This window comes from Micromonospora chersina (assembly GCF_900091475.1).
Classification (GTDB): domain Bacteria; phylum Actinomycetota; class Actinomycetes; order Mycobacteriales; family Micromonosporaceae; genus Micromonospora; species Micromonospora chersina.
In genome coordinates, this window is sequence record NZ_FMIB01000002.1 from 5,971,378 (window position 1) to 6,028,449 (window position 57,072).

General features: G+C 74.4%; 49 protein-coding genes (2 of these 49 cut by a window edge). 22 read left to right on the top strand and 27 right to left on the bottom strand.

Going from position 1 to position 57,072, the window contains the following annotated elements:
- A protein-coding gene (locus GA0070603_RS27905) for an NAD+ synthase (protein ID WP_091319889.1) crosses the window boundary here: on the bottom strand, positions 1 to 574 show its 5' portion. The gene continues 1,187 nt to the left of window position 1, outside the view; the window shows 574 of its 1,761 coding nt (coding positions 1–574); it begins with the start codon at positions 572 to 574; its stop codon lies off the left edge, out of view.
- A gap of 152 nt (positions 575 to 726) precedes the next feature.
- Here GA0070603_RS27905 and glnA (GA0070603_RS27910) point away from each other — a divergent pair, with 152 nt between their 5' ends.
- The 4 genes from glnA (GA0070603_RS27910) to GA0070603_RS27925 all read left to right on the top strand — a co-directional run bounded on the left by glnA (GA0070603_RS27910) (position 727) and on the right by GA0070603_RS27925 (position 3,778).
- Complete coding sequence (gene glnA, locus GA0070603_RS27910; protein WP_091319891.1) at positions 727 to 2,076, top strand: type I glutamate--ammonia ligase; 1,350 nt, start codon at positions 727 to 729, stop codon at positions 2,074 to 2,076.
- A gap of 82 nt (positions 2,077 to 2,158) precedes the next feature.
- On the top strand, positions 2,159 to 2,584 hold the full coding sequence (locus GA0070603_RS27915; protein WP_091319893.1) for a DUF350 domain-containing protein: 426 nt from the start codon (positions 2,159 to 2,161) through the stop codon (positions 2,582 to 2,584).
- Positions 2,585 to 2,616: 32 nt separating this feature from the next.
- The gene (locus GA0070603_RS27920) at positions 2,617 to 3,309 is read left to right on the top strand and encodes a helix-turn-helix transcriptional regulator (RefSeq protein WP_091319898.1); all 693 of its coding nucleotides are present in this window, start codon (positions 2,617 to 2,619) and stop codon (positions 3,307 to 3,309) included.
- A gap of 97 nt (positions 3,310 to 3,406) precedes the next feature.
- Positions 3,407 to 3,778 (top strand): VOC family protein, encoded by a 372-nt coding sequence (locus GA0070603_RS27925; protein WP_091319902.1) that lies wholly within the window; start codon positions 3,407 to 3,409, stop codon positions 3,776 to 3,778.
- 128 nt (positions 3,779 to 3,906) lie between these two features.
- Here GA0070603_RS27925 and GA0070603_RS27930 read toward each other — a convergent pair whose 3' ends face one another.
- Positions 3,907 to 4,371, bottom strand: coding sequence for a hypothetical protein (locus GA0070603_RS27930; protein ID WP_091319905.1), 465 nt, complete (start codon positions 4,369 to 4,371; stop codon positions 3,907 to 3,909).
- Between the two features lie 180 nt (positions 4,372 to 4,551).
- On the opposite strand from GA0070603_RS27930, the gene GA0070603_RS27935 reads away from it, so the two are divergent.
- Positions 4,552 to 5,436: a Vgb family protein gene (locus GA0070603_RS27935; RefSeq protein WP_091319908.1), complete on the top strand. Its 885-nt coding sequence runs from the start codon at positions 4,552 to 4,554 to the stop codon at positions 5,434 to 5,436.
- A gap of 91 nt (positions 5,437 to 5,527) precedes the next feature.
- Here GA0070603_RS27935 and GA0070603_RS27940 read toward each other — a convergent pair whose 3' ends face one another.
- Positions 5,528 to 6,457, bottom strand: a complete 930-nt coding sequence (locus tag GA0070603_RS27940; RefSeq protein ID WP_091319912.1) for a S66 peptidase family protein — start codon at positions 6,455 to 6,457, stop codon at positions 5,528 to 5,530.
- Between the two features lie 65 nt (positions 6,458 to 6,522).
- Here GA0070603_RS27940 and GA0070603_RS27945 point away from each other — a divergent pair, with 65 nt between their 5' ends.
- On the top strand, positions 6,523 to 7,293 hold the full coding sequence (locus GA0070603_RS27945) for a type 1 glutamine amidotransferase (protein WP_091319914.1): 771 nt from the start codon (positions 6,523 to 6,525) through the stop codon (positions 7,291 to 7,293).
- Between the two features lies 1 nt (position 7,294).
- Positions 7,295 to 10,318: a bifunctional [glutamine synthetase] adenylyltransferase/[glutamine synthetase]-adenylyl-L-tyrosine phosphorylase gene (locus GA0070603_RS27950; protein WP_091319916.1), complete on the top strand. Its 3,024-nt coding sequence runs from the start codon at positions 7,295 to 7,297 to the stop codon at positions 10,316 to 10,318.
- A gap of 59 nt (positions 10,319 to 10,377) precedes the next feature.
- On the opposite strand, the gene GA0070603_RS27955 is transcribed toward GA0070603_RS27950, so the two are convergent.
- Positions 10,378 to 12,042 carry a hypothetical protein gene (locus GA0070603_RS27955; protein ID WP_091319917.1) on the bottom strand — a complete coding sequence of 555 codons (1,665 nt, stop codon included), beginning with the start codon at positions 12,040 to 12,042 and terminating at the stop codon, positions 10,378 to 10,380.
- 45 nt (positions 12,043 to 12,087) lie between these two features.
- Between GA0070603_RS27955 and mptB (GA0070603_RS27960) the strand changes: the two genes are divergently transcribed.
- From mptB (GA0070603_RS27960) to GA0070603_RS27980, 5 genes are all read left to right on the top strand, one after another.
- The gene (gene mptB / locus GA0070603_RS27960) at positions 12,088 to 13,503 is read left to right on the top strand and encodes a polyprenol phosphomannose-dependent alpha 1,6 mannosyltransferase MptB (RefSeq protein WP_208862955.1); all 1,416 of its coding nucleotides are present in this window, start codon (positions 12,088 to 12,090) and stop codon (positions 13,501 to 13,503) included.
- A gap of 12 nt (positions 13,504 to 13,515) precedes the next feature.
- On the top strand, positions 13,516 to 14,994 hold the full coding sequence (gene mptB, locus GA0070603_RS27965) for a polyprenol phosphomannose-dependent alpha 1,6 mannosyltransferase MptB (protein WP_091322367.1): 1,479 nt from the start codon (positions 13,516 to 13,518) through the stop codon (positions 14,992 to 14,994).
- A 76-nt stretch (positions 14,995 to 15,070) separates the two neighbouring features.
- Positions 15,071 to 15,415, top strand: a complete 345-nt coding sequence (locus GA0070603_RS27970) for an ArsR/SmtB family transcription factor (protein WP_091319919.1) — start codon at positions 15,071 to 15,073, stop codon at positions 15,413 to 15,415.
- A gap of 14 nt (positions 15,416 to 15,429) precedes the next feature.
- Positions 15,430 to 15,894 carry an SRPBCC family protein gene (locus GA0070603_RS27975; protein WP_167544594.1) on the top strand — a complete coding sequence of 155 codons (465 nt, stop codon included), beginning with the start codon at positions 15,430 to 15,432 and terminating at the stop codon, positions 15,892 to 15,894.
- Positions 15,895 to 16,046: 152 nt separating this feature from the next.
- Positions 16,047 to 16,343: a GYD domain-containing protein gene (locus GA0070603_RS27980; protein WP_091319928.1), complete on the top strand. Its 297-nt coding sequence runs from the start codon at positions 16,047 to 16,049 to the stop codon at positions 16,341 to 16,343.
- A gap of 141 nt (positions 16,344 to 16,484) precedes the next feature.
- On the opposite strand, the gene glnA (GA0070603_RS27985) is transcribed toward GA0070603_RS27980, so the two are convergent.
- Positions 16,485 to 17,909: a type I glutamate--ammonia ligase gene (gene glnA / locus GA0070603_RS27985; protein WP_091319930.1), complete on the bottom strand. Its 1,425-nt coding sequence runs from the start codon at positions 17,907 to 17,909 to the stop codon at positions 16,485 to 16,487.
- A gap of 299 nt (positions 17,910 to 18,208) precedes the next feature.
- Between glnA (GA0070603_RS27985) and GA0070603_RS27990 the strand changes: the two genes are divergently transcribed.
- The gene (locus GA0070603_RS27990) at positions 18,209 to 18,619 is read left to right on the top strand and encodes an RDD family protein (RefSeq protein WP_208862956.1); all 411 of its coding nucleotides are present in this window, start codon (positions 18,209 to 18,211) and stop codon (positions 18,617 to 18,619) included.
- A 66-nt stretch (positions 18,620 to 18,685) separates the two neighbouring features.
- Here GA0070603_RS27990 and GA0070603_RS27995 read toward each other — a convergent pair whose 3' ends face one another.
- Positions 18,686 to 19,375 carry a DUF4191 domain-containing protein gene (locus GA0070603_RS27995; RefSeq protein ID WP_091319932.1) on the bottom strand — a complete coding sequence of 230 codons (690 nt, stop codon included), beginning with the start codon at positions 19,373 to 19,375 and terminating at the stop codon, positions 18,686 to 18,688.
- Positions 19,376 to 19,586: 211 nt separating this feature from the next.
- Between GA0070603_RS27995 and GA0070603_RS31630 the strand changes: the two genes are divergently transcribed.
- Both GA0070603_RS31630 and GA0070603_RS28000 read left to right on the top strand, forming a co-directional pair.
- Positions 19,587 to 19,757, top strand: coding sequence for a hypothetical protein (locus tag GA0070603_RS31630; protein WP_167544595.1), 171 nt, complete (start codon positions 19,587 to 19,589; stop codon positions 19,755 to 19,757).
- Positions 19,758 to 19,879: 122 nt separating this feature from the next.
- On the top strand, positions 19,880 to 22,915 hold the full coding sequence (locus GA0070603_RS28000) for a helix-turn-helix transcriptional regulator (protein ID WP_244282627.1): 3,036 nt from the start codon (positions 19,880 to 19,882) through the stop codon (positions 22,913 to 22,915).
- On the opposite strand, the gene GA0070603_RS28005 is transcribed toward GA0070603_RS28000, so the two are convergent.
- Positions 22,897 to 24,777, bottom strand: coding sequence for a DUF423 domain-containing protein (locus tag GA0070603_RS28005; protein WP_167544596.1), 1,881 nt, complete (start codon positions 24,775 to 24,777; stop codon positions 22,897 to 22,899). The genes GA0070603_RS28000 and GA0070603_RS28005 overlap by 19 nt on opposite strands.
- Before the next feature lie 60 nt (positions 24,778 to 24,837).
- Positions 24,838 to 25,827, bottom strand: coding sequence for a lipoyl synthase (gene lipA / locus GA0070603_RS28010; RefSeq protein WP_091319935.1), 990 nt, complete (start codon positions 25,825 to 25,827; stop codon positions 24,838 to 24,840).
- 413 nt (positions 25,828 to 26,240) lie between these two features.
- Between lipA and aspS the strand changes: the two genes are divergently transcribed.
- Positions 26,241 to 27,527 (top strand): aspartate--tRNA(Asn) ligase, encoded by a 1,287-nt coding sequence (aspS, locus tag GA0070603_RS28015; protein ID WP_091319938.1) that lies wholly within the window; start codon positions 26,241 to 26,243, stop codon positions 27,525 to 27,527.
- A 48-nt stretch (positions 27,528 to 27,575) separates the two neighbouring features.
- Here aspS and nadE read toward each other — a convergent pair whose 3' ends face one another.
- The 4 genes from nadE to GA0070603_RS28035 form a co-directional block, all read right to left on the bottom strand.
- Positions 27,576 to 28,400 carry an NAD(+) synthase gene (gene nadE / locus GA0070603_RS28020; protein WP_091319940.1) on the bottom strand — a complete coding sequence of 275 codons (825 nt, stop codon included), beginning with the start codon at positions 28,398 to 28,400 and terminating at the stop codon, positions 27,576 to 27,578.
- A gap of 17 nt (positions 28,401 to 28,417) precedes the next feature.
- Positions 28,418 to 28,810, bottom strand: a complete 393-nt coding sequence (locus GA0070603_RS28025) for a VOC family protein (RefSeq protein WP_091319942.1) — start codon at positions 28,808 to 28,810, stop codon at positions 28,418 to 28,420.
- A 5-nt stretch (positions 28,811 to 28,815) separates the two neighbouring features.
- Complete coding sequence (gene lipB / locus GA0070603_RS28030) at positions 28,816 to 29,457, bottom strand: lipoyl(octanoyl) transferase LipB (protein WP_091319944.1); 642 nt, start codon at positions 29,455 to 29,457, stop codon at positions 28,816 to 28,818.
- Between the two features lie 137 nt (positions 29,458 to 29,594).
- Positions 29,595 to 31,406 carry a DUF6311 domain-containing protein gene (locus tag GA0070603_RS28035; protein ID WP_091319951.1) on the bottom strand — a complete coding sequence of 604 codons (1,812 nt, stop codon included), beginning with the start codon at positions 31,404 to 31,406 and terminating at the stop codon, positions 29,595 to 29,597.
- Positions 31,407 to 31,527: 121 nt separating this feature from the next.
- Here GA0070603_RS28035 and GA0070603_RS28040 point away from each other — a divergent pair, with 121 nt between their 5' ends.
- Both GA0070603_RS28040 and GA0070603_RS28045 read left to right on the top strand, forming a co-directional pair.
- Positions 31,528 to 31,917, top strand: coding sequence for an SCO5389 family protein (locus GA0070603_RS28040; RefSeq protein WP_091319955.1), 390 nt, complete (start codon positions 31,528 to 31,530; stop codon positions 31,915 to 31,917).
- Between the two features lie 155 nt (positions 31,918 to 32,072).
- Positions 32,073 to 33,293 carry an extracellular catalytic domain type 1 short-chain-length polyhydroxyalkanoate depolymerase gene (locus GA0070603_RS28045; RefSeq protein WP_091319958.1) on the top strand — a complete coding sequence of 407 codons (1,221 nt, stop codon included), beginning with the start codon at positions 32,073 to 32,075 and terminating at the stop codon, positions 33,291 to 33,293.
- A 24-nt stretch (positions 33,294 to 33,317) separates the two neighbouring features.
- Here the strand turns inward: GA0070603_RS28045 and GA0070603_RS28050 are convergent, their stop codons facing one another.
- From GA0070603_RS28050 to GA0070603_RS32440, 6 genes are all read right to left on the bottom strand, one after another.
- On the bottom strand, positions 33,318 to 34,217 hold the full coding sequence (locus GA0070603_RS28050; RefSeq protein ID WP_091322371.1) for a TIGR01777 family oxidoreductase: 900 nt from the start codon (positions 34,215 to 34,217) through the stop codon (positions 33,318 to 33,320).
- A 110-nt stretch (positions 34,218 to 34,327) separates the two neighbouring features.
- Entirely contained in the window at positions 34,328 to 34,834 is a 507-nt protein-coding gene (locus GA0070603_RS28055) for a DinB family protein (RefSeq protein ID WP_244282628.1), read from the bottom strand.
- A gap of 48 nt (positions 34,835 to 34,882) precedes the next feature.
- Positions 34,883 to 35,800 (bottom strand): LLM class flavin-dependent oxidoreductase, encoded by a 918-nt coding sequence (locus tag GA0070603_RS28060; RefSeq protein ID WP_091319961.1) that lies wholly within the window; start codon positions 35,798 to 35,800, stop codon positions 34,883 to 34,885.
- 85 nt (positions 35,801 to 35,885) lie between these two features.
- Positions 35,886 to 36,779, bottom strand: coding sequence for an oxidoreductase (locus tag GA0070603_RS28065; protein ID WP_091319965.1), 894 nt, complete (start codon positions 36,777 to 36,779; stop codon positions 35,886 to 35,888).
- On the bottom strand, positions 36,776 to 37,285 hold the full coding sequence (locus GA0070603_RS28070; RefSeq protein WP_244282629.1) for a hemerythrin domain-containing protein: 510 nt from the start codon (positions 37,283 to 37,285) through the stop codon (positions 36,776 to 36,778). The genes GA0070603_RS28065 and GA0070603_RS28070 overlap by 4 nt, the downstream gene beginning before the upstream one ends.
- Positions 37,286 to 37,495: 210 nt before the next feature.
- Positions 37,496 to 41,812 (bottom strand): polymorphic toxin-type HINT domain-containing protein, encoded by a 4,317-nt coding sequence (locus tag GA0070603_RS32440; RefSeq protein WP_091319969.1) that lies wholly within the window; start codon positions 41,810 to 41,812, stop codon positions 37,496 to 37,498.
- Positions 41,813 to 42,248: 436 nt separating this feature from the next.
- On the opposite strand from GA0070603_RS32440, the gene GA0070603_RS28080 reads away from it, so the two are divergent.
- The gene (locus GA0070603_RS28080; protein WP_139131945.1) at positions 42,249 to 42,737 is read left to right on the top strand and encodes a hypothetical protein; all 489 of its coding nucleotides are present in this window, start codon (positions 42,249 to 42,251) and stop codon (positions 42,735 to 42,737) included.
- Between the two features lie 25 nt (positions 42,738 to 42,762).
- Here the strand turns inward: GA0070603_RS28080 and GA0070603_RS28085 are convergent, their stop codons facing one another.
- Both GA0070603_RS28085 and GA0070603_RS28090 read right to left on the bottom strand, forming a co-directional pair.
- Positions 42,763 to 44,094, bottom strand: coding sequence for a low temperature requirement protein A (locus GA0070603_RS28085; protein WP_091319975.1), 1,332 nt, complete (start codon positions 44,092 to 44,094; stop codon positions 42,763 to 42,765).
- A gap of 45 nt (positions 44,095 to 44,139) precedes the next feature.
- Positions 44,140 to 44,706, bottom strand: a complete 567-nt coding sequence (locus tag GA0070603_RS28090; RefSeq protein ID WP_091319979.1) for a TetR/AcrR family transcriptional regulator — start codon at positions 44,704 to 44,706, stop codon at positions 44,140 to 44,142.
- Between the two features lie 150 nt (positions 44,707 to 44,856).
- On the opposite strand from GA0070603_RS28090, the gene GA0070603_RS28095 reads away from it, so the two are divergent.
- Positions 44,857 to 45,801 (top strand): SDR family NAD(P)-dependent oxidoreductase, encoded by a 945-nt coding sequence (locus tag GA0070603_RS28095; RefSeq protein ID WP_091319982.1) that lies wholly within the window; start codon positions 44,857 to 44,859, stop codon positions 45,799 to 45,801.
- A gap of 63 nt (positions 45,802 to 45,864) precedes the next feature.
- Here GA0070603_RS28095 and sucB read toward each other — a convergent pair whose 3' ends face one another.
- Positions 45,865 to 47,676 (bottom strand): 2-oxoglutarate dehydrogenase, E2 component, dihydrolipoamide succinyltransferase, encoded by a 1,812-nt coding sequence (gene sucB, locus GA0070603_RS28100; RefSeq protein WP_091319985.1) that lies wholly within the window; start codon positions 47,674 to 47,676, stop codon positions 45,865 to 45,867.
- 66 nt (positions 47,677 to 47,742) lie between these two features.
- On the bottom strand, positions 47,743 to 49,134 hold the full coding sequence (gene lpdA / locus GA0070603_RS28105) for a dihydrolipoyl dehydrogenase (RefSeq protein WP_091319988.1): 1,392 nt from the start codon (positions 49,132 to 49,134) through the stop codon (positions 47,743 to 47,745).
- Positions 49,135 to 49,311: 177 nt separating this feature from the next.
- Here lpdA and GA0070603_RS28110 point away from each other — a divergent pair, with 177 nt between their 5' ends.
- Positions 49,312 to 49,641, top strand: a complete 330-nt coding sequence (locus GA0070603_RS28110; RefSeq protein WP_091319992.1) for a hypothetical protein — start codon at positions 49,312 to 49,314, stop codon at positions 49,639 to 49,641.
- Between the two features lie 64 nt (positions 49,642 to 49,705).
- On the opposite strand, the gene GA0070603_RS28115 is transcribed toward GA0070603_RS28110, so the two are convergent.
- Entirely contained in the window at positions 49,706 to 51,274 is a 1,569-nt protein-coding gene (locus GA0070603_RS28115) for a leucyl aminopeptidase (RefSeq protein WP_091319995.1), read from the bottom strand.
- A gap of 164 nt (positions 51,275 to 51,438) precedes the next feature.
- Here GA0070603_RS28115 and gcvT point away from each other — a divergent pair, with 164 nt between their 5' ends.
- Positions 51,439 to 52,569 (top strand): glycine cleavage system aminomethyltransferase GcvT, encoded by a 1,131-nt coding sequence (gene gcvT / locus GA0070603_RS28120; RefSeq protein ID WP_167544599.1) that lies wholly within the window; start codon positions 51,439 to 51,441, stop codon positions 52,567 to 52,569.
- Positions 52,570 to 52,647: 78 nt separating this feature from the next.
- Here gcvT and GA0070603_RS28125 read toward each other — a convergent pair whose 3' ends face one another.
- The 4 genes from GA0070603_RS28125 to GA0070603_RS32680 form a co-directional block, all read right to left on the bottom strand.
- Positions 52,648 to 53,940, bottom strand: a complete 1,293-nt coding sequence (locus tag GA0070603_RS28125; RefSeq protein ID WP_091322376.1) for a DUF2314 domain-containing protein — start codon at positions 53,938 to 53,940, stop codon at positions 52,648 to 52,650.
- A gap of 64 nt (positions 53,941 to 54,004) precedes the next feature.
- Positions 54,005 to 54,778, bottom strand: a complete 774-nt coding sequence (locus GA0070603_RS28130; protein WP_091319999.1) for an adenosylcobinamide-GDP ribazoletransferase — start codon at positions 54,776 to 54,778, stop codon at positions 54,005 to 54,007.
- A complete protein-coding gene (locus GA0070603_RS28135) occupies positions 54,768 to 56,876 on the bottom strand; it encodes a bifunctional adenosylcobinamide kinase/adenosylcobinamide-phosphate guanylyltransferase (RefSeq protein WP_091320004.1) in 2,109 nt (702 codons plus the stop codon). Before GA0070603_RS28135 ends, GA0070603_RS28130 begins: the two co-directional genes overlap by 11 nt.
- Before the next feature lie 51 nt (positions 56,877 to 56,927).
- A protein-coding gene (locus tag GA0070603_RS32680; protein WP_167544600.1) for a serine/threonine-protein kinase crosses the window boundary here: on the bottom strand, positions 56,928 to 57,072 show its end. Its footprint extends 1,940 nt past the window's final position; only the last 145 of its 2,085 coding nucleotides appear in the window; its start codon lies off the right edge, out of view; it ends in the stop codon at positions 56,928 to 56,930.

The following is a 57,072-nucleotide window of genomic DNA, read 5'->3' on the forward strand; positions in this document are numbered from 1 at the left end:
ACGGCGAGCCGTTGATGTTGAGCACCAGGCCGACGCCGGCGTGCCGCGCCACCGCGAACGGGCCGCCGGCCTGCCAGAGGTCCTCGCAGATGGTCAGCGCGACGTCCACCCCGCCGATCCGGACCACGGTCAGCGCGTCGCCGGAGACGAAGTAGCGGTCCTCGTCGAAGACGCCGTAGTTGGGCAGGTGGTGCTTGAAGTAGGTGGCCACCACCGCCCCGCCGTGCAGCAGCGCGGCCGCGTTGCGGGCCCCCTTGCCCGGCTCGGCGTCGGCGCTGACCTGCGGCGGGCCGTCCGCGTCGAGGTAGCCCACCAGGACCGGCAGGTCACCCAGGCCGTCGGCGGCCAGGTCGGCGGCGAGCCGGTGCAGCGCGGCCCGCGAGGCGGCGACGAAGGACCGGCGGAAGACCAGGTCCTCGACCGGGTAGCCGGTGAGCATCAGCTCCGGGAAGAGGGCTAGCTGGGCGCCGGCGTCGGCGGCCTTCCGGGTCCAAGCGCGGACCAGGTCGGCGTTGCCGGCGATGTCGCCGACCGTCGGGTCGACCTGGCACAGGGCGAGACGCAGGGTGGGCATGCCCTCATCTTGCCCCAGCGGAAGGGGCCGAATCCGACCGGACGCGGGAGACGCCGGGGGCGTAACGTCGGCGTAACGAGCCCGGTGGACACTGGGCGGTCAGGCCGGACCGGCCCGACCGGGTTCGGACGTATGTGTCGCGAGGGGTGGAAGTGGACCGTCAGCAGGAGTTCGTCCTCCGTACGCTGGAAGAGCGGGACATCCGGTTCGTCCGGCTGTGGTTCACCGACGTGCTCGGCACGCTCAAGAGCGTGTCGGTGGCCCCGGCGGAGCTGGAGGCGGCCTTCGAGGAGGGCATCGGCTTCGACGGCTCGGCCATCGAGGGTTTCGCCCGGGTCTTCGAGTCCGACATGGTGGCCATGCCCGACCCGACGACCTTCCAGGTCTTCCCGTTCGAGGGCGGGGTCAGCGGCGAGAGTGCCCGGATGTTCTGCGACATCCTGCTCCCGGACGGCAGCCCGTCGTGGGCCGACCCGCGGCACGTGCTGCGCCGGGCGCTGTCGAAGGCGGCCGAGAAGGGCTTCACCTTCTACACCCACCCGGAGATCGAGTTCTTCCTGCTGGAGAACGGCCCGCAGGACGGCTCGGTGCCCACCCCGGTGGACACCGGCGGCTACTTCGAGCACACCACCCACGCGGTGGCCCGGGACTTCCGCCGGCAGGCGGTGCTGGCGCTGGAGCGGATCGGCATCTCGGTGGAGTTCAGCCACCACGAGGTGGCCCCCGGCCAGCAGGAGATCGACCTGCGCTACGCCGACGCGCTGACCACCGCCGACAACATCATGACCTTCCGCCACGTGGTGAAGGAGGTCGCGCTCTCCACCGGCGTGCAGGCCAGCTTCATGCCGAAGCCCTTCACCGACCAGCCGGGCAGCGGCATGCACACCCACCTGTCGCTGTTCGAGGGGGAGCGCAACGCGTTCCACGACGCCGGCGACCCCATGAAGCTCTCCAAGGTGGCCAAGTCGTTCATCGCCGGCCTGCTCACCCACGCCCGGGAGTACACGGCCGTCACCAACCAGTGGGTCAACTCCTACAAGCGGCTCTTCCCGCAGCACCTGCCGGACCGGATCACCGAGAGCCCGGCGTACGTCTGCTGGGGTCACCTGAACCGGTCGGCGCTGGTCCGCGTGCCCGCCTACGGCAAGCCGAACTCGGCCCGGGTCGAGGTCCGCTCGCTGGACTCGGCGACCAACCCCTACCTGGCCTTCGCGGTCATGCTCGGCGCCGGCCTCAAGGGCATCGAGGAGGGCTACGAGCTGCCCCCGGGCGCCGAGGACGACGTGTGGTCGCTGAGCAGCGCCGAGCGCCGCGCCATGGGTTACGAGGCGCTGCCGGAGAACCTCGCCGAGGCGATCGACGTGATGGCCGGCTCCGAGCTGGTGGCCGAGGTGCTCGGCGAGCACGTCTTCGACTTCTTCCTGCGCAACAAGCGGGCCGAGTGGGAGCAGTACCGCCGCGAGGTCACCCCCTACGAGCGGGAGCGTTACCTGTCGCTCTAGATCATGGTGGTGCGGTGCCGCTATCGTCTGCGGCACCGCCCCGGCAGCCGCGTCGGGCGGGCGAGGCCGGGGAGGGCGTTCGGTGCTGGGAGACCTGCTCAACGGGGCGTGGCAGAGCATCGTGTTCGGGGTCGTCGGGGTGGCGCTGCTGGCCGCCGGCTTCCTGCTGGTCGACCTGCTCACCCCCGGCAAGCTGCGGGAGCTGATCTGGGTGCGCCGCAACGGCAACGCCGCGCTGCTGCTCGCCGCCAACCAGCTCGGCATCGCCGGCATCGTCTTCACGGCGATCCTCACCAGCTACAGCGACTTCGGCAAGGGGCTGGCCTCCACGATCATCTTCGGCCTGGTCGGCCTGCTCGTGATGGCGCTGGCCTTCTTCGTGCTGGACCTGCTCACCCCCGGCCGGCTCGGCGAGGTCATCTGCGCCGACGAGCCGCACCCGGCGGCCCGGGTCAGCGCGGCCACCCACTTCGGCGCCGCCCTGATCGTCTGCGCCTGCATCGCCTGAGCGCTGTCGTACCCGGGGCATAGCCTCCGGGCGTGAACCGCACCGACCGTCTCTACGCCCTCGTGGAGGAGCTGCGGGCCGTGTCGCCGCGACCGCGCAGCGCCCGCTGGCTGGCCGGGCGCTTCGAGGTCAGCACCCGCACCATCGAGCGGGACATCACCGCGTTGCAGGGTGCCGGGGTGCCGATCTGGGCCGAGCCGGGCCGCACCGGCGGCTACGTGGTCGACCGCGCCCGCACCCTGCCTCCGGTCAACCTCACCCCCGGCGAGGCGGTGGCGATGGCCGTCGCGCTGCACCGGCTGGGTGGCACGCCGTTCGCCCCGGCCGCCGGCGCGGCGCTGCGCAAGCTGGTCGCCGTGATGCCGCCCGCCGACGCCGCCGAGGCGCACCGGCTGGCCGGCCGGGTGCACCTGATCGGCGGCGGGCCGGCCACGCCCGTCCCGGCCGCCGTGGCCGACGCGGTGTCCGCCCGCCGCGTGCTCCGCCTGCGGTACGCCGACCGCGCCGGCGCGGTCTCGGCGCGGGACGTGGAACCGCTGGCCTACCTGGGCAACCCGACGCACTGGTACCTGGTCGCCTGGTGCCGGCTGCGCGGCGGGGTGCGCTGCTTCCGCACCGACCGGATCGTCTCGGTGCACCCGCTCGCCGAGGCGGTGACCCGCGAGCTGCGCCCCGAGGACCTGGACATCCCCGCCGGCCGGGTCCGTCCACTGAGCCTCGTGTGATCCGGTGGAAACACCGACAGGACGGTGTCGCGGAGGTGACCGAGGCTGACTCCTGACGACGCCGGCCGACCGGCCGGCGCGAGCCACAGGAGGAAGCATGTCCAGCACGCCCGTCACCTGGTTCGAGATCGGCTCCGACCGCCCGGCGGAGGCGGAGCGCTTCTACGCCGACCTGTTCGGCTGGACCTTCGAGGAGCAGGGCGGCCCGGGGGCGTCGTACCGGCAGACGGCCGCCGGTGGGGAGCGGGGGATCGGGGGCGCGATCCGCGCCACCGACGGCGACTCCCCGAACTACGCGATCTTCTACGCGGAGGTCACCGACGTGGCGGAGGCGTGCCGGCGGGCCGAGGCGGCCGGGGGCAAGGTGCTGGTGCCGGTGCGCACCACCCCGAGCGGGCTGATCTGGGCCCACGTGCTCGACCCGTCGGGCAACCGCATCGGTGTCTTCACCCCGCCCGCCGCCGGATGAGCGAACGGGTGCGTCCGTTGCCGTCCCGACGACAACAGACGCACCCGGAGCGCCGCGTTCGGTGGGTGGCCCGCCGGTGCCGGCCGGGAGGGAGGTGCGGCCGGTGCGGGTCGGCGGGGCCACCCGGGTCAGTTGCCGGGGCGGAAGTCCCCGCCGTGGTGGCCGTGACCGCCCGGGCCCGGGAAGACCCCGGCCTCGGCGGCCTTCAGCACCGCGTCGGCCTGCTCCTGGGTGAGCTTGCCGTCCTTGACGGCCTGGTCCAGCCGGTCCTTCAGCGCGGCCTGCCGGTCCTCGGTCGACGGCCGCTCGGGCCGGTCGGCCTGGCGCTGCTCGCGCAGCTTCTCCAGCGCCGCGGTGACCTTGTCGGTCGGGACGCCCAACTCCTTGGCGAGGGCCTCGGCGAACTCGGCCTGCCGGTCGGCCCGCTGCTGCTGCCGGTCGCTGTTCTGGTCGGTGCTCGTGCTGGCGCTCGGGGCCGGGCTCGGGCTCTTGTCGTCGGCGAGCGCCACCGTCGGGGCGGCGATCCCGACGCCGAGCACCCCGGCGGCGGCCAGGCCGGCCAGCAGGTGCTTCCTCGACATCTTGCGGATCATGCGGTTCTCCTCTGGGTGGTGGTGCGATGACGTCACCGACAGTGACCGGCGTAGCTGGGCGCGACCCGTGGCGAACCTGTCAGCGCGCTGGCAATCGCCCCCGAGAACCGGGACAAACCAGCTGCCGGGGCACGCGGCGGGCGGCAGGGTGGGCCGGTCACCGACGGAAGGCGAAGCCGCATGACGAACCCCTCCATCCGCGAGATCGGGCTGTCCGAACCGGGCTCGGGACCGTACGGGATCACCGCCGGCCCGGACGGGGCCCTGTGGCTGACGCTGGCCGGCACGGGTGGCGTCGCCCGGGTCGCGCCGGACGGCGAGGTGCGGACGTACCGCACCGATCCGGCGGAGAGCCGCCCGCTGATCATCACCACCGGCCCGGACGGCGCGCTCTGGTACACCCGCTCCGGCGACCACCGGCTGGGCCGGATCACCGTCGACGGGCGGACCAGTTCCGTGGCGCTCCCGCCGGGGACCGCGCCGTGCGGCCTGGCCGTCGGCCCGGACGGCGCCCTCTGGTACGCCGGCATGGGCGACGACACGGTCGGCCGGGTCACCGTCGACGGGGCGGTCACGACCTTCCCGCTGCCGGTCGCGAAGGGCTTCCCGTCGATGCTGGCCGCCGGGCCGGACGGCGCGCTCTGGCTCACCCTCCACCAGGCGAACGCGGTCGCCCGGGTCGCGCTGGACGGCCAGGTGACCCTGCACGCCCTGCCCACGGAGGCCGCCGGACCGGTCGGCATCACCCTCGGCGGCGACGGCGCGCTCTGGTTCGTCGAGATCGCCGCCGGTCAGCTCGGCCGGATCACCCCGGACGGGCGGATCGAGGAGTTCCCGCTGCCCGACCGCGCGGCCCGCCCGCACGCCATCGTGGCCGACCCGGCCGGCGGCTGCTGGTTCACCGAGTGGGCCGCCAACCGCGTCGGCCACATCGACAATTCCGGCCACATCACCAACCACCACCTGCCGACCCCCGGTTCGGAACCCCACGGCCTGACGGTGACCCCCGACGGCACGGTCTGGATCGCCCTGGAGACCGGCGCGGTCGCCCACCTGGCCCCCTGACCCCGGTGATCATGAGGTTGGCGGCGATTTGAAGATCCACGACTGCCGCCAACTTCATGATCGCCGCGGTGGGTTGGGGGGCCGGGCGGGGTCAGCGGACGGCTGGGGTCACTGTCAGGGTGCCGGTGGTGGCGTCGAGGACGGCTTGGGTGCCTACCGGGACGGTCAGTTGGTCGGGGCCGTGGCCGATGGGGAGGCCGCCGAGGACGGGGACGCCGAGGTCGCCGAGGCGGTCGGTGAGCACGTCCGTGATGGTGGTGTCCCAGCCGTCGGCGCACTCGGTGAACTGGCCCACCGCGACACCGGCGATCCCGTCGAGGGCGCCGCAGCGGCGCAGGTGGGTGAGCATCCGGTCGACCTTGTACGGCGGCTCCTGCACCTCCTCCACCAGCAGCACCGCCCCGGTCAGGTCGGGCATGTCCGGGGTGCCGATGGACGCGGTGATCAGGCACAGGTTGCCGCCGAGCAGCCGTCCCTCCGCCCGGCCGGGCACCCGGACGGCGTACGTCTCCTCCTCCTTCACCGCCTCCACGGTCACCGGTTCGGTGGTCATCAGCGCGGCGTGCAGGGACTCCGCCGAGCGGAGCGGGGTGCGGTCGTCCCGCCACGCCGCGCCCGGGCCGTGCACGCCGGCCAGCCGGGCGCCCCGCCAGAGCGCGAACTGCAACGCCGTGATGTCGGAGAAGCCGGCCACCACCTTCGGGTCGCGGCGGACCGCCGCCATGTCGACGAGGTCCACCACCCGCTGCGCGCCGTAGCCGCCCCGGGTGCAGATCACCCCACGGATCTCCGGGTCGGCGAACGCGGTGTTCAGGTCGGCGGCCCGCAGCTCGTCGGCGCCGGCCAGGTAGCCCTGGCGGGCGTACGCGTGCGGCGCGGGCACTGGCCGCAGCCCCCAGCCGGTGAGCAGCTCGATGCCGCGGGCCACCCGCTCCGGCCGGGTCGGTCCGGAGGGCGAGACCAGCATCACCTGGTCGCCGGGACGCAGGACCGGTGGGCGCAGGCAGTCGTCGGTGGCCACGACCGGAGCCTAGTGCGGCCGAGCCGGACCGACCGGGGTCGGGCGCACCGGATAGCCTCGACGTCGTGGCGACCGCGCTGGTGATCGAGAACGACCCGACCGACGACCTCCGCCGCCTGGGGGAGTGGCTCACCGAGGGGGGCCTGGACCTGTGGGTCCTGCGCCCGCACGCCGGCGACGAGCTGCCCGCCGACCTCGACGGGTACGTCGCCCTCGTGGTGCTCGGCGGCGAGCAGCAGGCCTACCCGCAGGCCGACGGGAGCCCCGGCGCGCCCTGGTTCCCGGCCCTCGAAGGGCTGCTGCGCAAAGCGGTCCGGCAGCGGATCCCCACCCTCGGCGTCTGCCTCGGCGGGCAGCTGCTCGCGACGGCCCACGCGGGCCAGGTCGAGCGCAGCCCGTCCGGGCCCGAGGTCGGGCCCGCGGTGGTCGGCAAGCGGGACGCCGCCGACACCGACCCGCTCTTCCGGTACGTCCCGCTGATGCCGGACGTGCTCCAGTGGCACTCCGACGAGATCACCGAGCTGCCGCACGGTGCCACCCTGCTGGCCGCGTCGACCCGCTACCCGCACCAGGCGTTCCGCCTCGGCGACCGGGCCTGGGGGCTCCAGTTCCACATCGAGTGCGACACCGCGATGATCGCCGACTGGGCCCGCGACTCCGACCTGCTGGCCGAGCTGGGCTACGACCCGGAGCTGGTGGTGGCCGCCTGCGACCGGGTGATGGCCGACGTGGAGGAGGTCTGGCAGCCGTTCGCCATCCGGTTCGCCGCCCTCGCCCTCGGCGAGCTGGACGACGCCACGATCCCGCGCCCCAGCCTGCCGCTGCTCGGGCACTGACGTGACCCGACCGACCCGGGGACGCCTGGCCCGCTACGGCTTCGCCGAGGGCGACGGCGGGGTGCGCGCGGCCGACCTGCTCGGTCCGGACGGCCTCGGACTGTGGCGCACCGAGGAGCAGGAACCCGCCGACGAAGCGGCCGGCGAGCTGCTCGCCGCGCTGTCCCGGGCCGCCGACCCCGACCTGGCGCTGCGCCAGCTGCACCGTCTCGTGGAGGCGGAACGGCGTACCGGTGCGGAGCCGGGGCTGCTGGACGCGCTCGCCGCCGACCCGGGGCTGCGCCGCCGCCTGGTCGCGGTCCTCGGCGCCTCCTCGGCGCTCGGCGACCACCTGGTGGCCAATCCCCACCAGTGGGCCGTGCTGGCCACCGAGCCGGACGGGCTCGCGCCCCGCGCCGACGGCCGGCTCGACCTGGCCGGCGCCGCCCGGCTGACCGCCGCCACCGGCCCGATCCCGGTGCTGCGGCAGGCGTACCGGTTGGCGCTGCTGCGGATCGCGGCGGCCGACCTGACCGGCGGGCGCGGCCTGGAGCAGACCATGGCGGCGCTGTCCGGGCTCGCCGACGCCACCCTGGCCGCCGCCTACGGCATCGCCGTGGACGAGCTGCCGGAGGGCACGCCCCGGCCCCGCCTGGCCGTGGTGGCCATGGGCAAGTGCGGCGGCGACGAGCTCAACTACGTCTCCGACGTGGACGTCATCTTCGTGGCCGCCACGGACGAGGACCTCGCGGCCGCCACCCAGGTCGCCACCCGGCTCATCCACGTCTGCGGGCTGGTCGCCTGGCCGGTCGACGCCGCGCTGCGTCCCGAGGGCAACCGGGGGCCGCTCGTCCGCACCCTCGCCAGCCACCTGGCCTACTACCGCCGCTGGGCCCGCACCTGGGAGTTCCAGGCGCTGCTCAAGGCCCGGCCGGCGGCCGGTGACCTGGCGCTGGCCCGGGAGTGGATCGACGCGCTCGCCCCGCTGGTCTGGACCGCGGCCGAGCGGCCGGAGGCGGTGGAGGACGTCCGGGCGATGCGCCGCAAGATCATCGACAACATCCCGCCGAAGGAGCTGGAACGCGAGATCAAGCGCGGCCCGGGCGGGCTGCGCGACATCGAGTTCGCCGTCCAACTGCTCCAGCTCGTGCACGGCCGGGGCGACGAGTCGCTGCGGGCGCCCGGCACCATCCCCGCGCTGCGCGCCCTTGTTGCCGGCGGCTACGTCGGCCGCGCCGACGGTGAGGCGCTGCTGCGCGGCTACCGCTTCCTGCGCGGCGTCGAGCACCGGCTCCAGCTCCAGGGGCTGCGCCGCACCCACACCGTGCCGACCGAGCCGGACGCGCTGCGCTGGCTGGCCGCCGCGCTCGGCCACGCGGCCACCCCGGGCCGCAGCGCCGTCGAGGAGTTCCGCGCCGAGTGGGTCACCCACGCCACCGAGGTACGCCGGCTGCACGCCAAACTGCTCTACCGGCCGCTGCTGGAGGCGGTCGCCCGGGTGCCGGCCGAGGGGCTGCGGCTCACCCCGGAGGCGGCCCGGCACCGGCTGGAGATCCTCGGCTTCGCCGACCCGGCCGGGGCGCTGCGGCACCTTCAGGCGCTCACCGGCGGCGTGAGCCGCACCGCCGCCATCCAGCGCACCCTGCTGCCGGTGCTGCTCAGCGAGTTCGCCGACGCGCCCGAGCCGGACCGCGGGCTGCTCAACTACCGGCAGGTCTCCGACAAGCTCGGCAGCACCCCCTGGTACCTGCGGCTGCTGCGCGACTCCGGCCCGGTGGCCCGCCGGCTGGCCCGGGTGCTCTCCTCCTCCCGGTACACCGCCGACCTGCTGGCCCGCGAGCCCGAGGCGCTGCGGCTGCTGGCCGAGGACACCGAGCTGACCCCCCGCCCGCGGGAGGTGCTCGCCGAGGGCTTCACCGCCGCGGCGGCCCGGCACCCCGACCCCGTCGAGGCCACCCGCGCCGTCCGCGCGCTGCGCCGCCGCGAGCTGGTCCGGCTCGCCTGCGCCGACGTGCTGAGCCGGGCCGGCGCGCTCGCCCCGCTCACCCCGCGGACGGCGGACGGCGGCGGGCGGCAGCCCACCCTGGCGGACGTCAGCGCCGTGGGCGTCGCCCTCTCCGACGTCGCCGACGCCACGCTGGCCGCCGCGCTGCGGACCGCCCGGGCCGCCCAGCCCGGACCGCCCGGCCTGCGCTTCGCGGTGATCGGCATGGGCCGGCTCGGCGGGCGCGAGTCGAACTACCTCTCCGACGCCGACGTGCTCTTCGTCTACGACCCGCCGCCGGGGGCCGACGAGCGGGCCGCCGGCGCCGCCGCGCACGCCGTCGCCGAGGAGCTGCGCCGGCTGCTGTCCGCGCCGGCCCCCGACCCGCCGCTCGGGGTCGACGCCGACCTGCGCCCCGAGGGCCGGCAGGGCCCGCTGGTCCGCAGCCTCGCCGCGTACGCCCAGTACTACGCCCGCTGGTCGAAGGTGTGGGAGGCGCAGGCGCTGCTGCGGGCCCGGTTCGTCTGCGGCGACGCCGACCTGGGCGCCGAGTTCGAGGCGCTCGTCGACCCGATCCGGTACCCCGCAGACGGGCTGACCCGCGAGCAGGTCGTGGAGATCCGCCGGATCAAGGCCCGGGTGGAGACCGAGCGGCTGCCCCGGGGCGCCGACCCGGCCACCCACACGAAGCTGGGCCGGGGCGGGCTCGCCGACGTGGAGTGGGCCGTGCAGCTGCTCCAGCTCCGGCACGCCGGCCGGCTGCCCGCGCTGCGCGGCACGCGTACCCTCGACGCCCTGGCCGCGGCCCGGGACGCCGGCCTGGTGGATGCCGAGGACGCGGCCGAGATGGCCGCCGGCTGGACCCTCGCCGCCCAGGTCCGCAACGCGCTCATGCTGGTCCGCGGCCGGGCCGGTGACCAGTTGCCCCGGCACGGGGTCGAGCTGGCCGGCGTGGTGCGGCTGCTCGGCGGGGACGACCCGGGGGAGTTCCTCGACGAGTACCTGCGCGCCGGCCGGCGCTCCCGCGCGGCCATGGAGCGGGTGCTCGACGCCCCGGCCTGACCGGCCTCGTCGGCCTGGCTCGCCGCCGCGTCCCGGCCGCGCCACGCCGGGCGTCCGGGTCAGCCGCCGAGGGTGTACGTGCCGGCGCGCGGGACCGTCACGGTCGTCCACTCGCCGTCGGGGGCGAGCGTGGCCCCGCCCGTGACGCTCAGCCAGCGGTCGTGGCGGACCCGTACCGGCACCGGGCCCGGACCGGGGGCGCGGAAGGTCACCGTGGCGGCGTCCTGGCGGACCAGCTCGCCGGGTACGCCGACCAGCGGGGTCGGGTCGCTGACCGCGTAGAGCCGCCAGTGCGGGCCGGACCAGACCTCCGGGAGGTACGGCAGGCCGGCCCGGACCAGTTCCGCCTCCGGCCGCCCCACCCAGGACAGCTCCACGTCGGGCACGGCGACGTACTGCACGGCGTTCTCCGCGAGCCAGGCCCGGTAGGTGTCCGCGGTCAGCGGGACGCCGGTGCCGGACGCGCCGGGAACGGTGGTGAAGAAGAGCGGGTTGCGGGCGATGTCGGCCTGGCGCAGCCAGCCCCGGGCCAGCGGCGCCTCGCCGAGGTGCGCGGCCTCCCAGTAGTTGCGGGTCGGCGGCACCTCCACCCGCCCGGTCAGCCCGCGCCGGTCCAGTTCGGCGCGCAGTGGCGCGAAGTACGCCGGGTCGGCCGTGGGATCGTCCCGGCTGGCCAGGTCGGCGGTGACCACGGGCGGCTGCCACCAGCAGACCGCCGCCAGCAACGCGCCCAGCGCGACGGCCGTCACCGCCCGCCGCCGTGCCGACCGCGTCGGCCCCGGGCCGTCCGCCGACCCGGATTCACCTGCCGGCCCCGGGTCGACCGTCGGCGCGGCGGGGTGGCGTCCGGGCCGGCGGTCGGTCAGCCGGCGGGGGAGCGTCGCGGCGGCGGCCAGCACGGGCAGCGCGAACATCACCACCAGCCGGGTCGCGTTGAGCCCCACCGGCGTGTGCAGCAGCGCCGCGGCCAGCACCCCGCCCGCCGACAGCAGCGCACCGGCCCGCACCGGCCGGTACGCCACCAGCGCCGCCACCAGCAGGCTGGTCACCACGGCGTGCAGGGTGTCGGCGCGGCTGATGTTCATCCAGCCGCCCTCGCCGAAGAGCAGCCCGGTCACCGCGAGGGGCGCGGCGGCGGGCACGGCGAGCAGCAGGCCGTCGGCGTACCGGCGGGTGAGCAGCAGCGCGGCGCCGGCCAGACCGACGAAGAGGCCGGCCACCGGGCTGGCCGCGGAGGCGAGCAGGGCGGCCAGGCCGGCGAGCACCGCGCGCGACCACCGGGCGCGGCCGGTGGCCCCGGCGGGCAGGGTCAGGGCGAGCAGCGCGGTCAGGCCGAAGGCGACGCCGAGGGCGTACGTCACCCGGCCGGAGACGAGGTTGCCGGCGATGGTGAGCACCCCGACCAGGCCGCCCAGCAGCGGCCGGGGCACCCGGGTCCGGACCAGCAGGGCCGCGAACGCGGCGGCCGAGGCCAGCAGGGCGAGCGCGCCGGTGGGGCGGACCCCGAGCAGGGCCATCAGCGGCGGCGAGACCAGGCTGTAGCCCCACGGGTGGACCCCGCCGTACCAGCGCAGGTCGACCAGGGCAGCCCCGTGGTCGGCGAAGAAGCCGGCCCGGGCCACCTGGGCGGACAGGTCCGAGCCGGTGGCCGGCAGGGTGAGATAGAGCACGGCGAGGACCAGCGCGGACGCGGCGCACACCGCCACCACCCGACCGCCCCGCATGCCCACCTCCTGATCGCGACCCACCGTACTGGCAGCATGTCCGGCGTGCCTCACCACCTCTCGCGCTGGATCGGCCTGGCGGGCTCGGTGCTGCTCGCCGTGGCCGCCTACCTCGGCGGCGCGCTGCCGCACGCTGACCTGCGCCCCACCCCGGTCAGCATCTGGCAGGGCCCGAACGGGCCCCTGGTCATCGGCCTCTGGCTGGTCGGCACCGCCCTGCTGGCCTGGGCCTGGTGGTCGTTGCGCGACAGCGCGCCGTCGACCCGCTGGGTGCTCGTCACGGTCGCGCTCTGGCTGCTGCCGATGCTTGTCACCCCACCCCTGGGCAGCCGGGACGCGTACGCCTACGCCTGCCAGGGCGCCAGTTACTCCGCCGGGATCAACCCGTACGAGCAGGGCGTGGCCGCGCTGCCCTGCCCCTGGCTGGACACCATCTCCTACATCTGGCGGGACACCCCGGCGCCGTACGGGCCGCTGTTCGTGGTGCTCTCCGGGGCGGTCGTCTCGGCCGCCGGGTCGCTGGCCGGCAGCGTGGCGCTGTTCCGGCTGCTCGCCGTGGCCGGGGTGGCGCTGACCGCGTGGGCCCTCCCGGTGCTGGCCCGCCGCTGCGGGGTGCCGCCGCAGCGCGCGCTCTGGCTGGCACTGGCCTGCCCGCTGGTCCCCGTGCACCTCGTCTCCGGGGCACACAACGACGCGCTCATGGTGGGCCTGCTGACCGCCGGGCTGGCCGTGGTGGCGGCCCGGCCGGGCCGGCCGCTGCCGCTGCTCGCCGGTGGGCTGCTGCTCGGCCTGGCCGCCGCCGTCAAGGTCACCGCGCTGGTCGTGGTGCCGTTCGCCGCGCTGGCCGCGATCGCCGGGCCGTACCGGGTCCGGGCGCTGGCCCGCGACGGCGCGTGGGTGGTCGGCGCGGCGGTGACCGCCGTGGTCGCCGTGACCCTCGCGGCGGGCCTCGACTTCGGCTTCATCAGTGGGCTGGAGCAGGGCGGGCTGGTCGTGGCGTGGACGTCGCCGCCCACCGCGGTCGGGCAGACCGCCGGGTACGTCGCGGCGCTCTTCGGGGCGCACATCGACGCGCTGCCGGTCACCCGGGGGATCGCCGTGGTGGTGCTGGTGGCGGTGCTGGTCTGGCTCTGGTTCCGGGCGCTGCGCCGCGGGGAACCCTTCTGGCACGCCGGCCTGGCGCTGACCGCGACGGTCGCGCTCTCGCCGCTGTTCCACCCCTGGTACTGGATGTGGCCCCTCACCGTGCTCGCCGCCACCGCCCGCCGCACCGGCTGGTTCTCGCTCGTCGCGCTCGTGTCGTCGTTCCTGGTCCTGGCCGACGGCACCGGCCTGCCCCGCTGGACGAAGATGCCCGGCGCGCCCCTCATGACGCTGTTGGTGATCGTCGTGGTGGTCCGGTTGGTACGTTCGGCTCGGGCGGCCCGCCGGCCGGTCCCCGCCGACCGAGGAGCCGACTGAGGAGAGGTGCCGGTGAGCGAGCCCGGCGCGGTGCCCGACGGACCGGTCCGCCCGGTGGCCGCCGCGCTCGCCCGGTACGCCGGACTCGCCGGCGCCGCGCTGCTGGCCGTCGCCGGTTGGCTCGGCGGCGCGCTCCCCGACACCCCGGCCGTGACCAGCCTCGGCGACGCCTGGCGGGCCCCGCACGGCCCGGCGGTGCTGGGCTGCTGGCTGGTCGGCACGGTGCTGCTGGTCGGGGCCTGGTGGTCGCTGCGCTGGGGCGCCCCGTCGGGCCGGTGGGCGTACCTGACCGCCGGGCTCTGGGCGCTGCCGCTGCTGGCCGCGCCGCCGCTGGGCAGCCGGGACGTCTACTCGTACGCGTGCCAGGGCTGGTCCTGGACGCACGGCGCCGACCCCTACCGGGTCGGGGTGGTGGCCGCTGGCTGCCCGTGGGCGGACAGCGTGTCGCCGATCTGGCGGGACACCCCGGCGCCGTACGGCCCGTTCTTCGTGCTGCTGGCCGGCGTGGCCGTGCTGCTCGGCGGCGGCCTGGTCGGCGCGATCGTGCTGCTGCGGGTGGTGGCCGTGGCCGGGGTGCTGCTGGCCGCGTTCTGCCTGCCGGGGCTGGCCCGGGCCGTCGGGGTGCCGGCCCGGCGGGCCGTGTGGCTGGCGCTCGCCTGCCCGCTGGTCGGGGTGCACCTGGTGGCCGGCGCCCACAACGACGCGGTCGGCCTGGGGCTGCTGCTGTCCGGCCTGCTCCTGCTGGTCCGCCGGCCCGGCCGGCCGCGGGCGCTTGTCGTCGCCGGGTTGCTGCTCGGGCTGGCCGTGGCGGTGAAGGCCGTCGCCGTGGTGGTGCTCCCGTTCGCGGCGCTGGCCGCCGTGTCGGGCCGCCACACCTGGCGTGCGCTGCTGCGCGACGGCGGCCGGCTGGCCGGGGGAGTGCTGGCCGCGCTCGTGGTCACCAGCCTGGCCACCGGGCTCGGGCCGGGCTGGGTACGCGGCGTGGCCCGCAGCGGTGACTCGGAGCAGTGGACGTCGCCGCCGACCGCGGTGGGGCTCGTTGTCGACTACGCGGGCGCCCTCGTCGGCCGGGAGCCGGACGCCGTGCCGGTGGTCCGGGCGGTCGCGCTGGCCGTGCTCGCGGTGCTGCTCGTGGTCCTCTGGTGGCGGGCCTGGACGGCGCTGCGCCGGCCGGGTGACGTCCGGCAGGGGACGGCCCGGCAGCGGGTGGCCCTGGCCGGGGCCGGCCTGGCGCTGGCCGCCACCGTGCTGCTCGCCCCGGTCTTCCACCCCTGGTACGCGACCTGGCCCCTCGCCCTGCTCGCCGTGGCGACGGTCGCGGTGGCCCGGACGGTGTGGTTCGTGGCCCCCTGCGCGGTGGCCTCGGTGCTCACCCTGCCCGACGGCACGAACCTGGCCCGGTTCACCAAGGCGCCGGGGGCGGTCCTCATGACCGCGCTCGTGGTGGCGGTCGTGGTGGTGGCCGTGCTCCGGGTCCGCCGCGCCCGCTGAACACCGGAAGTGGTTGACGGGGGTCGCTCCGGCCTCTATGTTTAACGCATCCGTTAATTAACGAGGTGGTTAAGCAGTGGCCGAGGATCGTCTCAGCGTCATCTTCGCGGCGCTGGCCGACCCGACCCGGCGGGCGATCCTCGCCCGGCTCGCGGAGGGGGACGCCACCGTCTCCGAGCTGGCCGAGCCGTTCGCGATCAGCCTCCCGGCGATCTCCCGGCACCTCAAGGTGCTGGAGCACGCCGGGCTGATCACCCGGAGCCGGAGCGCCCAGTGGCGGTCCAGCAGCCTCAACCCGGAGCCGTTGCGCGAGGCGACGGCCTGGATGGAGACCTACCGGCGGTTCTGGGACGCGAACTTCGACCGGCTCGACGCGCACCTCCGGCGGATCCAGGCGCAGACCGAGCGGAAAGACCGATGAGAGAGGACAGCAGCATGACCGACACGCAGGCGACCCAGGAGCTCGTCATCACCCGGGTCTTCGACGCCCCGCGCGAGCTGGTCTGGCGCGCGTTCACCGACCCGGACCAGTTCGCCGAGTGGTTCGCCCCGGTCGGCTGGTCGGTGCCGCGGGACACCGTCGACATGGACGTCCGGGTCGGCGGCCACCAGCGCTTCGTCATGGTCAACGACGAGGACCCGACCATGACCTCGCCGGCCGACGGCATCTTCAGCGAGGTGGTCGAGCACGAGCTGCTGGTGGGCCACGAGGAGGCGCACGGCGTGCCGGGGGTGCCCGACGGCACCCGGTTCACCCTCCGGCTGGAGTTCCACGCCGAGTCCGGCGACCGGACCCGGCTGGTGCTCCGCCAGGGCCCGTTCGCGCCGGAGATGCGGTCCGGCGCGGAGCAGGGCTGGGGCAGCTCCTTCACGAAGCTGGACGCGCTGCTCGCCCGCTGAGGGCCGACGCGTGAAACCGGCCGGGCCGGCCCCGCTGTCGCGGAGCCGGCCCGGGCGAGCTCCGCGCCTGCTGGTGCGCCTTTGATGCGGATTCGGGACGTTATGCCCAGAAGCAACCTTACGATGAGGTCTCTTCATGGAGGTGAAGGACCATGCCGACGTATGTCGCGTTGCTGAACTGGACCGATCAAGGGGTCCGCGCCTACAAGGACACTCCGAAGCGCGCCGAGGCCTTCGCCGCAGCGACCCGGAATGTCGGAGCGAATCTCCTGAACATCTACTGGACGTTCGGTCCGTACGACGTCGTGGCCATCGTCGAGGCGCCCGACGACGAGACCGCCGGGGCGGCGCTTCTGCAGCTCGGCGGGGCGGGCAACGTCCGTACCACCACCATGCGGGCCTTCGGTCAGGACGAGATGGAACGCATCATCGGCAAGACCACCGGCTGAGGCCGTCCGGACAGCTGCGGCCGAGCGACGACGGGCCGCCGATCGCTCGTACGTAGCGGCGATCGACGGCCCGTCGAAGGTGTCCAGGTTGTAGCCAGGGTGCGCGCAGGGCACATGATCCCTGGTCAGCGGGTTGTCAGCTCAGCAGTCGAAGTACATGGCGAACTCGTGCGGGGTCGGGCGCAGGCGCACCGGGTCGACCTCGTTGGCCCGCTTCCACGACACCCAGGTGGAGATCAGGTCCGGCGTGAAGACGCCGCCGTCGAGCAGGTAGTCGTGGTCGGCCTCGAGCGCGTCGAGCACCTCCGGCAGCGAGCCCGGCACCTGCTTGACGTCGCCCCACTCCTCCGGCGGCAGGTCGTACAGGTCCTTGTCGATCGGCGCCGGCGGCTCGATCTTGTTCTTGATGCCGTCCAGGCCGGCCATCATCATCGCCGAGAAGGCGAGGTACGGGTTGCTGGACGGGTCCGGCACCCGGAACTCGACCCGCTTGGCCTTCGGGTTGTTGCCGGTGACCGGGATCCGGGTGCAGGCGGAGCGGTTGCGCTGCGAGTAGACCAGGTTGACCGGCGCCTCGAAGCCCGGCACCAGGCGACGGTAGGAGTTGACCGTCGGGTTGGTGAAGGCCAGCAGCGACGGCGCGTGGTGCAGCAGGCCGCCGATGTACCAGCGGGCGTTGTCGGACAGGCCGGCGTAGCCGGTCTCGTCGTAGAACAGCGGCTCGCCGTTCAGCCACAGGCTCTGGTGGGTGTGCATGCCCGAGCCGTTGTCGCCGAAGAGCGGCTTCGGCATGAAGGTGGCGGTCTTGCCGTTCGCCCACGCCTCGTTCTTCACGATGTACTTGAAGAGCTGGAGCTGGTCGGCCGAGTGCAGCAGCGTGGAGAACCGGTAGTTGATCTCCGACTGGCCGGCGGTGCCGACCTCGTGGTGCGACCGCTCCACGGTGAAGCCGGTGTCGACCAGGCGGCGGACGATGCTGTCGCGCAGGTCGGCGTAGTGGTCGACCGGCGGCACCGGGAAGTAGCCGCCCTTGTACGCGGTCTTGTAACCGCGGTTGCCGCCCTCCTCCTCCCGGCCGGAGTTCCAGGCGCCCTCGATCGAGTCGATGTAGTAGAACGACTGGTGGGCCGAGGTCTCGTGGCGGATCGAGTCGAAGATGTAGAACTCCGCCTCGGCGCCGAAGTAGGCGGTGTCGGCGATGCCGCTCGCCGCGAGGAACGCCTCGGCCTTCTTCGCCACGTTCCGCGGGTCCCGGGAGTACGCCTCACGGGTGAACGGGTCGTGGATGAAGAAGTTCAGCGCGAGGGTCTTCTGCGCGCGGAACGGGTCGATGAAGGCGGTCGCGACGTCCGGCAGCAGGAGCATGTCCGACTCGTGGATCGCCTGGAAGCCACGGATCGACGAACCGTCGAACGCGAGGCCGTCGGTGAAGAGGCTGTCGTCGACGGACTCGACCGGCAGGTTGAAGTGCTGCATCACGCCGGGCAGGTCACAGAAACGTACGTCGACGAACTTCACGCCCTCGTTCTTGAGGTATCGCAGGAGTTCCTCGGGATTGGCGAACACACGTCCTCCTGGCAGGTCCACTCCGGTGGCTGGCTACCTGACGAAGCTATGGCGGTGGGGTTGCCCGGCCGTGTCTCCTCTGTTTCCGCCGTGTTACGTCCCTCGCGCAGCGTCATCCCGGCCGCTCAGCCGCCGCCGGCTCTCCGTTCGGACGATACCCGCTGCGCCGGTCTGTCGCTGATTGATGGCTTTGGTCCTGTTTCCCGGCCCGTGCCGAACCGCGCACCCCGCAGTGACCGGCACCCCTGCCCGCCGCGGCGCTCCCGGCCCCGGGTCGGCCGCTGGCTACCCTGACCGCTGTGACCGATACCGCCGCCGTGCCGGTGCCGCCCGCCACGGACCCGACCTTCACGCCCCCGAGCCTCGGCCGCCGCTTCGGCGCCCTGGTCATCGACTGGGTGCTCTGCCTGCTGATCGCCAACATCTTCGCCGACCCGGTCCGCGACGGCTGGCCCCCGGTCCTGGTGCTGATCCTGGAGTACGGCTTCTTCCTCGGCCTCTTCGCCCAGACCCCCGGCATGTACGTGACCCGGATCCGCTGCCTGTCCTGGGCCGACGGCGGCCGGATCGGGCTGTTCCGGGGGCTGCTGCGCGGCGTGCTGCTGGCCCTCGTGGTGCCCGCCCTGATCATGGACGGGCACCGGCGCGGCCTCCACGACCGGCTCACCGGGTCGGTCATCGCCGACGCCCCCCGCCCCGCCCGCCGCTGAGCCCCGGCCACACGACGAAGGAGCCGGCCCCGCGCGGGTCCGGCTCCTTCTCGCGTACGACGGGGGTCAGCGACCCCGGGTCTGGCGGAACGCGCCGCGCGGCGGCCGCATGTTCTTCGGGATGGCGCCCTTGGGCATCTGCGGGCGGGCGGTGAGCGCCTTGAGCCGCTTGTCGAGGGCGTTGACGTCCTTCGGGGCGAGGCTGCGGGGCAGCCGCATCAGCGTCATCCGCAGCTTGCGGATCGGCAGCTCACCCTCGCCCTGACCGATCACGTAGTCGTGCAGCGGCGCGGAGCCGATCACCTTGGCGAGCCGGCGCTTCTCCTGGCCGAGCAGGCCGCGCACCCGCTGCGGGTTGCCCTCGGCCAGCAGGATCACGCCCGGCCGGCCGATCACCAGGTGCACCATGTCCATCTGCGTGGTGGAGCTGACCGCCGGGGTGACCCGCCAGTCGCCGCGCATGCTCTCCATGATCTGGGCCGCCGCGCCGGGCTGCCCCTCGGCGGCGTTCATCATCGCCTTGTTGGACCGCAGGTTGAGCACGATCAGCACGGCGAGCAGGGCGAACAGGATGCCGATGGGCAGCCAGATCCAACTCCAGAGAAGCACCGCGACCACGGTGAGCGCGAGCGGGATCAGCACCGCCGCCGCGGTCAGCGGCGCGAACCACCGGTCCTGCTTGGCGGTGAACTGGAACACCATCCCGATCTGCTTCAGCCGCTGGCCGAACGAGACCTTCTCCTGGGGCTTTGCCATGCCGCAGAGTCTAGTGGTCGCCGCACGACCCGTTGATCCGTGGCCGCCCCTCCGCCGCGCGGCTGAGTACCTTACGTCCGGGTGGGGCCGCTGAGGCCCCCGGGTAAGGAGGGGGAACGGCCGAAGATCAGGCGACGCACCCATGCCCCGGGGGCACCTTCGCGCGGAAAGTCGATGTCGACAGGGAAACACCGCACGAAGGAGAACCGAGATGTTCGGCAACGACGCAGACCTGCTCCTCAGCATCCACCGCAGCCACGCCTCCGAGCTCCAGGCCGACGCGGCCCGCGACCGGCTCGCCCGGTCCCTGCCCCGCCGCCACTCGCGGAGCTGGCTGAGCCGCCGGCAGCACACCGCCCGCGCCACCGACGCCCGCCGGTGACCGCCCCGGCGCTGCCCGCGCAAGCGGACGCCGGGCCGGCCGTCACGGGGGCGGCCGGACCGGCGGGGAACCGGCCGGTCGGCGGGGACGGCGTGGGCCTGCGCCATGGCATGCTCGACGGCGTGACCGCACGCGCCGCCAGCACCGTCCTCGTCGGCCGCCAGCCCGAACTGGCGGGGCTGCGCGAGGCGCTCGGCCGGGCCCGGGCGGGCGACCCGGTCACCGTCCTGGTGGGCGGCGAGGCCGGGGTGGGCAAGACCCGCCTGCTGGAGGAGTTCGGCGCGTACGCCACCGGGGCCGGCGCGCGGCTGCTGATCGGCCAGTGCCTGGAACTCGGCGAGGCCGGCCTGCCCTTCGCCCCGTTCGCCGCCGCGCTGCGCGACGTGCTGCGCCACGACGGCCCGGCCGCCTTCGCCGGCTACGAGGCGGAGTTCGCCCGGCTGCTGCCCGAGCTGGCCCGGGTGCCGGCCGGCGCCGCCGCGCCCACCGGGATGCCCGTCTCCGACACCCCGCGCGGCTACCTGTTCGACCTGGTCGCCGACCTGTTCCGGCGGATCGCCGAGGAGCGGCCCCTGGTGCTGCTGATCGAGGACCTGCACTGGGCCGACCGCTCCACCCGTGACCTCATCGACTTCCTGGTCCGGGCCGCCCGGGCCACGCGCCTGCTCCTGGTCTGCACCTACCGCACCGACGAGCTGCACCGCGGCCACCCGCTACGCTCCTTCCTTGCCGAGCTGGACCGGGCCCGGGGCGTGGACCGGATCGAGCTGGGCCGGCTGGACCGGGACGGCACGGCCGCCATCCTCGCCGACCTGCTCGGCGCCGAGCCGGCCGCCCGCGCCGTCGACGACGTGCACGGGCGTACCCAGGGCAACCCGTTCTTCATCGAGGAGCTTGCCGCGGCCGGCGACCCGGTCGGCTGCGCGGTGCTGCCGGAGACGCTGCGCGACCTCCTGCTGGCCCGGGTGGACCGGCTGCCCGAGCCGGCCCAGCGGGTGCTGCGGATCGCCGCCGCCGGCGGCACCCGCTTCGCCCACCAGCTCCTCGCCGAGGTGGCCGGCCTGCCCGAGGCCGAGCTGGAGGACGCGCTGCGCGCCGCCGTGGCCGGCCAGCTCGTGGTGGCCGACCCGGACGGCGACTACGAGTTCCGGCACGCGCTGTTCCGCGAGGCCGTCCACGACGACCTGCTCCCCGGCGAGCACGCCCGGCTGCACGCCCGGTACGCCGCCGCGATCGAGGCGCAGCCGCACCTGGTGGCCGCCGGTCGCGCCCCGGCCGAGATCGCCCACCACTGGTACGCCGCCCACGACCACCCGCGCGCCCTCGTCGCCGCCCGGGCGGCCGCCGCTGCCGCAGCCGACCGCTACGCGTACGCCGAGCAGAGCCGGCTGCTGGAGCGGGTCCTGGAACTCTGGGAGCTGGTGCCCGACGCCCCCGACCGGCTCGGCATGGACCACCTGCGGCTGCTGGAGGAGACCGTCGCCGCGGCCAACACCGCCGGCGACCTCAGCCGGGCGCTGACCCTCACCCGGGCCGCCCTGGCCGAGGTGGATTCCGCCGCCGAGCCGCTGCGCGCCGCCCGCCTGCTCGACCAGCGCGGCCGGCTGCTCGCCCTGCTCGGCAAGAGCGACGGCGCGGCCGAGCTGGGTGAGGCGTACCGGCTGGCGGCCGGGGTGCCGGAGGGACCGGAGCGGGTCGGCCTGCTCTCCGACATCGCGGCACACCTGATGAAGGTCGATCCGGCACAGGCCGCCGCGGTGGCGGCCGAGGCGACGGTCGGCGCGGAGGCGGTCGGCGCGGACCTGGCCCTCCTGCCCACCCGGATCGCCATGCTGTGCCGCACCCAGGGCATCCCCGACCTCGGGCTGGCCGAGTTGCGCCGGGCCGAGGCGCTGGCGCGGGCCGCCGACGACGCCCGGGCGCTGGTCAGCGCCCTGGTCTACCTCTCCGACGTGCTCTACGAGCTGGGCCGGTACGCCGAGTCCGAGGAGGCCGCAGCGGCCGGGGTGAGTGAGGCGCGCCGGGTGGGCATCAGCCGCTCGATCGGGGCGTACCTGCTGTCGAACCGGGCCGAGGCGCTGATCGCGCTGGGCCGCTGGGACGAAGCCGATGCGGCCTGCGCGGAGGCGGCCCGGATCGACCCGCCGGGCGTCTCCGGGCTGCACTGGCTCCAGCTCCGGGCCGGGCTGCGGCTGGCCCGCGCGCACCCCGCCGCCGACGAGCTGGTCGGCCGGGCGCTGGCCTTCCTGGCCCGGCCCTACCTCTGGCCGAACCACCGGCTGCCGCTACGCGAACTGCGCATCGAGGCCGCTCTGGCGGCGGACGACAAGGTGGCCGCGCTCGCCGCGAGCCGGGCCGCCCTGGCCGACGAGCGCCTCGCCGACCTGCCCCGGGAGGGCTGGCCGGTGCTCAGCGCGGTGGCCCGCGCCGCGGCGCTGGTCGGCGACTCCGGGCTGGCCGCCGAGGCGTCCGCCGTCTCCGCCGTGCTGCCGGCCCGCTACCCGGCGGAGCTGGCACACGCCGCCCAGGTCACCGCGATCCTCACCGGCGTCGAATTCGACGCCGACGCTCCCGGCGCTCCGGTGGGGCGGCCTGGCGCTCCGGCCGAGCAGGCCGGTGCGGCGGTCGAGGGCAGTGGGGTGGCGGTCGAGCGTCGCGGGACGGCCCAGCGGCCGGGCGCGGCGTTGCCGGCGTGGCGGGAGGCCGTGGCGCGGTGGCGGGCGGTGGGGCAGCCCTACCCGCTGGGCCGGGCGCTGCTCGCCCTGGCCGAGGCCGCTGCGGCGGCCGGCGAGCGGGACGAGGTGGCCGGTGCGGTTCGCGAGGCCGCCGAGATCGCCTCCCGGCTCGGCGCCGCCCCGCTGGGCGAGCAGGCCGCCACCCTGGCCCGGCGGGTCGGGCTGCGCGGCGCCGGCCGCCCCGGCCCGGACCTGCTGACCAGCCGGGAGCAGGAGGTGCTGCGGCTGGTCGCCGAGGGGCACAGCAACAGCCGGATCGCCGAGCGGCTCTTCATCTCGCCGAAGACAGCGAGCGTGCACGTGTCCCGGATCATCGCCAAGCTGGACGTGACCAACCGGGTGGAGGCCGCCGCGCTGGCCCACCGCCTCGGCCTGCTCGACCCCACGCCGCCCGCCACCCCCGCTCAGCGGCGGGGCAGGTAGATCCGCCAGCCCGGGACCTCGACCAGCCTGAGCGTGCCCGGGCCGGGCCCGAGCCGCGCGTCCAGGCGGGCGGCCAGCGGCGACCCGGCCGGGGCGACCCAGGCGGCGTCGGGGTCGGCGTCCACCGCCCGCCGGTACGCGGGCAGCCGGTCGAACCCGGGGCGCAGCTCGTCGTCGACCACCGCGCAGCGCACGTCCTCGCCGCTGGCGAAGGTGAGCCGGTTGCAGGTCCAGTAGCCGGCGCGCACGTGCCGCACGCCCAGCGCGCCGAGGGTGTCGACGAGCGCCCGGTGCCGGTCGGCCTCCGCGTGGGTGGCCGGCACACCACCGATGGCGCCCGCCGTGGCGACCGCCCCGGTGCCGAGCATCCCCGCCAGCACGGCGACCGCCACACCCCCGGCCGCCAAGGTCCGCATCCGGCCGCCCGACTCGCGGTGGATCAGCTCCAGCCCGCCGATCTGGCGTGCTCCTGGGTGGTCGGATCCCGTCAGCTCACTGACCTGGCGCACACCCGGAAGCTCGGGCCCCGCCGCCTCGTCCCGGTGGCGAGGGGAGGGCCAGAGGCCGGCTCGGCGGGCGGCGGTCCAGAGGGGCCAGAGCAGGGCCGGCGTGGCGACCGCCAGCACCGACAGGTACCGGGCGCTCTCGACCGGGGTCCGCCCGGCCGCGCTGCTCGCCGTGTAGGCCGCGAGCACCGCCGCCGCCCCGGCGAGCAGCGCGAGTCGCACGGCAGCCGACACCCGCCGCCCCGTCGCGCCGGCGGGATCGTCGCCGGATCTTGGAAAGTTGTCGTTCGCAGCGAACGGAAAGTGTCCAAGATCTGCGGGTGGAAGGGGGCGGCGGAGGGTGCGCCAGGCGGTGATCGCCGCGAGGAGCAGCAGGACGACGAATGCCGGCGCCCACCAGAGTTGCCAGCCGGCGCAGTGGCCGGGGGAGCAGAAGCCCATGGCCATGGGTGGGCCGAGCACCAGGCCGCCGTACAGCCGCTCGCTCCAGGTCGCCGCCGTATCGGCGCCGCTGGCGGTCAGCACGGCGGCGAGCGGGTCGCGGCCGTGCCGGAGGCTGTCCAGCAGCATCGGCGCCGCGCCCAGCAGGAGCCCCGCCGCCAGGACGGCGCCGGCCCGGCCGATCAGCTCCCGCCGCCGGCGCCCCGCCAGCACCGCCCCGAGCGCCAGCACGAACGGCAGGATCAGCGGATCGGCCCAGAGCAGCAGGCCGGAGACGAGCCCCCAGCCCGCCCAGCGGGGCAGCCGCACCGCCGCCCCGGCCGCCGCCGCCCCGGCCGCCGCCGCCCCGGCCGCCGCCGCCCGACAGGGCAGCCGCGATCCCGGCACGCCGGCGCACAGTGACACGGTGAGCAGGGCCAGCGCCACCCCGGCCGGATTCAGCTCGGGGTAGCCGCCCCCGGCGATGAGCTGGTTCTTCACCACCCGGTCGGAGCCGAGCGCGAGGAAGCCGACCACGAGCAGGGCGAACCACCGGTCGCCGCCGAGCCGGCGGGTGAGCCGCCAGGACAGGGCGAGGAAGAGGGCGTACAGCGCCAGGGTGGGCAGGCGCAGGACGAGCACCGACGGCCCGGCCAGGGCGACGAGCGGCGCGGCGAGGTACGCCTCCAGCGTGCCCATGTACGCCTGCCCGTAGAACCAGACCGGGAAGTCCTCGCCACGGGCGATGTGCAGGGCGGCCAGCCCCATCGTCGCCTCGTCGCTGTTGGTGGGCGGCGCGTCGGCGAGCAGCAGTGCCAGCCGGTAGCCGACCGCGGCCAGCCCGACCAGCAGGGCGAGCAGTGCCGGCAGCCGGGTACGCCGGGGCGTACGCGGGCGGGTGGCCTCGCGCGGCTCCTGGCGTACCCCGGCGGTCATCCCTGGGATCATGGCATCCGGCGGGTGGCCGGCGGTGGGTGACGCGGTCGACGGCCGGCCTCAGCCGGCGGCGACGACCTCGTCGCGGGCGGCGAGCGCCTGCTGGTAGAGCCGCCCGGCCCGGTACGACGAGCGCACCAGCGGGCCGCTCATCACGCCGGCGAAGCCGATCTCCTCGGCCTCCTCGCGCAGCTCGACGAACTCCTCCGGCTTGACCCAGCGGGTGACCGGGTGGTGCCGGGGGGAGGGGCGCAGGTACTGGGTGATGGTGATCAGCTCGCAGCCGGCGTCGTGCAGGTCGCGCAGCGCCTGGGAGACCTCGGCCCGCTCCTCGCCCATGCCGAGGATGAGGTTGCTCTTGGTGACCAGGCCGTCGGCGCGCGCCTGGCGGATCACGTCGAGGGAGCGCTCGTAGCGGAACGCGGGGCGGATCCGCTTGAAGATCCGCGGCACCGTCTCGACGTTGTGCGCGAGCACCTCGGGCCGGGACCCGAAGACCTCGGCGAGCTGCTCGGGCACCGCGTTGAAGTCGGGGATCAGCAGCTCGACGCCGCAGCCGGACTGGAGGGCGTGGATCTGCCGGACGGTCTCGGCGTAGAGCCAGGCGCCGCCGTCGGGCAGGTCGTCGCGGGCCACGCCGGTGATGGTGGCGTAGCGCAGGCCCATCGCGGCGACGGACTCGGCGACCCGGCGGGGCTCGTCGGCGTCGAACTCGGCGGGCTTGCCGGTGTCGATCTGGCAGAAGTCGCAGCGCCGGGTGCACTGGTCGCCGCCGATGAGGAAGGTGGCCTCCCGGTCCTCCCAGCACTCGTAGATGTTGGGACAGCCGGCCTCCTGGCACACGGTGTGCAGCCCCTCGCGCGAGACGAGCCCGCGCAGCTGGGTGTACTCCGGGCCCATCTTGGCCTTGACCTTGATCCACGGCGGCTTGCGCTCGATCGGCGTCTCGGCGTTGCGCGCCTCGATCCGCAGCATGCGCCGCCCCTCGGGGGCGACGGTTGCGGTGCGCGCGGCCTGCTCAGTCGTCGGCGCGGAGTGCTCGATCGTCACAAGGCCGAGCGTACGCCGGTCGGTGGCCGTCGATGGACCTCGGGCGACCGCCGTCACGCCCGGAACCATGTGACACCGGACACCAGCCACCAGAAATCCCCGTCACACGGGCCGGGGACGGGTGCTAGCGTGCCGGGCAGAGCTGCGACGGAGCCGAGTAGCGCGCCGACCCGCCAGCGCAGAGAGCCGCCGGTTGCTGAGAGGCGGTCTGGCGCCGGTGCGTGAAGACCCTCCTGAGCTGCGGGAAGAACGGCGGCCTGGCTGCTCAGTAGACCCCGCCCGGCTGGCCCCGGTGAAAAGGCGACGAACGAGGCTCCCGCTTCGCGGGAGCGAAGGTGTGGTGGCACCGCGAGGCTCCCGCTCGCCCACACCTCCCGGGGATCGCGTTGCGATTGACCAAGGAGGTAACCGCCGTGCAACGCATCCTGTCCTCCCAGCTCACCCACCATGTCGGCGCGACCGTGCGGATCGCCGGCTGGGTGCACCGCCGCCGGCTGCTCAAGTCGGTGGCCTTCCTCATCGTCCGGGACGCCGCCGGCCTGGCCCAGGTGGTGGTCACCGACCCCGCCGTGCGCGCGGCCGTCGAGTCGCTGCCCGAGGAGACCGTCGTCGAGGTGGTCGGCACGGTGGTCGCGAACGCCACCGCGCCCGCCGGGGTCGAGCTGGCCGAGCCGACGGTACGCCCACTCGGCCCGCCCGCCGTCCCGCCGCCGTTCGACCTGTACCGGCCGGCCCTCACCGCCACCCTGCCCACCCAGCTCGACCACGCGCCAACCGCGCTGCGCCACCCGACCCGGTCGGCGGCGCTGCGGATCTCGGCGGCGGCGGTGGCCGGCTTCCGGGCCGCCCTGGACGCCCGCGGGTTCGTGGAGATCCACACCCCGAAGGTGGTCGCCTCGTCCACCGAGAGCGGGGCGAACGTGTTCGCGCTGGACTGGTTCGGCCGGCCCGCGTACCTGGCCCAGTCGCCGCAGTTCTACAAGCAGCTCATGGTCGGCGTCTTCGAGCGGGTGTACGAGGTCGGGCCCGTGTTCCGCGCCGAGCCGCACGACACCGTCCGGCACCTGGCCCAGTACACCTCGCTCGACGTCGAGCTGGGCTTCGTGGCCGACCACCGGGACGTGATGGCCGTGCTGCGGGAGACCCTGGCCGGGATGCTGGCCGAGGTCGCGGCACGGGCCGGCGGTGCGCTCGCCACGCTCGGGCTGACCCTGCCGGAGGTGCCCGCCGAGATCCCGGCCGTGCACTTCACCGAGGCGCTGAAGATCGCCGGGGCGCCGGCCGACGAGCCGGACCTCGCCCCGGCCCACGAGCGGGCGCTGGGGGAGTGGGCGCTGCGCGAACACGGCTCGGACTTCCTGTTCGTCACCGGGTACCCGATGGCGAAGCGACCGTTCTACACCCACCCGGACCCGGCCCGGCCGACCCACTCCAACGGCTTCGACCTGCTGTTCCGGGGGATGGAGCTGGTCACCGGCGGGCAGCGGCTGCACCGGCACGAGGACTACCTGGCCGCCCTGGCGGCCCGCGGCGAGCCGGTCGAGCCGTACGCCGGGTACGTGGACGCGTTCCGGCACGGCATGCCGCCGCACGGGGGCTTCGCCATCGGGCTGGAACGCTTCGTGGCCCGGCTCACCGGCGCGGCCAACGTCCGCGAGGTGACCGCCTTCCCGCGCGACCTGCACCGCCTCACGCCCTGACGAGAAAGGGGCCCCGGTCGACCGGGGCCCCTTCCACGCAAGACGGCGTCAGGGTGCGACGGGGAGCTGGCGCTTGTGCTCGGTGGACCGGTAGCGCTCCACGAGCGCCGCCTCCACCTCGGCCGGCACCTCCCGGCCCTCCAGGTAGTCGTCGATGTGCTCGTACGCCAGGCCGAGCGCGTCCTCGTCGAGCTTGCCCGGTGCGAGGCTCTCCAGGTCGGCCGTGGGCGCCTTGCCGACCAGCTCGGCGGGGGCGCCGAGCGCGGCGGCGAGCGCCCGCACCCGCCGCTTGGTCAGCCCGGTCAGCGGGACCAGGTCCGCGGCGCCGTCGCCGTGCTTGGTGAAGAAGCCGGTGACCGCCTCGGCGGCGTGGTCGGTGCCGACCACCAGCCCGCCCGCCGCGCCGGCCACCGCGTACTGGGCGATCATGCGTTGCCGGGCCTTGATGTTGCCGAGCACGAAGTCCTGCTGGGCGGCGTCCCGGAAGGTCAGCCCGCCGGCGACGAGCGCGTCCAGGGCAGCGTCGGCGGCCGGCTTCACGTCGACGGTGAGCAGCCGGTCGGGCCGGATGAACTCCAGCGCGGTCTGGGCGTGGTGCTCGTCGGCCTGCACCCCGTACGGCAGGCGCATGGCGACGAAGACGGCCGGGTGGCCGGCGGCGCGGGCCCGCTCGGCGGCGAGCTGGCAGAGCCGGCCGGCAGTGGTCGAGTCCACGCCGCCGCTGATGCCCAGGACCAGCGTCGTGAGGCCGGTGTCGACGAGGCGGTCGGCGAGGAAGACGACGCGCCGCTCGATCTCCTCGGCGGCGTCGAAGGTCGCCGACACCTGAAGTTCCTCGGCGATCCGCCGGCGGGTCGACATCACGTCGGTCATCGGGGGTCCTCTTCTGCTCAGGCGGGACCGAGCAGGTCCCAGGGGTTGCCGGCGAGGTCGCGGAAGACGGCGACCCGCCCGTACGGCTCGGTGCGCGGGGGTTTCACGAACTCGACCTTCGCCTCGACCATCCGGCGGTAGGTGGCGTCGAAGTCGTCGACCTGGAGGAAGAAGCCGACCCGGCCGTGGGTCTGGTCGCCCACCGCCGCGGCCTGTCGCTCGCCGTCGGCGCGGGCCAGCAGCAGCCCCGTGCCGCCGCCCGGCGGGCGGACCACCACCCAGCGCTTCGGGCGGCCGTCGTTGGTCAGCGACGGCTTGTCCTCCACCAGTTCGAAGCCGAGCACCTCGGTGAAGAAGGCGATCGCCGGGTCGTAGTCGGCGACGACGAGGGTGACGAGGTCGATGCGCACCCGGGTCAGACCTGGACCAGGGTGGGCAGGCGCCGCTCGACCACCGGCAGCACGTCGGCCACCGTGACGGGCCGACCCAGCTCGGCGGTGAGCGAGGTGACCCCGGCGTCGCGGATGCCGCACGGCACGATCCGGTCGAAGTGGCCGAGGTCGCAGTCGCAGTTGATCGAGAAGCCGTGCAGGGTCACGCCCCGGGCGACCCGGATGCCGATGGCGGCCACCTTGCGGGCCGGCCCCCGGTCGTCCTCCGGCACCCAGACCCCGCTGCGCCCCTCGACCCGCCCCGCGGCGAGCCCGAACTCGGCGCAGACGTCGATCAGCAGCTGCTCGGTGCGCCGGACGTACGCCACCACGTCGACCGGGTCGGGCAGCCTGACGATCGGGTAGCCGACCAGCTGCCCCGGCCCGTGCCAGGTGATCTTGCCGCCGCGGTCCACGTCGATCACCGGGGTGCCGTCGACCGGCCGGTCCCACGGCTCGGTGCGCTTGCCGGCGGTGTAGACGCTGGGGTGCTCCAGCAGCAGCACGGTGTCGCCCTGCTCGCCGGCCACCACGGCCTCGTGCAGCCGGCGCTGCTCGTCCCAGGCGGCCTGGTAGTCGAGCAACCCGGCACGAACGGCGCTCAGCCCGGAAGTAGTCACGCTCACGGCTCCACCCTAGTCCCGCAGCCCGTGCCCGACCCGCGTGAGCCTCGTCGCCTTCCCTCGCCGATCTTGCACTTTCGGCCCCGGGTTCGCGGCATTCGCACCCGATGCCGGGGCGCCAAGCGCAAGATCGCCGGGGGTCAGGGCGGGGGGACGCGCCAGATCCACACGTCCTCGACCCGCTCGGGCGGGCCGAGCAGGGCGGTTGCCGTGCGGCGGACCGCCTCCTCGTCGACGTCGAACTTCGCGCCGTGCACCCGGTCGGCCAGCACCACCGTCTCGACGCCCCAGTAGTGCAGGTCGGCCCGGGCCTCCCGGATGCTGCCGTCGGTGACGATCGGCACCAGCCCGGTCCGCCCGGCCTGGTCCATCAGCGCGCTGAAGGTGCGCGGCACCGGCCCGATCCGGCCCCGGCCCTCCGGCCCGCCGGGGCCGAGGAAGAAGCCCGCCGGGATGCGGAACTCGCCCTGCCGGTGCGCGAGGGCGTACGCCTGCCAGCGTTGGCCGTCCGGATAGAGGTCCACGGTGAGCGGCAGCGGGGTGAGCACCCCGCCGGGGGAGACGTAGCGCTGCCAGGCCCCGCTGGTGATGAACGCCGGGATCGGCTCCCGCACGCTGGTCAGCAGCGGGGTGGGCAGCAGCGGCAGCAACGCGGCCGCGAAGCCGATGGCCCAGGCCAGTTGGGTGGAGCGGTGCCGGGGCGGCCGGGCGCGCAGCGTGTCGACCGCGTACGCCAGCAGCAGCCCGATCACCGGGGCCACCACCAGGGCGAGCCGGGACGGCAGGGCCGCGTTGACCACCGGCAGGTTGTCCAGCACGCCGAACGGCAGCAGTTGGTCGGTGCGCCGGCCGTTCCACTTGGCCGTGGGTCCCCAGGAGAGCACCGCGAAGACCACGGCGGTCACCCCGAGCGCGGTGAGGGTGGCCCGGAACGCCCGGTCGGCGCGCCGCCAGAGCAGGACGAAGCAGGCGACGGCGAGCAGCAGCAGGGGGATGCCGAAGAAGGAGTTCTCCTCGGTGGGGTTGGGCGCGAGCGAGGTGCCGAGCCCGGCCCAGCCGGCCAGCGAGCGGCGCGGATACGACCCGTAGGCGGCGATGTCCTCGGAGTGGATCATCGGGTCGAAGCCGGTGCCGTGGAACCGCTGCGGTCCGGCGAAGTGCAGCCACAGCGGGTACGCCAGCAGCACCCCGGACACCAGCGCGGTCACGCCGAGCCCGCGCAGGAAGCTCGGCAGGGCGGCCCGCACCTCGGCCCGGCGGACCGGGTGCAGCGCCCACACCAGCAGGAACAGGGCGACCGCCAGCGCGGTGAAGAAGAGCCCCTCGGCGGCGATCGAGAAGGCGACCGCCACCAGCACGCTGAGCACCACCCCGCCGGCGATCGCGCGCCCGGGTCGGCGCAGCCGGAGCACGCCCCAGATCAGCAGCGGCACCAGCCAGCCGGCCGTCCAGTTCAGGTGCGCGTTGGCGTGGGACACCATGGCCGGGCAGTAGGCGATGAAGAGCCCGCCGACCCCGGCGGCCAGCCGGCTGGCGACAAGTTGCCGGCTGAGCAGCCAGTACCAGGCCACCGCGGTGGCGGCGAGGTTGAGGGTGAGGATCACCAGGAACGTCGCCGGCGGCCCGGCGAGGTAGGTCAGCGGCGCGAAGACCACCGCGTACGCGGTGATCGAGGTGTTGACCGCGAGGTTCACCCCGTCGGGCACGTTGATCAGGTGGGTGAAGAGCGGGTTCTCCCCGTGGGTCACCGCGTGCCCGCCGAAGGCCAGCAACCACTCGAAGAGGGCCTGGTCGCTGGAGTTGACGGTGATCATTCGGGTGTTCGGGTCCCGCCACATCCCGCTGGTCACCCAGAGGGCCAGGGCCACCGCGGCAAGCAGAAGCAGCAGGTCGGCGCGCCGGTTCCGGAAGGTGGTCGACGGGCCGGTCGCCAGGGACGGGGAGGACGGCACGCAGCGGACGTTACCAACCGGAACTGGACACGCCGGTCAGACACGGAACCTTGACCGCTTGTTGGAAATGACTTCCAATTGCATCACGTTCGCGCGACGGCGCGGACCGATTGGAGGAGAGATGTCCCTCGACGTACCCACCGCCCTGCTGGAGCGGGCGGAAGCCGGTCAGGTCGACGACGCCGAGTTCGTCGACTGCGTCCGGCGCTCCCTGCCGTACGCCTGGTCCGTGGTCGCCGACGTCGCGGCGCGGGCGGCCGGCGGTGACGGCGTGGCCGAACACGCGGTGCCCCCGCCCGGCGAGGCCGAGCGGGGGCAGTTGCTGCGGGCGCTGGCCAGCGACGCCATCCGGGGCGGCCTGGAGCGGCACTTCGGCGTGCGGCTGGCCTTCCAGAACTGCCACCGGGTGGCCGCGTTCCCGCCGGCCCTGGTCGGCGGCCCGGTGTACCGGGAGTTCGTGTCGCCGCTGGCGCAGATCCGCAACCAGTCGCCGGAACTGCGCAACTGCTGACCGTGCGGGCGGGGCCGTGCCGGCGCGGCCCCGCCCGCACACTTCGGCGTCCATGAATGTGTGAGCGGCGGCCATTCCGGGGGCGTGAAACACGGACGTAACGTCGCGGCAACTCGAAGGTGACCCAGTTCACAATTCGCCGTCAGGAGGTCGCCGTGCGCCGCTCCTCATCCCTTCTCACCCGCCTGGCCGGGGTGGCGGCCGGGGTCGTGCTGGCCGCGGCCGCCGTCCTCGTCGCCGCGCTGCCCGCGCAGGCCGCCAGCCTCACCCAGGTGACCGGCTTCGGCTCCAACCCCGGAAACCTGGCCATGTACGCCTACCGGCCGGACGGCCTGCCGGCCAACGCCCCGGCCGTCGTGCTGCTGCACGGCTGCACCCAGAACGCCTCGACGTACTTCACCAACTCCGGCTGGCAGAAGTACGCCGACCAGTGGAAGTTCGCGCTGATCGTGCCGCAGCAGCCCTCGGCCAACAACGCCAACTCCTGCTTCAACTGGTTCGAGACCGGGGACACCGCCCGGGGCCAGGGCGAGGCGCTGTCGGTCAAGCAGATGGTCGACTACGCCAAGGCCAACTACTCCGTCGACGGCAGCCGGGTCTTCGTCAGCGGTCTGTCGGGCGGCGGCGCGATGAGCGCCGTCATGCTCGCCACCTACCCGGACGTCTTCGCCGCCGGCTCGGTCATCGCCGGCCTTCCCTACCGCTGCGCCACCAGCATGACCAACGCCTTCACCTGCATGAACCCCGGCGTGGACAAGACCCCGGCGCAGTGGGGCGACCTGGTCCGCAACGCCTACGCCGGCTACGCGGGCAAGCGCCCCCGGGTGGCCATCTGGCACGGCACCTCGGACACCACTGTCGCGCCGCTCAACGCCACCGAGTCGCGGGACCAGTGGACAAACGTGCTGGGCGTGTCGCAGACCCCGACCAGCACCGCCTCGCTGCCGGCCGGCACCAGCCTGGAGGTCTACGGCAGCGACCAGGTACGCCTCTACCGGGTCTCCGGCATGGGCCACGGCACCCCGGTCGACCCGGGCTCGGCCGCCGACCAGTGCGGGACGGCCGGGGCGTACTTCCTGGACACCATCTGCTCGACCTACCGGGACGCGCTCTTCTTCGGGCTCGACGGGGGCGGCACGCCGAGCCCGACCCCCACGGCCACCGTGTCGCCCACGCCCACGCCGACCCCGTCCCCGACCTCCGCGCCGGTCTGCGTCACCGCCAGCAACTACGCGCACGTCACGGCCGGCCGGGCCTACCAGTCCGGCGGCTACGCCTACGCGCTCGGCAGCAACCAGCGGATGGGCCTCTACAACACCTTCTACACGAGCACCCTGAAGCAGACCGGCCCCAGCTACTGGGTCATCGGCTGCTGACCGCGCCGCCGCCGCCCTCGCCGGTCACCCGGTGAGGGCGGCGTGCAGCGCGCCCGGCAGGTCCGGGTGGGTCCAGGAGAAGCCGGCCCTGCCGAGCACGCCGGGGAGGACCCGGGTGCTGGTGAGCGCCTCGTGGGCGAAGCCGCCGAGGGCGACCTTCAGGGCCAGCGCGGGGATCGGCATGACCGCCGGCCGGTGCAGCTGGCGGGCCAGCTCCCGGGTGAACTCGGCATTGGTGACCGGGGCGGGACCGACCACGTTGACCGGACCGGCGAGGTCGTCCCGGCCCAGCAGGAAGGTCACCCCGTCCAGCCAGTCCCGCAGGGATATCCACGGCAGCCACTGCCGGCCGCTGCCCAGCTTGCCGCCGACGCCCAGCCGGAACGGCAGCAGCTGCGGCTTGAGCATGCCGCCGTCGCGGTGCAACGGCAGCCCGGTGCGGAGCCGTACCACACGGACGCCGGCGTCCTCGGCCGGGCGGGTGGCGGCCTCCCAGACCCGGCAGACGTCGGCCAGGAAGCCCTCGCCGGCCGGCGAGTCCTCCTCGACCGTCCGGTCGCCGGTGTTGCCGTACCAGCCGACGGCGGAGGAGTTGAGCAGCACCGCGGGCCGGTCGGCGGCCGGCAGGCCGGCCATGGTGATCGCCAGGGTGGTGGTGCTGTCCACCCGGCTCGACCGGATCAAACCCCGGTACGCGTCGTTCCAGCGCTTGTCGCCCACCCCGGCGCCGGCCAGGTTGACCACCGCGTCGGCGTCGGCGACGACCTGCGGGTCGAGCTGCGCGGCGGAGGGGTTCCACTGCCGCTCGTCGGGGGTGCGCGGCGCGCGGCGGACCAGGCGGGTGACCTGGTGCCCGTCCGCGGTGAGCCGGTCGACCAGTCGGGTGCCGAGGAAGCCGGACACTCCGGCCATGAGGATCCGCATGTTCATATCTTCGGGTACGGACCGCGGGTTGGATGCGTTGAGCGAAATCACTCACTCGTCGTTCGCGGGTCCCGCCGGCGACCTGTGGCGCGACGAGCGTGAGTCGCCGTTCACTCTCCGGTCCGGCCGTCGACCGCCTCGCGCAGGATGTCGGCGTGCCCGAGGTGGCGGGCGTACTCGTCGGTCATGTGGGCGAGGATCCAGCGCAGCGAGTGCGTGCGCCCGGTGCCGGGGTGGCGGCCGACAGCGTCCAGCGGTCGCTCGGCGGCGATCCGCCGCGAGGCGGCCACCTCCGCCCGCCAGAGCGCGAAGGTCTCCGCGCCGGTGGCCTCGGCGACGTCGGTGAACGGGGCGTCCGGGTCGTCGGTGAGGTCGAAGAGGTCGCCGGGGAAGGCGTCGGCGAGCACCGCCTGGAAATACCACCGCTCCACGGTGGCCAGGTGCCGGACGAGCCCGATGAGCGAGAGGCCGGACGAGGGCACCGGCCGCAGCCGCAGTTGCGCGTCGGTGAGCCCGGCGCACTTGCGGACCAGGGCGTCCCGCTGGAAGTCCAGGAAGGTCTCCAGCATCGTGCGTTCGTCCACGGTGGCCGGCAACGCGAACCGTTCATCGATCACCGGCCGTATCGTACTCGTGTTCGAGACCGGTTGGGGGTCCCGAGTGGATCAGGAGGCGAGGCGGGGGAGCAGCGGGGCCAACTGGTCGACGGCGTTCTCGCGTACCACGAAGCGGGTGACCCCCCAGCGGCGCCGGTGCTCCGCGACCGCCGCGACGATCTCGTCGGCCGTGCCGATCAGCACGAACGGGGTGGCGAGCAGGTCGGCGACGCTCAGGCCGGTGTCGGCGGCGATCGAGGCGGCGGCGGCCTCCGCGTCGTCGGTCACGGTGACCTGCTGGACCAGGGCCTCCAGCGCGGGCGGCGTCGCCCGCCCGGCCGCGCCGGCCGCCACGTGGGCGAGCTGCGCCTCGATCTGGTCGGCCCGCCACCGCACGTCGTGGGCGTGGCCGTCGGCGAGGGTACGCCCGAAGCCGGTCAGCCCGACCACGTCGGCGTGGGCGCCGGCCCAGCGCAGCAGCGCCGAATTGGCCGTACCCATGGTGAGCGGGACCCGGTCCCGCACGGGGCGCAGTTCGGTGAGCCGCGCGCCGCGGACGGCCAGTTCGGCGGTGTCCACGGTGACCTCCTTCCCGGCCAGCAGGTCGCGCACGGCCTCGGCCACGGCGACGCAGCGGCGGACCCGGGCGGCGACGTCGGGCCGTTCCCGCCCGACGGCCCGCCACTCGGCCGGGGTGTGGCCGGCGCCGAGGCCGAGCCGGGCCCGGCCGCCCGAGACCACGTCGAGGGTGGCCACGTCGGTGGCGAGCAGGATCGGCTCCCGCACGCCGGCGTTCGAGACGTACGAGCCCAGGCCCACCGTCGAGGTCACCGCCGCGGCGGCGGCGAGGGCCACGAACGGCGACGCGCCGTGGCCCGGGTGGTCGGCGGCCAGCAGCGCGTCGAAGCCGGCGGCCTCGACCCGGCGGGCCAGGTCGGTCCAGCTCGCCGCGTCGGTGGGCCGGGCCTGAACGGAGAAGATCGCCATCGGCCCAGCATTCCCGGGGTACGCCCGCCCCGGCCAGCCCGGACCCGCCGATTCTGCTGACCGGCGAATCCGGGCGGGCGCGGGCTCAGCCGGCCGACTCGTGGAGGGCGTCGAGGCGGGACAGGTCGTCGTCGGTGAGCCGCAGCGCGCCGGCCGCGACGTTCTGCTCCAGGTGCGCCGGGTTGCCGGTGCCGGGGATGGCGAGCACGTTCGGGCTCCGGTGCAGCGTCCAGGCCAGCCGGACCTGCGCGGGGGTCACGCCGTGCGCCCGGGCCACCGCGCGCACCTCGTCGTGCTCGTCGCCGCTCGCGCCGGCCTCCCGGCCGCTGGTGGCGAGGGAGAAGAACGGCACGAACGCGGTCCCGTGCGCGGCGCAGTCCCGGATCAGCGCGTCGTTGCTCCGGCGGTAGCCGAGGCTCCACGAGTTCTGCACGCAGACCACCGGGGCGATCGTGCGCGCCTCGGTGACCTGGTGCGGCGTCACGGCGGAAACGCCGAGGTGCCGGATCAGCCCGGCGTCTCGCAGCTCGGCGAGCGCGCCGAAGTGCTCGGCCAGCGGCTCCGGGCCGTACACCCGGAGGTTCACCACGTCGAGGTGGTCCCGGCCGAGCTGGCGCAGGTTCTCCTCGACCTGGCCGCGGAGCTGGTCCGGCCGGGCCATCGGCAGCCACTGGCCGGACGGGTCCTTGCCCGGCCCGACCTTGGTGACGATGACCAGATCCTCCGGGTACGGCGACAGCGCCCGGTTGATCAGCTCGTTGGCCGAGCGCAGCGGCGAGAAATAGAACGCCGCGGTGTCGATGTGGTTGACCCCCAGCTCGACCGCCCGGCGCAGCACCGCCACGGCCCGGTCCCGGTCGCTGGGGCTGCCGTCCGCGTTCGCGGTCAACCGCATCGCGCCGAAGCCGATCCGGTTGACGACGCGGTCGCCCAGCTGCCAGGTGCCGGCCGCGGCGGCGTCGACGGTGTCGATGGTCATGCGGTCTCCGTCCGTTCGAGAAGGTCCCCGTTCCGGGGTGGCGTCACGCCGAGCAGTTCCACGGGGTCGCCCGCCAGCCGGTTCAAGGCCGCGACCAGTTTCCGCTCCTCGTAGGTGAAGTGTGTCTCCAGCAGGGCGGCCAGCCCGTCCAGCTCGGCCCGGACGGACCGGCCGTCGGCCGCCTCGGTGAGCAGGGCGTCGACCCGGCGCAGCAGGTCGGCGACGATGCGGTGGTCGGCGCTCAGCTCGGCGAGCACGGGGCGCAGCTCGGGCGCCTGCTCGGCCAGTGCGTGGAACGCGCCGCCGTCCTCGCCGGTGTGGTGCCGGTCCAGCGCGGCGCAGAAACCGACGCAGTGCGCGCGCAGTTCCCGGGAGAGCGCGCCGCCGCCGGGGAAGTCGAGGCTCGCGCGGAGCCGGGTCAGCTCCTCGCGGAGCCAGTCGTGGATCTCGATCAACTGGGTGCCGAGGGCGGTCAGCCGGCCGCTCGACGGGTGGGATGGGTGCACATGGTCCCCTGCTGTCCCGCGCCTCCATGCCCACGGCGGCCTTCGTGCCGGGTGCACCGCGACGCTGCCGGAAGCCTATCCCGTCACGGTGTTGGCCCGGCCGCCCGGCGACGATCGCCGGAAGCGGCTGAGGGCCGGTCTGCCGTGACGGCAGACCGGCCCTCGTCTTCCAGGGCGAGCCCCTAACCGCTCCGCGAAGTCATCCTTCGGTCACGGATACTTGACGGGGAAGGCCGTAACGAGTTCGCTGCCGTGTTCCACGGTGATCCTGATGAAGTCCTCTCCCGGATTGAACCCGACGCGACGGCCCATCGGGATGGTGTACGTCGTCCTGCCACCATGCCACTGGTTGGGAGGGGTCTCGGTGATCTTGACCGCCATGCTCCTCCGCTGCCATGCCTCATCCACCGTTTCGAGGATCCCCTTGCTTCCCGTGTCGAAGACGCTGTGCTCCCTCTTCAAGGGATTTTCGTAGGCGTGGGCCAGGACGTGAAGGATGCGGTGGCCGAACTCCGGGTCGTTGGGTCCGTAGTCCAGACCGGCCGGAGAGCGGAACCAGCCCCCGCCCAGGTCGTCCAGACCGAAGCAGTCAGCGTTGTGGACCAGGACGGGCGTAGCTCCGCCGAGCACGTAGTAGGTGTGGGTGCTGCCGACGGTCAGGTCGTACATCCGTTGATTGCCGGTGTGGTTGCGTACGGCCGTGACGAGGGCTTTGTCGCCCTTGGGAGTGAGGAGCGAGGTGCCCGGTGACAGCTTCCCGGCTTCCGTCCACCGCTCATTCCTCGGCGTCCAGAAGCGGTGGTGACCGGTGGTACGAACGACACCGCGCTGACCGGCCGACAGGATGGTGAGGTCGGTGAGATCCGTGTCCGTGTTCGTGACGACCGCCCTGACCGGCTGACCGGACGTGTGCCTGGTGTCCGGATCGGTGCTCAGAACCGAATCGCCGACCCGGACCTCGCCGATGGGTTTGCTGCTGCCGTCGGCCAGCAGGACCGGGGTGTCGGCGGTGAAGCTGTTCCCGCGTAGGCAGGAGTTGAATACGAACCGAATTCGGGAGAAGTCGGCCGCCGCGAGTTCGCTCTTGGCCGCCTTCGCGGCGCGGCTGATCGTGTACAGCTGCTTGGCGGCCTTGAAGCCCGCCCCGACGAGCTTGGCGACCCCGGCGAACGCCAGAGACTCCAGGGCCAGGCCGCCCAGGTGCATCAACGTGTCGGCCAGGCCCTGGTCGCCGTTGATGTACTTGTAGATGCTGAGCCCGACGTCGCCGATGGTCACCAGGGTGCCCAGGACGATGCCGCAGACCACGGTCGCGATGCAGCCGATCCCGAGTGCCGCGGCGACGGGGATCAGGGTGGCGGTGATGCCGTTGATGAGCTGGGTGAGCAGCGTCAGCGTCTGTCCGCCGCGGAAGTCGGGGTCCAGGACCGAGGCGAGGCAGTTCTTGTTGAGCTGGCTGCCCTCGGGATAGATGCTGCAGTACGCCGAGTTGGTGTAGGCCCGCTTGGCCAGCTCGGCCGGGTCGGCGATGACGTTGCGGATGCAGTTGGCGGCCCAGTCACCCTGGGTGCCGTTCAGCAGCTTCTCGAACTCCAGCGCCGGGCCCATGGCGTACTCGGTGTGGCACTTGGCGACCTCGAGGCCCTTGGCGTCCTCGTACTCCTTGTAGGCCTGGTTTGCTGCGTCGACTGCTTCTTTGGCGCTCTTGCCCGCGGCGATCGCCGAGTCGTACGCGCGTTTGGCCGACGCGTGCGCCTCGTTGGCCGACTGAATCGCCTGTTCGTGTGAGGCGACCGCCCATGATGCGGAGCGGATCGCACTCCGTGCCGAGGCAGATGCCCGGGTCGCCGCGTCCTTGGCGGTCTTGACCGCCGCCTCGGCCTTGGCCACCGACTGGCTCGCCTGGTCGGCGTACTGGGCGGCCTTCGCCGCGTAGCCGGCTGCGGCCTGCGCTGACCGGGCGGCCTGGTCGGCGTAGTTTGCCGCCGCCTCCGCGTCCTGGCGGGCCTGCGCCGCGACCTTCTGCGCCTCCATCGCGTTCTGCACTGCGGTCTGGGCGATTCCGTTGATCCGCTCGACGAGGCCGGCCACGACCGCCATGTGCGCTGCGGCGTCCTGGTCCCGCTCGGCCGCGGCGTACCGGCCCTCCTTGAGGAACTGCTGCAGTCCTGGCGGGGGCCCGTCCAGGGCGATCTGCGCGGCGGCCTTGACCTCCGGGCCGCTGTCCGCGCTGGCCATGATCGTGTTGACCTGCACCCGCTGCCCGACAGCGGCGGCCGTGTACTGGCCCGAGGCGATGAAGTCCCGCAGCTTCTGCCCGTCCTCGGAGTCGAGGGCCTCCTGCGCCTTCTGGGCCAGATACACGTCGCCCGACTTCGTCGCCGCGGACATGATCTGGTTGACCTTGAGCCGGTCCTGCGTGTACCGGCCGGTGTAGTTCTGCGTCCGCAGGAACTCCGACACCTGCGCGTCGCTGCCGTTGAGCGCCGCCAGGGCCGCATCACGCAGCGCGGTGTTGTCGGTGATCGCCAGATCCCGCACCGCGACCCGGTCGTCCTGCCCGGCGGCCTCCGCGATGCCGGTTCGCACGAACTCCATCGCCTGCGCGTCGCTGCCGCCCAACGCGGCCCGCGCCGCCTGCTGGGTCCAGGTCCCGGACGCACTCGACAGGTTCAACGCGACCTTGCGGGCGGCGGCGACCGCGACGGCGGGGTCGGTGGCCGGGTTCTGCGCCTCGGCGATGAGCCGGTTGGTCTCCGCGTCGCGCTGCTCGGCCTGCAGCGCGTCCCACTTGGCCGCCTTCTGCGCCTGGTCGTACTGGGCCGCGGCCTGCCGGGCCGCCTCGACACCCTCGTCCTGGGCCACCGCGATCCGCTCGGCGTCCGCCGCGCGCGCCGCGTCGTACACCTTGATTGCCTCGCTTGCGGTCTCCACGGCTGCGGTCGCCGCGACGGAGGCCGCGTTCGCCGCCTCACTCGACCGCTGCGCCGCCATCGTCGCGTCGCCAGCATGGTCCGCCGCCTCGATCGCGGCATCGGCCGCTTCTTCGGCGTGCTGTGCGGCCCGGTTGGCCGCGTCCCGCGCCCGGAACGCCGCCTGCGCCGCCACGTTCAGGTAGTTCTCCGCGGCGTTGGCCGCGCGAAGCGCCCGGTCCGCGTCCGCACGTGCCTGCTTGGCAGCGGCGACCGCTGCCGAGGCGTCCGCGCCCGCGTCGTTGGCGTATCTGGTCGCCTCGTCGTTGGCGTCTGACGCCAGCTTCGCCTGGGTCGCCGCCGACCGCGCCGCAGCCAACGCGTTCAGGCCCGCCTGGATCGCCTGGCCCGCCAGATTGGCGGTGGTGGCGAAGTCCCGCGACAGCTTCGCGTTGTCCCGCGCCTCCTGCGCGGTCACCCGCGCCGCGTCCGCCTTCGACGCGTCGGTCGCCGCCGAAGCCGCCGCGTTGTACGCCCGGGTCGCCGCCCGCTCCGCCTGCGACGCCGCCGACGCCGCCCGCTGCGCCGCCGCCGCAGCCGCCCGCGCCGCCCGGTTCGCCGACGCCGCCGCCTGCACGGCCACCTTCGCCGCCGCCGCAGCCTTTTGCGCCGCCACCGCAGCACGCTTGGCCTGCGCCGCCGCTTCCTTCGTGTCGTTACGCGCCGCCGCGGTCGCCGCAGCGGCCTCCTGCGCCGACTTACGAGCCGCCTCCGCGGCCTCCTTCGCCCGCGCACCCTCGTCCACCGCACGCTGGGTCTCCTGCGCCGCCAGATCACCCTGCGCCTGCGCCTGCGCCTGCAGCGCGGTCAGCGTCTCCGTCTCCTGATCCCGGGCTGCCGCAACCGACCAGCCGTAGTCCAGGAACGACTCCAACGCCTCCGGCGTACCCGCATCCAACGCCTTCTGCCCGGCCGCCTTCACCTGCGTGCCGCCCGTGGCCATCGCCTGGTTGACCCGCACCCGCTGATCCGTCAGCCACCGCGACTGCCAACCCGAGTCCACGAACTCACGCCACACCGACGGATCCGGCGAATCCAACGCCTGCTGAGCGGCCGCCTTGACCTGATCCCCACCGGCCGCCATCAACCGGTTGACCTGCACCCGCGTGTCGGTGTTCGACGGCTGCTGCCAGCCGGTGGAAAGGAATTTCGACAGAGCCTCCGTGTCACCGGCGTCGGCGGCGTTGAGGGCCTGCTGGGCCGCCGCGCGCACGGCAGCGCCGCCCTCGGCGATCACCGCGACCACCGAGTCCCGCTCGTCCAACCGCTCCGCCTGCGCCCAACCGTCGCTCAGGAACGCCCGGATCTGGTCGTCGGAGCCGACCAGGGCCAGCTCCGCCGCGGACCGCACCTTCGCGCCGCCGTACAACCACGCCTGCACCACCGCCGCCCGGTCGGGCGGCGCGGAAGGTGGATCCTCCGCTCGGGCCGCGGTCCCCGGCAGCAGGCTGACCAGCAGCGCCACCGCCGTGAGGCACGCCATTACGGCCTGCCGCCATCCGGATTGCCGGCGCCGCACCAGTGGCACGACGCTTGCGGATGATCTCAGATCCATGCCTGCTCCCCGTGCAAGATCGCGCCGTCCACTGGGCGGACGGCGCGACGGTGACTACGTGATGAGAAGTGGTCTCAGGGGACCGACGGCGATCGAGGTGAGACGATCGGTGTCTCGTGAACCCGCTGCGGGCGATGACGAACCACTTCGGACGGTACGGCCCTCACGTGCGGTCGCATCGATCGCTCCTGTCCCCGTTGCCACCCGGTACGCCACCACGACCTGCGCTGATCACGAGCGCGTGTATTCGCGTGGCTCGATACCGACTGGCGCTCACGCTACAAGTGCTCCCGCAACAGCGCTGTCCCGAGCAGTGTGGCTGATGTCACATCCTCGGCTCCAGGCCGCAAGGGCAGGGCACACCCGGAACCACGCCGGCTGGCATCATGTGTCCGACGCCGCCAGCGGCCACCTGCCACTCGGGAAGGGCTTGTCCATGAACGCGGAGGAACGTAGGTCACCGCGGCAGATCGGCCTCTGGATCGAGGTGACGGACGCGGTGCGGGGCCTCCTGCTCCTGGGGCTCGGGACCAGCCGTTTCGAGTGCATCCTCGTGCCGGACTACGGCGGCCCCGCCACCGGGCACCCTGGTCCCACGTTCACCCTGGACCAGTGGCTCGCCGAGTTGCGGCGGCTGAGGGCCGGCGCCGACCGGGTGCTGCTCCCGTTCAACTTCTCGGACCAGTGCACGGGGTGGCTGCGGGTTGCCCCGTCCCGTGAGGGTCTGTTCGAGGTGCAGGCCGGGTGGAGCGACCTCGGTCAGTACGACATCGATCTCTCGGAGTTCATGGTCGTGGGTCGGTCACTCGCCGACTTCGAGCCGGTGCCGAATGCCCGCATCGAACGTCCGCTGGACGAGATCGTCGGAGCGGTCGCGGCGATCCGGGACGCCCTCGCCCGTTGCTCACCGCCGGCGGCCCGCTAGCGAGCACCGTCCTCGTCCGGCTCGCTCACTCGCCCTCGTCGCGCTCGTGGGGTTCGTGCCAGCGGGCGCGGTAGGCGGCCTCGTGCGCCTCGTGGCTGGTGCGCTCCTCGAACACGAGCCCCCGCAGCGCCCGCCGGCCCTCGTCGAATACCACCACCTCGGCCGCCACCATGCCGATGGTGATCGCCGTCATCACGGCCAGGGCGGCCAGGGCGGGGATGTGCTGCGCGACCGGCATGGTCACGGCCAGCAGCACCACCGCGCCGACCCGGGTCCAGCTCACGGTGCGCAGGGTGCGGAGCTGGAAGAGCATGTTGGCGCAGATGAAGCAGATCACCCCGCCGAAGAGCAGCGGCACGCCGGGGCCGAGCGCCGGGAGGTGCTGCGGCACGTGCGGGTCGGCGATCTGGTGCACGATCATCTCGGCGCCGAGCGCGAAGAGGATGATGCCGGCGATCATCGGCAGGAACAGGTAGGCGTACGCGTCCCGGGCCATCGCGACGCGGGGGCCGTCCTGGGCGGTGTGCAGGGCGATCCGGGCGGCCGGTCCGATCATGTCGTAGTGCGCCCACCAGAGCGCGGCGGTGAAGAAGATGCCGAGCACGGCCGCCGCCACGGCCGGCCAGGTCGGCGGCTGGCCGAGCAGGTTGCTGCCGACGCCCACGGAGATGACCGACTCGCCCAGCGCGATGATCAGGATGAGGTCGTACCGCTCGGTCCAGTGCTCGGCGGAGGCGACGCCCCAGCCCCAGGTGCCCGCGATGAGGCCGGTGGCGTACTGGAGCAGCACGACGGTCGCCCAGAGCCCGTCGCGGAACGCCGCCGCCGAGAAGAGGTCGTCGATCTTCGGCGGGATCAGGGCGGCGATCCCCAGCAGGAGGGTGCTGCCGATCACCTCCGGGGCGAACCGGAGGAGCTGGCGGCGTTCGTTCGGGCTGTCCCGTACGACGTGCAGGTAGAGCAGCAGGTGCACCATCCGGATGACGGTGTAGCTGACCGCCGCGACGATCGGCCCGGCCGCGTTGCCACGGGGATCGCGGAACGCGTTCGGCAGGGACAGGGCGAAGGTGAACAGCGCCGCCATGCCGACGGTCATGAGCACCGGAACGAAGCCCTCGCCCAGTCGGATCCGGGTGGCCACCACGCTGTGCACCACCCACGACCACCAGAGCACGGCGAGGACGAGCAGCGCGTGCAGCAGCGCGCCGCCGCTGACCTGGAGCGCGGTGGCGCGGGTGATGATGAAGAAGGAGAAGACGAAGACCAGGTCGAAGAAGACCTCGAACCGGTCCACCCGGGCCCCGGGCGCCACCGGCACCGCCGGCCCGAGGCGCCCCCGCCACCCGAAGCCGCTCACCGACCGAGTCTGTCAGCGCCGGGTCGGCGGCGGGCCGGATTCTGCTCAGGCCGGCCGGTGGCGCAGCCCGTCCATCAGCAGGTCGAGCAGGCGGCCGGCCTGCGCACGCTGGTCCGGCTCGCCGGCGACCAGCGAGACGCCGCTCAGCCCGGCGAGCACGTCGGCGGCGGCCACGTCGGCGCGGACGGTGCCCGCGGCGACGCCGGCCGCCAGCAGGTCGCCCAGCGCGGCGAGCAGCCGGTCCCGGCTGTGGGCGTACGGGTTGGCGCCGGAGGCGATGGCCAGCCGCAGCGCGTCGGCCATGCCCCGTTTGGTGGCCAGGTAGTCGACGAACCGGTCCATCCACGCCCGGACCGCCGCCTCGGCGGGCAGTGCCGCGAGCAGTTCGGGCACGGCGTCGCAGAGCTTGGCCAGTTCGTTGCGGTAGGCCGCCTCGATGAGCGCCTCGCGGGTGGGGAAGTGGCGGTAGAGGGTGCCGATGCCGACCCCGGCCTCCTTGGCGATGCGGTCCAGCGTTACCTCGGCGCCCGCCTGGGAAAACGTGTGGACCGCGGCGTCCAGCAGTCGTTGCCGGTTGCGCAGCGCGTCGGCGCGCAGCGGTCGGTCGGGCACGGCTCCTCCTCGGCTCGACCGGACGGGAGGTCCGGCCGGACTGGGCAACCGGAGGGTCCTCCGGTTAGGCTCGGTCGTAACGGAGGATCCTCCGCTTCTCATCGTAGCGGCCGACCGACCGGTCCGTGCCGCCTCCGACAAGGATGGATCATGACCACCAGCACACCCGTCAGCACCCCGTTCTCCCGCGAGACCACCGCCCTGGAGGTGGTCCGCGACCTCGACCTCACCGGCCGGCGGGCCGTCGTCACCGGCGGCGCGTCCGGCATCGGCGTGGAGACCGCCCGCGCGCTCGCCGCCGCCGGGGCCGACGTCACGCTCGCGGTCCGCAACCCCGAGGCCGGGCAGCGGGCCGCCGCCGAGATCACCGGCACCACCGGCAACGACCGGATCCTGGTCGCCCCGCTCGACCTGGCCGATCTCGGCTCGGTGGCCTCCTTCGTCCGCACCTGGGACGGGCCCCTGCACATGCTCGTCAACAACGCCGGCATCATGGCCTCGCCCGAGATGCGCACCGAGCAGGGCTGGGAGATGCAGTTCGCGACCAACCACCTCGGGCACTTCGCGCTGGCCACCGGGCTGTACCGGTCCCTGGCCGCCGCGGAGGGCGCCCGGATCGTCTCGGTCAGCTCGGCGGCCCACCTGCGCTCGCCGGTGGTCTTCTCCGACATCCACTTCCGGCAGCGGCCCTACGACCCGTGGCAGGCGTACGGGCAGTCCAAGACCGCGAACGTGCTCTTCGCGGTGGACGCCACCCGGCGCTGGGCCGACGACGGGATCTTCACCAACGCGCTGATGCCGGGCGCCATCCGGACCAACCTCCAGCGCTACATCAGCGAGGAGGAACTGGACCGCATGCGGACGCAGAGCGGCGGCGGCGCGGCGTACTGGAAGACGCCCGAGCAGGGCGCGGCCACGTCGGTGCTGGTCGCCGCCTCGCCGCTGGTCGCCGGGGTCGGCGGCCGGTACTTCGAGGACTGCCAGGAGGCCGGGCCGAACCAGCCCGGCACCCGCACCGGCTACGCCCCGTACGCCCGCGACCCGGAGGCCGCCGAGCGGCTCTGGCAGGTGTCCGAGGAACACCTGCGCGCCTGACCCGGAGACGACGAAGGGGGCGCGCGGCGTACGCCGCGCGCCCCCTTTCGTGCCGTCAGAGGGTCAGAGCCCCAGCTCGGCCTCGAAGTTGCCGGCCTCCAGCCGCTCCTTGACCGCGACGAGGAAGCGGGCCGCGTCCGCGCCGTCGATCAGCCGGTGGTCGTACGACATGGCCAGGTAGACCATCGACCGGACCGCGACGACCTCGCCCAGCTCCGGGTCGTTGACCACGACCGGGCGCTTGACCACGGCACCCGTGCCGAGCATCGCCGACTGCGGCGACGGCACGATCGGGGTGTCGAAGAGCGCGCCCCGGCTGCCGGTGTTGGTCAGCGTGAAGGTCGCGCCCGCGAGCTCGTCCGGGCTGATCTTGTTGGTGCGGGTGCGCTCGGCCAGGTCGGCGACCCGCTTGGCGATCCCGCCCAGGTTGAGGTCACCGGCGTTGTGGATGACCGGCACCAGCAGGCCCCGCTCGGTGTCCACGGCGATGCCCAGGTGCTCCGCCTGCGGGTAGGTGATCGTCCCGCCCTCCAGGTCGAGCTGGGCGTTGACGATCGGGTAGGACTGGAGCGCCTCGACGGCGGCCAGGGCGAAGAACGGCAGGAAGGACAGCTTCACGCCGTGCCGCTGCAGGAAGGAGTCCTTGGCCTGGGCCCGCAGCTTGGCGATCCGGGTGACGTCCACCTCGATCACCGTGGTCAGCTGCGCCATCTCGTGCAGCGACTCGTGCATCCGGTTGGCGATGGCCTTGCGGATCCGGGGCAGCTTCTCGACGGTGCCCCGCTTGCTGCTCGGCTGCGGCTTCGCGGCCGGCTTGGCCGGGGCCGCCGCGGCGGCCGGAGCGGGCTGCGCGGCCGGCGCGGCCTGGGCGGCCTTCGCCTTCTCGGCCGCCTCCAGCACGTCCTGCTTACGGATCCGCCCGCCGACGCCGGTGCCGTTGACCGAGGACAGGTTCACCCCGTGCTCGGCGGCCAGCTTGCGGACCAGCGGGGTCACGTAGCCGGCGCCCTCCTCGCCACCGGCCTGGGCCGGGACGGTCGGCCGCTGCGGCGTGGTGGTCGGCGCGGACGGCTGGGCGGCCTGCTCGACCTTGGCCGGCTGCGCGGCCTGCTCGGTCTCGGCGGCCGGCTCGTTGTAGGACATGCCCGGGGTCGGCTCCTCGACCTTGGGCTCCGGCTCCGGCTTCGGCTCCGGCTTCGGCTCGGGCTTCGCCTCGGCCTTGGGCTCGGGCTTCGGCTCCGGCTTCGCCGCCGGCGCGGCGCCGGCCGCGCCCACGATCGCCAGGACGCCGCCGACCTCGGCGGTCTCGTCCTCGGCGACCTTGATCTCCAGCACCGTGCCGGCGACCGGCGACGGGATCTCGGTGTCGACCTTGTCGGTGGAGACCTCCAGCAGCGGCTCGTCCACCTCGACGGTCTCGCCGACCTGCTTGAGCCAGCGGGTCACCGTGCCCTCGGTGACGCTCTCGCCCAGGGCCGGCATGGTCACCGGGGTGCCCTCGCCCGACGGCGCCGCGGCGGCCGGGGCGGGCTCCTCGACGGCCGGCTGCTCCGCCTCGGCCTGCGGCTCGGCGGCGGCCTCCTCGGCCTGCTCCGCCGGGGCCTCCTGCTGCGGAGCGGCCCCGCCGGCCTCCTCGCCCTCACCGGCGATGACCGCCAGCTCGCTGCCCACCTCGGCGGTCTCGTCCTCGCCGACCACGATCCGGCTCAGCACGCCCGCCGCGGGGGACGGGATCTCGGTGTCGACCTTGTCGGTCGACACCTCGAGCAGCGGCTCGTCGACCTCGACGGTGTCGCCCTCCTGCTTGAGCCAGCGCGTGACGGTGCCCTCGGTGACGCTCTCGCCGAGCCGGGGCATGGTGACCGATACCGGCATGTTCTCCAGACTCCTTCATTCCCCTGGTGGGATCATCGCCCGTCGCCGGACGCCGCGGTTGTCGTGTCAGGCGTGCGCGTGCAGCGGCTTGCCGGCCAGGGCCAGGTGCGCCTCGCCCAGGGCCTCGTTCTGCGTCGGGTGGGCGTGCACGAGCTGCGCCACCTCGGCCGGGTACGCCTCCCAGTTGTAGATGAGCTGCGCCTCGCCGATCAGTTCGCCGACCCGGGCGCCGACCATGTGCACGCCGACCACCGGGCCGTCCTCGACGCGGACCAGCTTCACGTGGCCGGCGGTCTTGAGGATCTGGCTCTTGCCGTTGCCGCCCAGGTTGTAGTTGTAGGTCTTGATCTTGTCAGCGCCGTACTGCTCCTTGGCCTTCGCCTCGGTGAGGCCGACCGACGCCAGCTCCGGGTCGCAGTAGGTGACCCGCGGGATGCCGGCCTCGTCGATCACGGCCGGGTTCTTGCCGGCGATCTCCTCGGCGACGAAGATGCCCTGCTGGAAGCCGCGGTGGGCGAGCTGGAGGCCGGGCACGATGTCGCCGACCGCGTAGACGTTCGGCACGCTGGTGCGCAGCCGCTCGTCGGTCAGCACGTAGCCGCGGTCCATCTTGACGCCCTGCTCCTCGTAGCCGAGGTTGGCGGTCGTCGGGCCGCGGCCGACGGCGACCAGCAGCAGCTCCGCCTCGACGGTGTCGCCGCCCTGGATGGTCAGCTTGACGCCGTTCTCGGTCTTCTCGACCTTCTCGAACGGCTTGCCGACCTTGAAGTTGATCTTCCGCTTGCGGAACGCCCGCTCCAGGGCCTTCGAGGACTCCTCGTCCTCGGCCGCGACCAGGCGGGGCAGCGCCTCGACGATGGTCACGTCCACGCCGAAGGACTTCCAGACGCTGGCGAACTCGACGCCGATCACGCCGCCGCCCAGCACGATCGCCGAGGAGGGGACCCGGTCCAGGGTCAGCGCGTGGTCGCTCGTGATGATCCGCTCGCCGTCGATCTCCAGGCCGGGCAGGCTCTTCGCGTACGAGCCGGAGGCCAGGATGATGTTCCGGCCGGTGTAGCGCTTGCCGTCGACCTCGACGACATTCTTCCCGACCAGCTTGCCGGCGCCCGCCACGAAGGTGATCTTCTTGGCGCTGCCCACCAGGCCCTGGAGGCCCTTGTACAGGCGGGAGACGACGCCGTCCTTGTACGAGTTGACCGCCGCCATGTCGATGCCGACCAGCTCGGCCTTGACGCCGAACTGCTCCGACTCGCGGGTCTGGTCGGCGATCTCGGCGGCGTGCAGCAGCGCCTTGGTGGGGATGCAGCCGTTGTGCAGGCAGGTGCCCCCGAGCTTGCCCTTCTCGATCAGGGCGACGGACAGGTCCAGCTGGGCGGCACGCAGCGCCGCCGCGTAGCCGCCGCTACCACCTCCGAGGATGACGATGTCGAAGGTTGCGTCGTTCGGCTCGCTCACGTCCAACTCCCAGGTCGCGTCGCTGCATCGGGGGTTACGGGGGAGTAACAGGCACACCCCACCTCGGTCATCTTGTCACCACCGGGGACGGTGCGCGTAGTGAGGTGCCCAACGACACGTCGGTGGCACGTACGCTTGGCACCGTCTTCGATGACCGGCGGGGGAGGAGTGGGTTCGGTGGGGCTGTTCCGACGACGCAAGCGGGTGGGCGCGGTGAGCCGCGACCGCGCCGCCGACCGCGCCGATCTGGATCACCTGGAGAGCTTCATCCGCACCCGGCGGGGCGTCGAGGCGTACCTGGAACCCCGGACCACGGTCACCGAGACCACTGTCATGCTGATCGCCGACGACGGCGAGTGGACCCGGCGGCGGGTCGGCGGGCCGGAGGAGGCCCGCCGGTTCGCGCACCGGCTCGCCATCCCGATCTACGACGTCCGGCTGATGGGCTATCCGCAGCGGATGCGCGACTACAACGAGCGCCGCAAGCGCCGCCCCGAGCTGTTCTGATCCGGACACGCGGACGGGGCGCCCCCCGGCGAGGGGAGCGCCCCGTTCCGGCGCGGTGGACGCGTCAGCCGTTGGCGGCGACGTCGTCGACCAGGTGCAGCAGCGTACGCACCGGGACGCCGGTGCCGCCCTTGGTCCAGTAGCCGGTGGCCTCGCCCGAGTGGTAGCCGGGGCCGGCGATGTCGATGTGCGCCCAGGCCACCTCGTCGGTGACGAACTCCCGCAGGAAGACGCCGCCCTGGAGCATGTGGCCCGCCCGGTCCATGCCGGCGTTGACCTGCGAGATGTCGGCGACGTCGGAGTCCATGCCCTTGCGCACGTCGTCCGGCAGCGGCATCGGCCAGGCCGGCTCGCCGGTGGCGTCACCCGCGGCCCGGACCCGCTCGCACAGCTCCGGGGTGCCCATCACGCCGGCGATCTTCTTGCCCAGCGCGATCACCTGGCCGCCGGTCAGCGTGGAGGTCTCGAACAGGTAGTCCGCGCCGTCCTCGCAGGCCCGGGCGATGGCGTCGGCCAGGATCATCCGGCCCTCGGCGTCGGTGTTCAGCACCTCGACCCGCTTGCCGCTGTACATGGTGATCACGTCGCCCGGCCGGTAGCTGGTGCCCGACGGCATGTTCTCCGCCATCGGCAGGTAGCCGGTGACCGCGACGGACGGCTTGAGCGCCGCGACCGCCAGCATGGCCGCGCCGACCGCCGCCGCGCCCGCCATGTCGGACTTCATCTCCCACATGCCCTGGGCCGGCTTGATCGAGATGCCGCCGGTGTCGAAGGTGATGCCCTTGCCGACCAGCGCCACCCGCTTGCCGTTGCCGCCACCCTCGGGGGTGTAGGTCAGCTTGACCAGCCGCGGCGGGGCCTCCGAACCCTGGCCGACGGCGAGGATGCCGCCGTAGCCGCCGGCGGCCAGCGCCGCCTCGTCGAGCACCTCCACGCCGAGCCCGGCCTCCCGGCCGGCGGTGGCCACGGCGTCGGCGAACGACGGCGGGCGCAGCTCGTTCGGGGCCGTGTTGACCCAGTCCCGGCTGGTCAGCACCGCACCGGCCACCGCCTGGGCGCGGGTGACCTCGGCCTGGGCGGTCGCGTCCGCCGCGTCCGGCACCGCGACCAGCACCTCGGCCACCGGCGTGCGCCGGGCCGGCTGCGGCTTGGTCTTGTAGCCGGCGAACCGGTAGCCGCCGAGCAGCGCGCCCTCGCCGACCGCGCGCAGCGCGGCCGGGGCGTCGGCGTCGTCGGGCAGCGGCAGGGCGAGCGCGACGCGGGCGGCGCCGGCCAGAGCCCGCACCGCGGCGCCGGCCGCCCGGCGCAGGGTCTCCGGGGCCGGGGCGGCGCCGGACGGCTCCGGGCCGAGCCCGACGGCGGCGACCACCGGGGCGGTGACCGTGCCCAGCGTGGCCAGCTTGATCACCTCACCGGGGCCGCCGGTGGCGCCGAGCAGGGCCAGCGTCTCGGTCAGCTTGCCGTCGAACGCGGCGGCGATGCTCTCCGCGCCGCTGGCCAGCAGCAGGGCGCCGGCGGGTGAGCCGGACTCCTGCTCCGTGGTCTGGCTGTGCACGCCGATCACGATCGCGTCGACGGCGAGTTCGGCGGGGTCGGTGTCGACCAGGCTGAGGGTGGTGCGGGGCGATGTCACGAAAGCTACTCCGGGCGGGCCGGGCCGGCCGCGGCGTCGCGTACCGGCGATGAAGGTCTCCGGCGGCGAACCTACCCGCCGGACGCGTGGCTGTCCCGCTGATGCGTGCAGGCGGGGTCACGCCGATGCTAACCAGCCGGTCACGGGCCGGTAAGTTCGCACCCATGACCGAGGTGACCTCCGACGCCGCCGCGACCCGGCTGCGCCGTTCCCCCCTGCACGAGCGGCACACCGCGCTCGGCGCGAAGTTCGCCCCCTTCGGGGGCTGGGAGATGCCGCTCGAGTACGCCGGCGGCGGCGTCCTCAAGGAGCACACGGCCGTGCGTACCGGTGTTGGCGTCTTCGACGTCTCGCACCTCGGCAAGGCCCGGGTCACCGGGCCGGGCGCCGCGGACTTCGTGAACTCCTGCCTCTCCAACGACCTCGGCCGGATCGGCCCGGGCAAGGCCCAGTACACGCTCTGCTGCGACGACGCCACCGGCGGCGTGGTGGACGACATCATCGCCTACCTGCACGCCGACGACCACGTGTTCCTGGTGCCGAACGCGGCGAACACCGCCGAGGTGGTCCGCCGGTTGCGCGCCGTGGCGCCCGACGGCGTGGTCGTCACCGACGAGCACGAGGCGTACGCGGTGCTCGCCGTCCAGGGGCCGCGTTCGGCGGAGCTGCTGGCCGCGCTCGGCCTGCCTACGGAGCACGACTACATGAGCTTCTCGACCGCCTCGCTGGAGGGCGTCGAGCTGACCGTCTGTCGCACCGGCTACACCGGCGAGCTCGGCTACGAGCTGGTCGTACCGGCCGGCGACGCGCTCGCCGTCTGGGACGCGCTGTTCGCCGCCGGTGCGGCGTACGAGCTGCGCGCCTGCGGCCTGGCCGCGCGGGACACGCTGCGCACCGAGATGGGGTACCCGCTGCACGGGCAGGACCTCTCCCTGGACATCACCCCCGTGCAGGCCCGCTCCGGCTGGGCGGTCGGCTGGGACAAGCCGGCCTTCTGGGGTCGCGACGTGCTGCGGGCCGAGAAGGCCGCCGGCCCCGCCCGCACGCTGCGCGGCCTGGAGGCGGTCGACCGGGCCATCCCGCGCCCCGGCATGGCCGTCTACGCCGGTGACAAGCAGGTCGGCACGATCACCAGCGGCACCTTCAGCCCGACGAAGAAGCAGGGCATCGCCCTGGCCCTGATCGACACCGACCCGAAGCTCCCCGACGGCGAGACGCTGGAGGTCGACATCCGCGGCCGCCGCGCCCAGATGCGCCTGACCCGCCCACCCTTCGTGGAGCCCTCGGTCCGCTGACCCCCACTCTTCCGTCGATCATGAAGTTGGCGGCGATCTCGATCTCCGTGAGCGCCGCAACTTCATGATCAGCCGGGGTCAGGAGTCCGTGGGGGGTTCGCCGGCGTCGAGGACCGCCTGGGTCCAGCCGCCCTCGATGACGCCCGTGCCGTCCAGCACGGCCCAGTCGACGACGTCGGCGGCCTCCACCACCACCGGGGCGCCGATCCGGACCGTCGGGTCGCCGGCGGCGTCGCTGGCGCTCGCCCCGACGATCCGCTCCGGGGTGTCCCACGAGGTCACCCCGGCCCAGACGTACTCGGGGCCGTCGTCGCCGGGCAGGCCGTACTTGACCACGAGCTGGCTCTCGGCGGGGAGCCCGCCGGCGAGGAAGCGGGCCCGGATGTCGTCCAGCGCGGCGCGGGCCGTGGCGATGGCCCGGCTCATCGCGTCGCCCGAGCGGGCGTACCGGACGTCGGGCTGGATGCCGTTGAACAGGGTCGCGCAGGCGGCGGCGAAGTAGCGGCCGGGCGGGCCCGGGTGCCCGGGCGGCGGGTTGAGGGTGAGGAACGAGTCGGCGTCCGGGTCGGTCGCCGGGTCCAGCTCCAGCCGCAGCAGCACCGGCGCCGTCGCACCGTGCTGCTCCGGATTGCCGTACGCGACCGCGATGTCGTGCCCGGTCACCGTGGCGAGCACCGGGAGCTGCACGAACGCCGGCACCTCCTCGCCGGCCAGCCCCTCGGTCCAGTCCCGCAGCAGCCGCCGGGCGGCCCCGGTCATCACCGCGCCCCACGCGCGGGTGAGGTGGTCCGGCACGCCCTGGGCCTGGAGCTCCAGCAGGCCGAAGCGGCGCAGCCCCTTCGTGGTGAACCACAGCCCGTCGGCGTCCGACGAGTACGGCACCAGCACCCAGTCGACCAGCCGGATCCGGCCCTGCTCGTCGGGGAGGGACCGCAGCGCGGCCGCCGGGTCGAGGAACTGGAGCCCGAAGACGTCCACGACGTCCCCGTCGACCGTTTCGGCGACCGCCGCGGCCACCGCCCGGGCCGCCCACTCGTGCGCCGGCGGCCAGCCCGGCCGGTACTCGGCCTGCACCACGACGAGATGCGTGGCGGCGGCCAGCCGGGCCAGCTGCGCCTCGGTCGCCCCGAACGCGGTGAGCAGGTCCGGCGGCAGCTCGGGGAACTCGCTGACCGGCCGGGTGTCCACGGTCATCAGCGGGCTGTCCAGCATCTGCTTGGCCAGCCCGTGCACCGGCTCGGCGAGCCGTCCGGCGAGCCCCTCCACCGCGGTCTTCGGGCTCACCTTCGGCAGTCCGACGATCGGCACCAGGTAGGTCGCGTCCAGCGACTCGGGCACCGGTACGGGCAGGAAGTCGTCCGTGATGAGCATGCCGTCCCCCTCGACCACACCGGTGCACCTCGCCGAGAACGCTACCCGCCCGGACGGTCGACGCTCAGGCGGACAGCACCAGTCCCAGGTAGGACAGCGTGGTGACGATCTCCACGAGGGCCCCCAGCACGTCGCCGGTGATCCCGCCGAGCCGGCGTACCAGATGCCGCAGCAGCCCGGCCGCGACGGCGAGCGCGGCGAGCACGGCGAGCGGCCCCTGCCACGGGCGGCCCGGCACCGCCGGCACGGCCAGCAGGGCGACGGCCGCCGTGCCGGCCACCAGCGCGACCGGGCCCACCGTGCCGGCCACCAGCGCGCCCAGCCCCTCCGGCCGCGCCGCCGGCACCCCGCGCCGGCAGGCCAGCGCGACGCCCAGCCGGCCGGCCGCCGTCGCGGCGACCACCGCCGCGAGCGCCGCCGGCCGGGACCGCCCGGCCAGCTCCGCGAGCACCGCGGCCTGGAGCAGGAGTACGACCACCAGCGCCACCACCCCGAACGGGCCGACGTCCGGCTTCTTCATGATCTCCAGCGCGGCCGGCCCGCGCCGGTAGGAGCCGAGCGCGTCCACGGTGTCGGCCAGCCCGTCCAAATGCAGGCCCCGGGTCAGCAGCGCGCCCAGCGCGACGGTCACCCCGGCGGCGACCAGCGGGGGCGCGACCGCCGCGACGAGCAGCAGTACGGCAGCGAGCAGCGCGCCGAGCAGCGCGCCGACCGCCGGGGCGAGCGCCATGGCGGTGCCGGCCGCGCCCCGGTCCACCCGGCCGGCGCGCACCGGCGCCGTCGTGAAGGTGGTGAGCGCCAGCCGGATCCCGTCGGCGAGCCGGACCTCAGTCGGCACGGCGGCCGGGGGCCACCGGCTCGTCCGGCCCGACAGTGGTGGGCCCCGGTCCGGCCGGCTCCGGCTCGGCGAACTCCGGCCCGGGTTCGGTGCTGGTCGGTCCCTGCACCGGCGCGGGCTCGGTGAACTCCGGCTCCGTGCTGGTGGGCCCCGGCCCGGCCGGCTCGGGTTCGGCGAACTCCGGCTCCGGGTCCGTGCTGGTCGGCCCGGGGCCGGCCGGTTCGGGCTCGGTGAAGTCCTCGTCGTCCCCGCCGCCGAGCGACGGGTGCACGGGCAGGCCGGCGGCGAGCGTCAGGGCCGAGCGCAGCAGCGGCAGGGCGGCCAGCGCGGTCGCGCCCTCGCCCAGGTCGAGCCGCAGGTCCAGCAGCGGGGTCAGGCCCAGCACGTCGGCGGCGAGCCGCACCCCGGGCCGGCCGCCGTGGTCGGGCAGCAGGCACCAGTGCCGGGCCTGCCCGGCCAGGTCGCGGCTCACCATGCCGGCGGCCACCCCGACCGGCCCGTCCAGCAGCACCGGGATGCGCCGGGCGGTCGCGCCCAGCAGCACGCCGGTGGCCACCGCCACGTCGCCGCCGCCCAGCTCGGCGAGGATGTCCTTGGCCTCCCGGGTGGAGCGCCGGGTGCGGTGCAGCGCGTCCCGCACGGCCGCGCAGCGGACCATCCAGGCGGCGTCGTCGTACTCGCCCCGCTCGTTCAGCACCCGCCCGAGGACCGCCGGGGGTTCCGCGCCGGCCGTGGCCGCCAGCACCGCCGCGGCGGCCGTCTCGGTGCCGGCTCCGCACGCCGCGAGCACCAGCAGCTGTACGCCCGCGTCGGCGGCCTGCTCCGCGAGCCGCCAGCCGTAGCGCAGGGCCGACTCGACCTGCTCGCCGGTGAGCGCCGGCCCCTCCTCGATGGGCGCGGAGGTGGGCGTCTCGACCACCTGGAGGCTCGCGCCGTTCTCGGCGGCCAGCCGGGCCAGGGCTCCCTTGCCGGCGCGCGCCTGCCGGGCGCGGCGGGCCGACTCGCCGGGCGTGGCGCCGGCCGACGCCCCGCCCTCGTGGTCGCCGTGCAGCAGCAGCACCCGGACGGTGCCCCACGGCGTCGGGGTCGCGGTGCCCTGGGTGGCGGCGGCGAAGCCGACCACCTGCTCCAGCACGCCGAGGCCCGAGCCCGGGATGTCCAGGGTGGCCAGCCGGTCGACCGCCTGCGGACCGGTGTAGTCGTCGGGCATCGGCAGTTCCATGCCCGGCTGGATGACCAGGCCGGTGGCGACCATCGGCAGCGCCATGGTGGGCGCGGCCCAGTCGGCCTGGGTGGGCGCGCCAGCTCGCCCGGGACCGGCCTGCGGCCGGCCAGGTTCGCCGGCCGGCGTCGACGCCGGGGCGGCGAGCGCTGCCGGGGTGAGCACCTCGGGCAACGCCTCCTCGGGCGCGCCAGCCTGGCCGGGACCGGCCTGCGCCGGGGCGCCCGCCTGGGTGGGGGACGGCTGCGCCGCGCCCTGGCCGGGGCCGGCCTGCGCCGGGACGTCCGCCTGGCCGGGGACGGCCGGCATGCCGGGGTGGGTCGGGGTGGCGGCCGGCTTCAGCCAGGCGGTCTGCCCGGCCACCACCAGCGCGACGGCGTCGCAGGCGTCGGCGACGGCCCGGTTGGTCGCGCCCAGCGCGTCGGTGAACGCCCGGCCCAGCGGCGTGGTGGGCACCAGGGACAGGCCCACCTCGGGGCTGACCAGCACCAGCCGGGCGGCGCTGGCGCGGACCGCCGCGGCCAGTTCGGCGATGGTGGCCGTGTCGTCGGCCGGCTGGTGGGCCGGGTCGAGCAGCACTGTCACCCAGCCGCCCAGGTCGTCCACGAGCAGCGTCTCGTTCGGTCCGGCCGCCGCGATCACCTCGGCCAGCCGGCCGGGGTCCGCGGCGGTCTCCTCGGTCGTCCAGCTTCCCGGCCGGCGGGCGCGGTGCGCCGCGAGGCGGGTCGCCCACTCGGTGTCCTCCGGGTCCCCCGCGGGGGCGGTGGCCACGTACCGGACCGTGGGCGCGTCGGCGACCACCGATTCGGCGAACTCCGACTTGCCGGAGCGGATACCGCCGAGCACCAGGAGGGTGTTCCACCCGTCAACGGACATGCCCGTACCTTAAAGCCGTCCGGCGGGTCGCCGCCCGCCGGCCCGGTCGGCTCAGTCGCAGTGCTCGAACGGGCTGGCGTAGCTGGCCCCGCCTGCCGACCCGCCCCACTTCACGCAGACCCCGGCGGCGCTCGCCCGTACCGGCCCGGCGTAGTACTGGTAGCTGCCGCTCTCGGTCTGCCGCGCCTTGCCCTGC

Bases quoted from the DNA above. Each gene is read 5' to 3' on its own strand.
- GA0070603_RS27925 (WP_091319902.1), top strand. From the start codon at position 3,407: ATGTCCAGCACGCCCGTCACCTGGTTCGAGATCGGCTCCGACCGCCCG.
- GA0070603_RS27930 (WP_091319905.1), bottom strand. From the start codon at position 4,371: ATGATCCGCAAGATGTCGAGGAAGCACCTGCTGGCCGGCCTGGCCGCC.
- GA0070603_RS27935 (WP_091319908.1), top strand. From the start codon at position 4,552: ATGACGAACCCCTCCATCCGCGAGATCGGGCTGTCCGAACCGGGCTCG.
- GA0070603_RS27955 (WP_091319917.1), bottom strand. From the start codon at position 12,042: ATGCGGGGCGGTCGGGTGGTGGCGGTGTGCGCCGCGTCCGCGCTGGTC.
- GA0070603_RS27975 (WP_167544594.1), top strand. From the start codon at position 15,430: ATGACCGACACGCAGGCGACCCAGGAGCTCGTCATCACCCGGGTCTTC.
- GA0070603_RS27980 (WP_091319928.1), top strand. From the start codon at position 16,047: ATGCCGACGTATGTCGCGTTGCTGAACTGGACCGATCAAGGGGTCCGC.
- GA0070603_RS27995 (WP_091319932.1), bottom strand. From the start codon at position 19,375: ATGGCAAAGCCCCAGGAGAAGGTCTCGTTCGGCCAGCGGCTGAAGCAG.
- GA0070603_RS31630 (WP_167544595.1), top strand. From the start codon at position 19,587: ATGTTCGGCAACGACGCAGACCTGCTCCTCAGCATCCACCGCAGCCAC.
- GA0070603_RS28005 (WP_167544596.1), bottom strand. From the start codon at position 24,777: ATGACCGCCGGGGTACGCCAGGAGCCGCGCGAGGCCACCCGCCCGCGT.
- nadE (WP_091319940.1), bottom strand. From the start codon at position 28,400: ATGACCGACGTGATGTCGACCCGCCGGCGGATCGCCGAGGAACTTCAG.
- GA0070603_RS28040 (WP_091319955.1), top strand. From the start codon at position 31,528: ATGTCCCTCGACGTACCCACCGCCCTGCTGGAGCGGGCGGAAGCCGGT.
- GA0070603_RS28050 (WP_091322371.1), bottom strand. From the start codon at position 34,217: ATGCGGATCCTCATGGCCGGAGTGTCCGGCTTCCTCGGCACCCGACTG.
- GA0070603_RS28060 (WP_091319961.1), bottom strand. From the start codon at position 35,800: ATGGCGATCTTCTCCGTTCAGGCCCGGCCCACCGACGCGGCGAGCTGG.
- GA0070603_RS28065 (WP_091319965.1), bottom strand. From the start codon at position 36,779: ATGACCATCGACACCGTCGACGCCGCCGCGGCCGGCACCTGGCAGCTG.
- GA0070603_RS32440 (WP_091319969.1), bottom strand. From the start codon at position 41,812: ATGGATCTGAGATCATCCGCAAGCGTCGTGCCACTGGTGCGGCGCCGG.
- GA0070603_RS28080 (WP_139131945.1), top strand. From the start codon at position 42,249: ATGAACGCGGAGGAACGTAGGTCACCGCGGCAGATCGGCCTCTGGATC.
- GA0070603_RS28095 (WP_091319982.1), top strand. From the start codon at position 44,857: ATGACCACCAGCACACCCGTCAGCACCCCGTTCTCCCGCGAGACCACC.
- sucB (WP_091319985.1), bottom strand. From the start codon at position 47,676: ATGCCGGTATCGGTCACCATGCCCCGGCTCGGCGAGAGCGTCACCGAG.
- gcvT (WP_167544599.1), top strand. From the start codon at position 51,439: ATGACCGAGGTGACCTCCGACGCCGCCGCGACCCGGCTGCGCCGTTCC.
- GA0070603_RS28125 (WP_091322376.1), bottom strand. From the start codon at position 53,940: ATGCTCATCACGGACGACTTCCTGCCCGTACCGGTGCCCGAGTCGCTG.
- GA0070603_RS28135 (WP_091320004.1), bottom strand. From the start codon at position 56,876: ATGTCCGTTGACGGGTGGAACACCCTCCTGGTGCTCGGCGGTATCCGC.